Genomic DNA, 57,671 nt, shown 5'->3' on the forward strand with positions numbered 1-57,671 from the left:
GTGGGTGTGGGTTCGACTTGATCGAGCCGAGCCACAGCGGGCGGTCCGCCGGGCGGTCCGCCCCATAGGTGGCGATCAGCGCCTCCGCCTCGATGGGGTCGCCCAGCCGGGTGCCCGTCCCGTGCGCCTCCACCATGTCCACGTCCGCGCCCGCCAGGCCGGCCCGGGCCAGCGCGTCCCGGATCACGTTCTCCTGGGCGACGTCGTTGGGCGCGGTGAGCCCGTTGCTCGCGCCGTCCTGGTTGACCGCCGAGCCCCGCAGGACGGCCAGGACCTCGTGTCCGTTGCGCCGCGCGTCGGACAGCCGCTCCAGCAGCAGGACACCGGCCCCCTCCGAGAAGCCGGTGCCGTCCGCGGCGGCGGCGAACGGCTTGCACCGGGCGTCGGGCGCCAGCGCGCGCTGCCGGCAGAACTCGGTGAACATCAGCGGCGTGGACAGCACCGTGACGCCGCCCGCCAGCGCGAGGGAGCACTCGCCCTGCCGCAGGGCCTGCCCCGCCAGATGGATGGCCACCATCGACGACGAACACGCGGTGTCCACGGTGACCGCCGGCCCCTCGAAGCCGAAGGTGTACGCGACCCGGCCGGAGATCACGCTGGTGAGGCTGCCCGTGGTGGCGTAGCCCTCGAAACCCTCCGGAATCCGCGGCAGGCCGGAGATGTAGTCCTCGCTGGAGACCCCCACATACACGCCGGTCCGGCTGGCGCGCAGCGTGTCGGGCACGATCCCGGCGCGCTCCAGCACCTCCCACGACAGCTCGAGGAGCAGCCGCTGCTGCGGGTCCGTCGCCAGTGCCTCGCGCGGGCTGATCCCGAAGAACCCCGCGTCGAACCGGTCGACGTCGTAGAGGAAGCCGCCCTGGCTCACATAGCTGGTGCCGAAGTGGCCCGGATCCGGATGGAAGAGGCCGTCCAGGGCCCAGCCGCGGTCGGTGGGGAAGTCGCCGATCGCGTCGCCGCCCGACAGGACGAAGCGCCGCAGGTCCTCCGGGGAGCGCACCCCGCCGGGGAAACGGCAGGCCATGCCCACCACCGCCACCGGCTCCTGACGCCCCTCCCCGAGCTCCTGCAGACGGGTCCTGGCGTCGTGCAACTCGGTGGTGACCCGGCGCAGGTACTCGACCAGTTTCTCTTCGCTGACCATGTCGTCACCTGCCTTCAGCGGGTGGGGCGCGGACTCACGTCGGAGAGCACGCCGAGCTCGTTGTCGATGAAGTCGAGGATCTCGTCGGCCGTGGCGGACGCCAGCTTCCCCGCGGCGCTGGCCGTCGTGCCGTTGTCGGTGGTCTTCTTCCGGGCGTTGGTGTCATCCCGGGCGGTGGTGTTCTTCGGGGCGGCGGTCCCGCCGGCCTCCCCGGGGGCGTCGGGGGTGAGCTGCTGCTCGATGCGGCGGGCCAGCGCCTCCGGCGTCGGGTGCCGGAAGATGACGGCGGCGGGCAGCCGCAGCCCGCTGGCCGCCACCAGCCGGTCGCGCAGCTCGACCGCCGTCATCGAGTCGAAGCCCAGCTCCTTGAACGAGGCGTCGGCCCGCACGGCCCTGGGGTCGGTCTGCCCGAGCACGGCGGCGGCCTGATCCCGCACCAGCTCCAGGACGGCGCGGCGGCGTTCGGCGGGCCCGAGCCCCGCCAGCCGGCCCGCGAGATCGGCGGCGCGCCCCGGTGAGGCGGCCACCGGCCGGGCCGCCGCCCGGCCGGCCGCGCCCGCGACGAGCGCGCGCAGCGCGGCCGGCGGCTCGTGGGCCGGGTGGGCGGCCAGGGGCCGGGCGCGGAGGTCGGCCGCCACCAGCTCCGGGCCGTCGGCGCGGCACGCGGCCATGAACAGCGCCATCCCGTGGTCCGCGCCGAGCACCCCGGCCCAGCGCCCGCCGGAATCGGCACCGATGGCGGCCCACGGCCCGAAGGCCACCGCCACGCCGGGCAGCCCGGCCCGTCGCCGCATGGCCGTCACGGCCGCGCAGAAGGCGCCCGCCGCGGCCCTTTCCGGGGCCACCGGGCCGTCCCATGCGGCGGCGGCGTCCGCCAGGGCCACCAACCGGACCCCCGGCAGCCCGGCGATGGCGCGGTGCAACGCCTCCGCCGCCCCGGCCGCCGCGGCCCACCCCGATACGGACCCGGCGCCGGCGGACAGCCCCGCGGCATGGACGACGCCGGTCAGCGGATGGGCCGGATCGACCCCCTCCACCACGCGCTCCAGCGCTGCGGCGTCGAGCGGATCGACCGTGGCCACGCGCACCCGGGCACCCCACCTCGTCTCGTCGGTCATGGCGTCGTTCGTGTCGTCGGCTGTGTGATCGTTCGTGCCGTCCGTGCCCTCGAAGCGGACCAGCAGCAGCCGCTTGACGCCCTCCTGGCGCACCAGACGCTCGGCGACCGCTTCGGCCAGCGGGCCCCCGGCGTCCGTGACGAGGACGGTGCCCTCCGGGTCGAACGCCCCGCCGCCCGCGGCGGCGGAGGACAGGGACAGGCGTGGCGCGAACAGGGTGTCCCCGCGCAGCGCGATCCTCGGCTCGTCGAGCACGGCCCCCCGCGCCACGGCGGCCGGAACCGCCTCCGTAGCGGTGTCGGCGCCGGCGTCCGCGTCCACGAGGAACAAGCGGCCGGGGTGCTCCGCCTGGACGGCCGCGGCACAGCCCCAGACCGCCGCCGCGGCCGGGTCCACCGGCTCGCCCCCGTCACCGTCGGGCGCCACCGCGCCCCGGGTCAGCACCACGAGCCGACTGTCCGCCAGCCGCGGCTCGTCACTCCAGGCGCGCAGCAGCGCCATGACGCCTCGTACGGCGGACAGGGCGGCGTCCGGCGTGGCGCCGACGCCGGGGGTCGGGGGGCGCCACACCACGACGGCCGGGGCCGGCGCCCCGGCGTCCAGCGCGGCCAGCAGCTCCGGGAGGTCCGCGTACCGCTCCCCGTACTCCTCCTGGCACCCGTCGGCGTCCGGCTCCGCCCGCGCCTCGCCCAGCACGGCCACGCGTCCTGCGTCGTCCTTCCCGCCGGGCGGCTCGCCGGGCCCCACCGGCGTCCAGCCGAGGGTGAAGAGACCGCCCGCGGCGGCCCCGCCGGCCTCCCGCACCTGCCGTACGCTGCGCGGGCGCAGCACCACCGTCTCGACGCTCAGCACGGGAGCCCCCGCCGGGTCGGACACGGCGATCCGCAGCTCCCGTTCGTCCGCGGCGCCCCCGTCGTCCTCCGCCGGCGGCGTCAGCCGGACCCGCGCGGCGCGCGCCCCGGTCGCCCACAGGCGGACCCCGCTCCACGCGAACGGCAGCCACAGCCGGGCATCGCCCCCGTCGCCCTCGCCACCCTCGCCACTCTCGTCATCGGGGGCGGTCAGCAGCGCGGGCTGCAACGCCGCGTCCAGCAGCACCGGGTGGATGCCGAACCCCGCCGCGCCGCCCGTACCGAGGCCGTCGTCGCCCTCGCCGGTCGCCTCGGGCAGCACCACATCGGCGACCAGGTCGGCGCCGTCCCGCCACAGCGCCCGCACTCCCCGCAGCGCGGGCCCGTAGCCGTAACCGCGCCGCTCGGCCCGCTCGTACAGCCCGCCGGGCTCCAGGGCCTCGGCGCCCGCCGGCGGCCACGGGACGACCGACGCCACCGCCTCCGCGGGAGCGGGCCGGCTCCACGGGACCAGCGACCCCACCGCGTGACACGTCCATCCGCCACCGGCGCCGGCGTCCTCCGGCCGGGACGAGATCCGTATCTCACGGCGGCCCGAGTCGTCCGGAGCCATGACCGAGACCTGAGCGAGCACACCTCCGTTCAGCCCGTTCAGCCCGTTCAGCTCCAGCGGCGCGCGCAGCAGCAGCTCATCCAGCACCGTCCCGCCCGCCTCGTCGGCGGCCAGCAGCGCCCACTCCACCAGGACCGCGCCGGGCACGAGGGGGACGCCCGCCACGGTGTGGGCGCCCAGCCAGTCGGCGTCGCCGGGCAGCCGACCGCTCAGCACCAGCCCGCCGTCCGCCAGTTCGACCGCCGAGGACAGCAGCGGGTGGCCGGTGGGCCGGGTGCCGGCTGTGGAGCTCCGCCCGGCGCGGCGCCCCTGGTCCGCCGTCAGCCAGTACCGCCGTCGCTGGAAGGGGTAGGTGGGCAGCTCGACCGTACGCGGCCGGGCGCCCTCGCCGCCGGTGAACCAGCGGCTCCAGTCCACCGCGAGCCCCGCCGCGAAGCCGTCCCCCAGCGCACGCGCCAACTGCTCCCGGCCGCCCTGGTCCCGGCGCAGCGTCGGCACGGTGGCCGCCGCCACGTCGGCCTCCTCGAAGCACTCCCGCAGGGCGGGGATCAGCACCGGATGGGGGCTGACCTCGATGAACACGCGGTATCCAGCGGCCAGCAGGGTGTCGATCGCCGGCGCGAACCGGACCGGCTGCCGCAGATTGGTGAACCAGTAGTCGGCGTCCAGCTCTTCCGTCGGCCGCGGGGCGCCGGTGACGGACGAGTAGAACTCCGCGCCCGAGGCCCGGGGGCCGAGGTCCGCCAGGTCGGCGCGGATGGTGTCGGCGAGCCGGTCGACCTGCGGACCGTGCGAGGCGTAGTCCACCTCGATGGTCCGGGCCCGGTGGCCGGCCGCCTCGCACGCGGCCACCACCGCCGCGACCCGCTCGGTCGGCCCCGACACCACGGTGGAGAACGGCCCGTTGAACACCGCCACCGTCACCCGCTCGGCCTCCGCGCCCAGGTCCGCGAGGAGACGCTCGGTCTCCTCGCCGCTCAGCGCGAGCGAGGCCATGGTGCCCTGCCCGGCGAGGGCCCGCAGGGCCCGGCTGCGCAGCGCCACCACCCGGGCGCCGTCCCTCAGCGACAGTCCGCCCGCCACGCAGGCCGCGGCGATCTCGCCCTGCGAGTGTCCGACGACCGCGGCGGGCCGCACGCCGAAGCTCTCCCAGACGGCGGCGAGCGACACCATCACCGCCCACAGGCACGGCTGGAGGACATCGACCCGGGACGGCTCCGGCGCGCCCGGCGCGCCGCGCAGCACCGCGGTCAGGGACCAGTCGACGAACTCGCCCAGCGCCGCCTCGCACGCGGCGACGCGAGCCGCGAAGGCGGGGGAGGAGTCCAGCAGTTCCACGCCCATGCCGCGCCACTGCGAACCCTGTCCGGGGAACACCATGACCGGGCCGGGAGCCGCCCCCGCCACGACGGCGGTGTCCGACGGGTCCTCCGCCACCGCGCGCAGTCCGGACAGCAGCTCCTCCCGGTCGGTACCGCTGACCACGGCCCGGTGCCGGTCCGCCGACCGCGTCGTGGCCAGCGACCATCCCACGTCCGCCGGGGAGGGCGGGGCGCCGGTGGTGACCCACTCGGCCAGGCGCCCGGCCTGCGCGCGCAGCGCCTCGGCGGTACGGGCCGACAGCACCCAGGGCACCACGCCGCCGCCGGGCGCGACCGGCTCGAGGGGTTCCGGTCGAGGTGCGGCCTGTTCGAGGATGAGATGGGCGTTGGTGCCGGAGATGCCGAAGGAGGAGACGGCGGCGCGGCGGGGCCGGCCGGCCTCGGGCCAGTCGGTGGGCCGGGTGAGGAGCCGGACACGTCCGCCGGACCAGTCCACATGGGGGGTGGGCCGGTCGATGTGGAGGCTGGCGGGGAGGCGGCCGTGGCGCAGGGCCATCACCATCTTGATGAGGCCCGCGACACCCGCGGCGGCCTGGGTGTGGCCGATGTTGGACTTCACCGATCCCAGCCACAGCGGCCGGTCGTCGGGGCGGCCCTGGCCGTAGGTGGCCAGGAGGGCTTGGGCTTCGATGGGGTCGCCCAGGGTGGTGCCGGTGCCATGGGCCTCGACCGCGTCCACGTCCGCCGGGCCGAGGCGGGCGTTGGCCAGCGCCTGGCGGATGACGCGCTGCTGGGACGGGCCGTTGGGGGCGGCCAGGCCGTTGCTCGCGCCGTCCTGGTTGACCGCCGACCCGCGGATCACGGCGAGCACCCGGTGGCCGTTGCGCCTGGCGTCCGAGAGACGTTCGAGCAGGACGAGTCCGGCGCCCTCGCTCCACCCGGTGCCGTCCGCGGCGGCGGCGAAGGGTTTGCACCGGCCGTCGGGGGCCAGGCCGCGCTGCCGGGAGAACGAGGTGAACATGCCCGGCGTGGCCATCACCGTCACCCCGCCCGCGAGGGCGAGGTCGCACTCGCCCCGCCGCAGCGCCTGTGCGGCCAGGTGCGTCGCCACCAGGGAGGACGAGCACGCCGTGTCCACCGTGAGCGCCGGTCCCTCGAGACCGAGGGCGTAGGCCACCCGGCCGGACACCACGCTCGGTGTGGAGCCGGTCAGCAGGTGGCCGTCGATCCCGGCGGTGGCCTCGTGCAGTCTCGGTCCGTAGTCCGCCGCGGTCGCACCCACGAAGACGCCGGTCGCGCTGCCGGCCAGCGAGGCCGGGGGGGTGCCGGCCCGCTCCAGCAGCTCCCAGGAGAGTTCGAGCAGGATGCGCTGCTGGGGGTCCATGGCCAGCGCCTCGCGCGGGCTGATCCCGAAGAACTCCGCGTCGAAGTCCCCCGCGTCGTACAGAAAGCCGCCCCGGCCCGTCGCGCTGCCGCCGCTCCCGTCCGGTTCCCGGCCGAACAGCTCGGCCGGATCCCAGCCCCGGTCGCCGGGGAACTCGCCCACGGCGTCCACGCCCTCGTCCACCAGGCGCCACAGCGCCTCGCCCGAGTCGGCACCGCCCGGGTAGCGGCAGCCGACGGCCACCACGGCGACGGGGTCGTCGGCGGTGGCCGCTCCGCCCGTCGCCACCGGGGCGGCGGCCGGCCTGCCCTCGCCCGCCGCGCGCAGCCACGCGGCCACCGCGTTCGGCGTCGGATGGTCGAAGGTGAGGGTGGCGGGCAGGGCGACCTCGGTCGCGGCGCTGAGGCGTTCGCTCAGCTCCGTGGCGGCCAGCGAGTCGAAGCCGAGTTGTTTGAAGGTCAGAGCGGGGTCGATGCCGTCGGGGCTGTCGTGCCCGAGGACGAGGGCCGTGTGGGTGCGCACGAGCGCCAGAAGCCCGCCCGGGGTGGTCACGCCGTCGGCGGGCGGCGGCGCGTCACCCGTGGCGTCGGCCGGCCGGGCGGCGTCGGCCGGTGGCGCGGCGGGGGCCGTCCGGGGCGCGTCCGCCCGCCGGTCGTCCGGGGGGCCGGGCCAGTGGCGCTCGCGCTGGAAGGCGTAGGTCGGCAGGGGCACCCGCCGGGTCTCGTGCCCGGCGAAGGCGGCCGCCCAGTCGACGCGGACGCCGCGCACATGCGCCTGGGCCATCGCCGACACGAAGCCGAGCGCCTCCGGACGGTCGCGGCGCTGCACCGCGACCGCCACCGGGCGGGGCGCGTCGCCGGCCCACGCCGCCGCGCTCTCGCGCGCCATGCCCGTCAACGAGGCGTCGGGACCCAGCTCGAGGAACGTGCCGACTCCCGCGTCGCACAGGTGCCGCACACCGGAGTCGAACCGCACGGCCTGCCGCGCGTGGTCGGCCCAGTAGTCCGGTGAGCGCAGCTGGGCCTCGGTGGCCGGGCCGCCGGTCACATTCGATACGACGGGGATGGCGGGCGCGGCGAACGTCAGCCCGGCCGCGATCTCGCGGAGCTCGTCGAGCACGCCGTCCAGGTGCGGGGAGTGGAACGCGTGGCTGACCTTCAGCACGGTGGCCTTGCGGCCCCGCGCCCGCCAGGCGGCGGTCGCCTCGGCCACGGCGTCGCGGTCACCGGAGACCACCACGGAGGCGGGGGCGTTGACGGCCGCCAGGCTCATCCGGCCGCCGTACGCCGCCAGCGCGTGTCCGGCCTCCTCGGCGGTCGCCTGCCAGGCGGCCATCGCACCGGGAGCGGTGATCGACTGCATGAGACGGCCGCGCGCCGCCACCAGCGCGCAGGCATCGGGCAGCGACAGCACCCCGGCCGCGTGCGCGGCCGTGATCTCGCCGACCGAGTGGCCCATCAGGTGGTCGGGCACGAGGCCCCACGACGTCACCAGGCGGTAGAGGGCCACCTCGATCGCGAACAGCGCGGGCTGGGTGTACACCGTCCGGTCCAGCAGCGGCTCGTCGCCCGGCGAAGCCCGCGCGAACATCACGTCCAGCAGCGGGGTGTCGAGCCAGGGGTCCAGGTGGGCGCAGACCTCCCGCAGCGCGGCGGCGAAGACCGGGTACGCCGCGTACAGCTCGCGGCCCATGCCGGGGCGCTGACTGCCCTGGCCGCTGAAGAGGAACGCGACCCGTCCCTCGCCCGCGCGGCCCCGGACCACTCCCGCCGTCTCCGTCCCCGAGGCCAGGGCTTCCAGACGGCCGAGGAGTCCGCCGCCGTCCGGGTCCGTGTCCGTGCCCGGCGCCGTGCCCAGGACGACGGCCCGGTGGGGGAGGGCCGCCCGGGTCGTGGCGAGGGCGTGGCCGACGTCCACCGGGTGGAGTCCGGGACGGGTCCGCAGGTGTTGGCGCAGGGCGGCGGCCTGGGCGGCCAGCGCCCGAGGGCTCGCCGCCGAGACGACCCAGGGCGTGACCGGCGGGGCGGTGCGCGGCGAGGCGCCCTTGGCCGGTGCCGTACGGGCCGGCGGCGCGGCCGGGGCGGGCGGCTCGGCCAGCACGACATGGCAGTTGGTGCCGCCCATGCCGAAGGAGCTGACCCCGGCCGTGAGCCGCCGCCGCTCGTCGGGCCAAGGCCCGGACTCGGTCTGGACACGCAGGCCCAACTCGGCCAGCGGGATGTCCGGGTTGGCGGTGGCGAAGTTCAGGCTGGGCGGGAGGTGCCGGTGGTGGATGCTCAGGGCGGTCTTCAGCAGCCCCGCGATGCCGGCGGCGGCCTCCAGATGGCCCAGGTTGGTCTTGACCGAGCCGACCCGCAGCGGGGCGTTCGCCGGGCGGTGGCCCCGGAGCGCGGCGCCGAGGCCGGCCGCCTCGACCGGGTCGCCGACCGGTGTGCCGGTGCCGTGGAGTTCGACGTACTGGAGGTCGGCCGGCGTCACCGCGGCCCGCTGCCACGCCTGCCGCACCACCTCCGTCTGGGCCTCGGCGCTCGGCCGCGTCAGGCCGTCGGTGGCGCCGTCGTTGTTGACGGCGCTGCCTTCGATCACGCAGTACACCGGGTCGCCGTCCCGCAGGGCCGCGGCCAGCGGTTTCAACAGCACCATGCCGCCGCCCTCGCCACGCACGAAGCCGTTGGCGCGCGCGTCGAAGGTGTAGCACCGGCCGTCCGGTGACAGCCCCTGGAACTGGGCCTCGGCCACCCGCATGCTCTCCTCGGCCAGGATCAGGTTCACCCCGCCCGCGAGCGCCAGATCGGCCTCCCCCCTGCGCAGGCTCTCGCCCGCCAGGTGCACGGCGACCAGCCCGGAGGACTGCGCCGCGTCCACGGTGAGGCTCGGGCCGCGCAGGCCCAGGCGGTGGGATATCCGGTTGGCGATGATGCCGCGGTGCAGCCCCGTCATCGTGTGACGGCTGATCTCGTGCGGCCGGTGCCGGTGGAGCACGGTGGCGTAGTCGTCCCAGATCGCGCCGGTGAACACCGCGGTCCGGCTGTCCGCCGGCGTGCCGGGGACGAGCCCCGCGTCCTCCATGGCCTCCCAGGCCAGTTCGAGCATCAGCCGCTGCTGCGGATCCATCGCCGTCGCCTCGCGCGGCGAGATGCCGAAGAACGCCGCGTCGAAGGTGTCCACGTGATCCAGGAGTCCGGCGAAGTACGGCGGGGACCCGGGACGCTGGGGCAGGCGGTCGGCCGGGACGGGCGCGACGGCGCTGCCGCCCTCGCGCAGCAGCCGCCAGAACGCCTCCGGATTCGGCGCGTTCGGCAGTCGGCAGGCCAGGCCCACGATCGCGACGGGGGACATCTCCTGCGGTGAGCGGGTCGGGCTGCTCCCGGTCATGACACCCCCATACGTGAATCGCGGGACCGCTGGTTATGGCTCACGACATGCCCCGAACTGCGCTCATTCTCGGAATGTTCTCTAAAGTTGATCTAACCGGCCGGGGCGCGGGCGGCAGGTGTCCGACGCCGCGGAAGTCGGGCGGGCCCCGTGACGGTCACTGATCGATGAATCCTCCTATGTGCCGATTTGGTTGTGGGTCTATTGACCCTCACACTGTCCCGCGCGGCGCGGTTAGGATGCGGCGATGTTGTCTCTTTGCGAGCGCTGCCGCTGGTTGTCGTCTCGTCAGGGGCAACCGGCGTCCGGGGCGCCGACCGTCGTTGTTCGGTGCCATGTGTCGGCGCAACCGCCGACCGCGGAGCACGCCGCCGACTTCCGTAGACAGAAGACCACTCTCGTCTGACCGAAAATCGCACTGAGGGCGGTGTTGCATCGGCGTGGCTGAGCGCGGTGGTGAGTTCGTTCTCTCTAAACTGGGTTCGGCGTGGGGAGGCACCGGCGCCGAGGCCTGAAGTGTGACCATAAAGGCTTCCAAAATCGGGGTGAATTTTTTCGAATGCTGACCGAATTCGATCGTAATGGAGAGCCCCTCTGGTCCGAGGAGACGCCGGTGACAGGGGGAGGTCGGGCGTCATGAGGTACGAGATCCTTGGCCCGCTACGCGTCGTCGACGGACCGTCGATCACCTCGCTCAGCGCCCGCAAGGTCGAGGTGCTGCTGGCGGCGTTGCTGGTGCGCGCGGACGAGGTGGTGAGCAGCGAAGACCTCGTCAAGGAGATCTGGGGCACCCGGGCGCCGCGGCAGGCCATAGCGACGCTCCACGTCTACGTCTCCCAGCTCCGCAAGTTCCTCAGGCGCCCCGACCGGACCGAGAGCCCCATCGTCACCGCCCGCGGCGGATACGTCCTGCGGCTGGGCGCGGACGAAGCGGACGAACTGGACTTCCATATCTTCCAGGACCTGGTCCGCCAGGGGAGTGCCGCGCGCCGGGCCGGGCGCACCCAGGAGGCGTGTGAGGCGTACGAAGAGGGCCTGGGCCTCTGGCGCGGCCCGGTTCTCGAGGATCTGCGCGACGGGGCGATCGTCAACGGCTTCGTGTGCTGGGCCGAGCAGTCCCGACTCGAATGCGTCGAGTCGTTCGTGGACGCCGGCCTGGAACTCGGCCGCCACCGCGAATTCGTCAGCTTCCTCTACGCCCGGATCGAAGAGCTTCCGCTGTACGAGGCGTTCTACCGGCAACTCATGCTGGCGCTCTACCGCTCGGGGTGCAGGGCCGACGCCCTGAGCGTCTATCAGTCGGCGCGGACCGTGCTGGGGGAGGAGCTCGGACTCGAGCCGTCCGCCGCGCTCAAGCGGCTGCATCACGCAGTCCTCGTCGACGCCCCGGAAATCGAAGCCGCCTAATCGACCGAATACAGGGGGGAATTCAGTGCGGTACGAGATTTTGGGACCTGTCCGAGTAGTCGACGAAAAGAGAAGTGCGCCGCTCAGAGCGCAGAAACTCGCCACCGTCCTTGCGGTTCTGCTGATCCGCTCCGACCAGGTCGTGATGGCGGAACAGCTCACGAGAGAAATCTGGGGCGAACTGCCTCCGCAGCGCACGACCGCGGGTATCTACGTCTGCATTTCGCGGCTGCGCAAGTTCTTGGACCGGCCGGGCGGAAAGGACCCCATCATCACGCGGCCGGGCGGATACATGCTGCGCAGGGCGTCGACCGAATGTGATTTCGATGCCTTCGAGCGGCTGGTCTCCGACGGGCGGAAGCACGTCAGGCGCGGGGCACACGCGGAGGCGGCGGGCTGCTTCGAGCAGGCGCTGGCGCTCTGGCGCGGGCCGGCGTTCGGCAATGTCCAGGCCGGGCCGATCGTGGCCGGATTCCTGAAGCGGCTGGACGAGATGCGCATCGAATGCGCGGAGATGTCCGCGGAGGTGCAGCTGGAACTCGGCCGGCATCAGGAACTCGTCGGCCGGCTGCGGTCGCTCGTCGCCGAGTTCCCGCTCCGCGAGACCTTCTACCGGCAGTTGATGCTGGCGCTCTACCGCTCCGAGCGGAAGTCCGAGGCGCTCGGCATATACGAGTCCGCCCGGCGCGTCCTCGACCGGGAACTGGGACTGGAACCCGGCCGGAAACTCAGGGAGTTGCGCCACACGGTTCTGGCCTCGACGTGACGGACGGGGCCGGCGGTGACGCCGGCCCCGTCCGGTCTGCCCGAACTCGCCGGGGGCTCGACTCGCATGGCGCGAGTGGGCCCGCCGGCGATGTTCCGACCCCTGGTCACTCGGCGATGTAGGTCCGGCGGATCCATTGGAAGACCCGCAGGTGCCGTCCCTGGTGTTCCGTGAACTCGCCTGTGGGCTGGAAGTGTTCGTAGGCGTTGCCGACGAGAAGCTTCAGCGTCGACTCGGTGTCATCGACATATCGCGTGCACTGATCGGCCAGCGGCATGGGACCGCCGAGCAGGACAACGTTGGGCGCGGGTGCGGACATAAACGACTGCATTCCCTTCGCTACACGTTCAAGAGAAGGTTGGCATGAGGCGAAAGCGCGCCGATGCTCGAGGCATTACTTCCTCGCAAGGGGCTTGCGGGGCCCGACATGGGTGGGATTCCAGATCGTCCCGACCCGCTCCCCCGGAGCCGCCGCGCTCGGTCCAGCCTAGACGGGCCGGGTCATGCGGTGTGAGGGTCGTTCGACCGACAAAAGACATTCCCTCTGATCACGGACCGTCGGGTCACCCCGGTCGCCGTATACCGCAGCCGATCGCCGAGGGGGGATGACCGATGCCGATTCCCTCACTCCCGCCCGGGGCCGCCCTGCCCGGCCTGGCGCGCCTCCCCGGTCCGGCAGGGCCCTGGGCCCGGGCCTATGTGGTGTTCAACCGGCGGTTGGCGCTCTACGGCCGCGCCGCGGTGATGAGTGCCTGCGCCCTCCTGGCCGTGCCGGCCATGCCGATGGGGAAGATCGCGCCCGCCGCGGCGGTGGCGTTCGCCGCGCTCGCCTGGTGCTGGATCCACCTGTGGCTCGCCACCGCCTCGACCGCGCGGCCCAGGCTGCTTCTCTTCCTCGATGTGGCGGTCATGACGGCCCTGTGCCTGAGCCAGCGGATCACGGTCCCCGACGGGCAGCCCGCGCACGGAAGCACATGGATCCTGGTGTCCGTCAACTTCACGGCCGTGGGCTACCAGCTCATGCAGCCGCCGTTCACCGCGATCCTGGCGGCGTCATGGCTGTGCTGCGCCGATCTGGCGGGCGCCGCGTGGCGCCCGCGCCACGCATGGACCGACGCCCTGCCCAGCGTGACCTGGGTGCTGGTCAACGTCATCCTGGCCCAGGTGGTGGTCCGGCTGGTGTTCAGCGAGAGCCGGGCGGCCGACGAGGCCGCCGACCGGGCCGCCCGGGCACGGCGGCAGGGCGAGGCGGCGGAGGCCCGCTGCGCCGCGGAGCGGGAATACCTGGCCGCCCTCCACGACACCGCCTGCGCGACCCTGCTGATCGCATCGGCGCCGTGGGCGTCGATGCGGCCGGAGACGCTGCGGGCCCAGGCCGCGCGAGATCTCGTCCGCCTGCGTGCCGAGCAGTCGCCCGCGGGGGAGGTCGACCTGGCCTCCGAACTGGCCGACGAGATCGCCGCGCATTCCCTCCATGTCATCACGCGGTTCGACGAGGACCTCGGCACGGTCTGGTGCCCCGCCGCGACCGCGCTGCGCGGCGGCCTCGGCGAGGCGCTGCGCAATGTGGCCCGCTACGCGGGGGTCGATGTGGTGCGGGTGACGGCGAAGCGCACCCAGCACGTCGTCACCGTGGTCATCGCCGATCGCGGGGTGGGGTTCCGCACCGAGCGCGTTCCCGTCCAGCGCATCGGAATCAAGCACTCCATCTGCGGCCGGATGAGCAACGTGGGGGGCCGGGCGACCGTGGAGTCACGGCCGGGCCGAGGCACGACGGTGCGCCTGGAGTGGCCGCGTGCCTGAGGACCACGGCCAGCTCATCACCCGTCACCAGCGCCGCGGCATCCGCGCCGGGGCCCTGGTCATCCTCGTCACCCTCCACGTCGGGTACGCGCTGCCCCGCCTCCTGGGCAACCTGGACGTCTACCCTCACCCCTGGCTCCCGCTGGCCGCCTACGGCCTGCTCACCCTGGTCCTCGGCGGCTGCGTCCTCTTCGGCCTCGGCGGGCGCCCATGGCCGCGCGGCTGGGTGCCGTCGGCGCTCGCCTGCACCTTCGCCGCCTCCATGGCCGCGACCAGCCAGGTGCCGGCGAACCACTACTTCGTCGACCCCGCCCACTGGTCCTTCTCCCTCACGGGCTGGTTCGCCGTCGTGCTGCTCGGCGACCGGGGACCCATGGCGTCCGGTGCCTTCATCGGCTGCCATCTGGCCGCCACCGTCGCCCAGACGCTGGCGGCCGACGTGCCGCCGCGCCCCGTCGGGGCGGCCATGGCCCTGAGCGCCCTGTCCGCCTGCTGCTTCCAGATGACCATCGCCGCCGGCGCGAAACTGCTGCTCAACAGCAGCACGGCCATCGGGGAGGCCCTGCGGGTGCAAGAGCGGGTGCGCACCCGCATCGCCGTCGGCAGACAGATCCAGGTGGACCAGCGCCGACGGTACGCCGAGCTGAACACCACCGTGCTGCCTCTGCTCACCGGTCTCGCCGACGGCTCCCTCGACCCCCGGGACGACGAGGTGCGGCGGGCCTGCGCGCTGGAGGCCGCCCGGCTAAGGCGGCTGTTCGCGGAGAGCGACTGCACCTTCGACCCGCTGGTCCACGAGATGCGGGCCTGTATCGACGTCGCCGAGCGCAACGGGGTCACCGTCCAGCTCGCCGTCCGCGGCGACCCCCTCGAGCTGCCACTGCCACTGCGCCGCGCGCTCCTGGACCCGGTCATCGCCGCGCTGGCCGCCGCCCGGCGGACGGCGCGCGTCACCGTGATCCGCCGCGAGAACCAGGTGCGGGTGGGCATCGTGGTGGACACCCCGCAGGAGCGGCTGCCCGCGCCGGCGGCCTGCGGGATCCGGGTGCGCACGGTTCACGGCGAGGACCGCCTCCTGGTGGAGGCCGCGTGCCGGGTCACAACTCGTCCAGCGAGATCAGGCCGTCCTGAACCGCCCTGGCCACCAGCTTGGCCTTCGTGGTCGCCGGGCGCCCGACGTTCGCGTACTTGATGCGCACCCGGTCCAGATAGGTGTTGACGGTGCGTTCCGAGATCCCCAGGCTCTGGGCGACCATGGCCTTCGACTCGGACTGGAACCACTCCACCAGCACCTCGACCTCCCGTACGGACAGCAACGGGCGGCTCTGCCGGGTGTCGCTGCCGAAGGCGCCGGCCAGTGACGGGGGTGTGTAGGGGATGTCGTCGGCGGCGGCCCGGATCGCCTTGACCAGGTGCCGCTGCCCCTCGGCTTTGGTGAGGTAGGTGGCCGAACCCAGGTCCATGCAGGTCAACGCCGCCTCCTGGCTGTCCCGCATGGTGTAGACGACGACCTTGCGCTCCTGGGCGACCAGCTCCTGTAACTCCTCGTACGCGGGTCTTCCGTTCTGCAGCAACAGGTCCAGGACCACGACGTCCGCGCCCCGGCCCGGACCGTAGAGGGCCACCGACACGTCCGACCCCTCGGCCACCACCTTGATCGGCACATCGGCGGCAGCGCACCACGCCGCTATGCCCGCGCGCACCACGGGGTGATCATCGACCAATACGACGCTGAGCGGAACCCCTGATTCCACACTCACCTACCCATTGGCTGAGAAAATGGACAAGACACGGACACACTGGCCCGCCCCGGTTTCGAGGGTCGGACTCGTTTGATGTGATGCTTCACGTCCCGTTTCGGGTTCCCGCGCGATCGGGGCGATGCCTGCCCAGAGGCCCCGGATTTCACGCGTCGGACGCCCGGACGCGAGGGAACGGTCCACCAACGAACAAGGCGCCCGAACTGGTGTTCAGGCGCCTCGAGGAGGGGGAGCCGGGCCGGAGCCGAGCTGGTGTGGTGTCCGAGGGGGGACTTGAACCCCCACGCCCGATAAAGGGCACTAGCACCTCAAGCTAGCGCGTCTGCCATTCCGCCACCCGGACAAGGTGTCTGCCGTCCGGCCCGCGGCCGTTCCGACGGGAAAACCATAGCAAACATCCGGACGTGCTCGATCACGCGTGCCCGGACCCCGGGGGGCGGGCCCGGGGCGCGGAGCCGGGATGTGTGGACGGGGTGTGACAGCGGTATTTCCGCCTTGGGCTGAGCGGGCGGGCGGGGGAGGATGGCCCAGGACAGCAGAAACCTGAGGAGGCAGCGTGAGCGAGTCGATTTCGGCCGCGAGGGCGACCGGCACGGTCAGCGGCGAGGACGAGGTCGTCGACCTGTGCCGCGACCTGATCCGGATCGACACCAGTAACTACGGCGACCACTCGGGCCCGGGCGAGCGCGCGGCCGCCGAGTACGTCGCGGAGAAGCTCGCCGAGGTGGGGCTCGAGCCGCAGATCTTCGAGTCGCACAAGGGCCGGGCGTCGACCGTCGCGCGCATCGAGGGCGAGGACCCCTCGCGCCCGGCGCTGCTCATCCACGGCCACACCGACGTCGTCCCCGCCAACGCCCACGACTGGACCCACCACCCCTTCTCCGGCGAGATCGCGGACGGGTGCGTCTGGGGCCGCGGCGCGGTGGACATGAAGGACATGGACGCGATGACGCTCGCGGTCGTCCGCGACCGGCTGCGCAGCGGCCGCAAGCCCCCGCGCGACATCGTGCTGGCGTTCCTCGCCGACGAGGAGGCGGGCGGGGTGTACGGCGCCCGGCACCTCGTCGACCGGCACCCGGACCTGTTCGAGGGGGTCAGCGAGGCGATCGGCGAGGTCGGCGGCTTCTCCTTCACGGTGAACGAGAACCTGCGCCTCTACCTCGTCGAGACCGCCCAGAAGGGCATGCACTGGATGCGGCTGACCGTGGACGGCACCGCCGGTCACGGCTCGATGACCAACAACGACAACGCGATCACCGAGCTGTGCGAGGCCGTCGGCCGGCTCGGGCGGCACAAGTTCCCGGTCCGGGTCACCAAGACCGTACGGTCCTTCCTGGACGAGCTGTCCGACGCGCTCGGCACCCCGCTCGACCCGGAGAACATGGAGGAGACGCTGGCCAAGCTCGGCGGCATCGCCAAGCTCATCGGGGCGACGCTGCAGAACACCGCCGCGCCGACCATGCTCGGCGCCGGCTACAAGGTCAACGTGATCCCGGGCCAGGCCACGGCGCACGTGGACGGCCGCTTCCTGCCGGGGTACGAGGAAGAGTTCCTGGCCGACATCGACCGGATCCTCGGCCCCCGGGTCCGGCGCGAGGACGTCCACGCGGACAAGGCCCTGGAGACCACCTTCGACGGCGCGCTCGTCGACGCCATGCAGTCGGCGCTCAAGGCCGAGGACCCGATCGCCCGCGCCGTGCCGTACTGCCTCTCCGGCGGCACCGACGCCAAGTCCTTCGACGACCTCGGCATCCGCTGCTTCGGCTTCGCGCCGCTGCGACTGCCGCCGGAGCTGGACTTCGCCGGCATGTTCCACGGCGTCGACGAGCGGGTGCCGGTGGACGGGCTGAAGTTCGGGGTCAGGGTGCTCGACCGGTTCCTCGACGCCTGCTGACCGGCCCGGCCGCGCGCTCGTCGGCGCGGTAATCGATCACACATACCGACTGAACCAATAAGGGTGAATGGGGTCGTAGATTCATAGCTCGATTGCTCCTTCCTCGTTACATGGTGTGCGGCCCTCAACGGGGTCGCGGCATTGATCACGTGACGTGAAGTCACAGTCCGGAGGGGTGTGATCCCGGGTGGCCCCGGAGGCCGGTGAGGTGCTCCGGGGAGGCCGGGGATGGGGGGCGGGCGCTTCGGCTCGCGCGCATTCCGCAGGACGGAAGGCAGGGGAGCGAAAGAGTTATGCGACAGGTTGCGAAAAAGGGCCTGATCACCATGGCGGCGGCGGGCGGCGTACTGGCCGTGACCGGCGGCTACGCCTACGCGGGCACGGGGGCGGGCGCTACGACCGCGCACTCGCCGGGAGCCGTGTCCGGCAACTCGATCCAGGCACCCGTCGAGATTCCGGTGAACGTCTGCGGTAACACCGTGCAGATCCTCGGGGTGCTCAACGGGAGCGGGGGGACCGGCTGTGGCAACACGGTCGGCGGGGGCGCCTCCGGCGGCTCCCAGCAGAGCGGCTCCAGCGCGGAGAGCCGCACGGAGCACTCGCCGGGCATCGGCTCCGGCAACAACATCCAGGCCCCGATCCATGTGCCGGCGAACGTCTGCGGGAACGACATCGGGGTCGGCACGGGCGGAAACTCCGACTTCGGGGGCGAATGCGGCGGCGTCGTGGACGCCGAGCCGAGCGACCCCGGAGACCCGGGGCAGCCCGGCGACCCGGGTGACCCCGGAAACCCGGGCGACCCCGGTAACCCCGGTGACCCGGACGACCCGGGCAAGCCGCACCACCCCGGGGACGACAACCCGGGCGGCCACACGCCTGCCCCCTCCACACCGGGCAACAGCGGCGGCCACGGGGCGGGCCACGGTGGGCACCAGGGGGCCCAGCAGGCCGGCGCCCACGGCGCCTCCTCGCACCTCGGCGGCTCCCAGCCGACCGGCAGCGAGCAGCTCGCCCACACCGGCGCCGGGCCGGTCGCCATCGCCCTCCCGGCCGCGGCGGGCATGCTGCTCGCGGGCACCGTGCTCTACCGCAGGGCGCGGGCCGGCCAGCGCTGAGGAGCGCTGAGCAGCGCTCAGACCGGCACATCGCGCCGCCCCCGGCGCGATGAGATGAGGTGACAACGAGCGGGTCCCGCCACGGCGGGGCCCGCTCGGCGTTTCAGCCGTTTACGTCTGCATGGTTCGAGTCTTCACGGTTCACTCTTCGGCGATTCACCAGGTGGCGCGGAGCTGGCGGATGATCCGGCGGCGCAACCGCACCCTGCGGCTGCCGTCGGGATTGAGTCGAAGGCGGTCGAGCTCCCAGTGTCCGTACTCGGCATGATCGGTCAGCAAGCGCGTGGCGGCCTTGCGGGAGACCCCGCGCGGCACGTACACGTCGCAGAATTCGTATTCCGGCATCGCATCTATTGTGCGGGACCAGGCCCCCTACGGATAGCGTCTGCACTATGTCTGATGCTGCGCAGCCATCCGCTGCCGAGGTACGCGCCGCCGCCGAAGCGGTGAAAGCCGCACTGGATCGTCACCTCGACGCTGTCGAACGCCGGTCCGGGGAGGACGACCCGGCCGTCTACGCCGCGTTCAACGACCTGGCCGCGGCAGCCGAGGTGTACGACGAGCTGCTCTATGACGCCTACGACGAGGTGACGCCCTTCGAGATCCCAGGCGACGACTCCCTGCCCCCCTACGCCGGCCCCGACGAACCGAGTGCCCTGAGCGTGCTGATCCGCCGGGACTACGCCGTCGTCGAACCCCAGCGCCTGCTCGCGCAGGCCCGGCGGGTCGCCGAGCTGGACCAGGCCCCCGCGGAACAGGCGGGGCCGGCCGGCGCGGCGGTCGTCGGCGACAGCGTCCAGTCCGCCATCGGCGTGCTCTTCGGCGAATACGAACCGGACGAGATCGCCTCCCGCCACAAGGAGTTCGGCCTCGAGGAGGGCGACTCCACCCTGTGGGTGGCGGCCGGCGACGAACTCGCCGAGCCGGGGGAGTGGCTGGCCGCCCCCTTCGACCAGCCGGACCCGCAGCAGGTCGTCTGCCGCTTCGACGTGAGCTCGGTCTTCGACGAGGACCTCGACGACGACGAAGACGAGGTCGAGGACGACGACGAGGCGGAAGGCGAGGACGACCTGGAGGTGCTGGGCCCTGGCAACTGAGCCCGCCTGTCCTGAGCCCCTGCGGCGCCGCGGCGCCGCAGGGGCTCAGGCGTGCCGCCCGGCGCATGAGCCGCGTCGCCCCCTGGGCTCCGGCCGCGTAGGGCAGGTGCCGCGCGTGCCGGGCTGCGGGCTTCCGGGCCGCATGGCGTCACCGTGGCAGGCGCGGCGGCCGGCCCGCGCGGCGGGTGAGGGCCTCTCCACCGCTCCTCGTACGGCCGCGCCCGTGGGCCGCAGGGTGTCCGTCCGCCTGCGCTGAGCGTGCGGGCTCGCTCATGGGCCGCGTGGCTCTACGGGCCGCCGCCGCGGGGCTGCACGTGCCGTGCCGCACGCGTCACGCGGGCATGCCGGTCCGCGTGACGCCTCAGGTCCCTGCACGGCCCGTCTCCGGACGGCCGCAGGTGCCGGGAGTGCCGCCCCCGGGGCGCGGGAGCGCGGCCGGTGCGTGAGGGCGGCCGGTGCGTGAGAGCGCCTCCACGGCTGCCCCGCCCGCGTCCGGGGGCGGGGCGCCGGTCAGCGCGCCGTGGAGGGGAGCTGGGTCTGCAGCAGCGATCGCAGGCGGGTGGTCCGTTCCGTCGCCGGGATTTCGGCCACCGCCCGCGCCAGTGCCGCGTCCGCCCCGTGCACCACGGACAGGTGGCGCTCGCCACGGCTGAAGGCGGTGTACACCCAGGCCCGGGTCAGCCCCGCGGCGGCGTCTTGGGGCAGCACCACGACCGCCGCGGGCCAGCGCGTGCCGACGGCCTGGTGAGCGGTGAGCGCCCAGCCGGGGCGGACCGTGTCGGCGACCTGCTCGCGGGGCACCACGACGGCCGTGCCCGCGCAGTCGAGGTGTAGTCCCTCGGCGTCCGCCGAGACCACCGTGCCGGGCAGCGCACGGCCCGGCGCCGGGACATAGGCGACCCGGTCGCCCGGGTCGAAGCCGCCGAACCGGCCGGGTCCTGGGTTCAGCCGCTCCTTCAGGGCGGCGTTGAGCGCGCGGGTGCCCACCGCGCCGCCGTGGCCGGGGGTGATCACCTGTGTGTGCTCGGACGGCACGCCGAGGGCGCGCGGCACCGAGTCCGCGACGAGCTGGACCGTGCGGTGCACGGCCTCGCCCGCGTCGCGCACCGGGACGATCACCACTTCCTTGCCCGGCGCCTCGACCTGGTTGAGCTCCCCGATCCCGATGGCCGAGACCAGCTCCCCGATCGGCCCGGGGTCGGGCGTGCGGGAGACGACCTGGGGGCAGCGGCGGGCGGCCAGGAGATCCGCGAAGACCTTGCCCGGCCCCGCCGACCACAGCACCCCGGGGTCCCCGCTCAGCACCAGCCGCGCGCCGTCCGGCAACGACTCCACGAGCATCGCCGCGGTCTCCACGTCCAGCTGCGGGGCGTCCAGCACGGCGATCAGATCGAGCGCGAGCGCCCCGTCCTCGTCCCGCCCCGGACCCTCCTGGCCGGCGAGCAGCCCCGCGACGGTGACCGCCGCGGCGTCGTCGATCAGCTCGGCCAGCCGGCGCCTGCCGTCCTCGGTGTGCGCCGCCGCGTAGGCCCGCAGCCCCAGGGACCCGGCCGCGGCGACGAGCGCCGCCGGCTCGGCCCGGGCCGCCTCGCCGCCGGTGTGCGCGACCAGGCCGTGGCCCGCGACCGCGCGGATCAGCTCCGCGGCGGACGGGCTGGGCGCGGCGGCGGCCGCGGCCTCCCACCCGGCCGCGTCCGAACTGCCCGCGGCGCCATCCCCACCGCGCCCGGCCCCGACCGCGCCGACCGCGTGGCTTCCGGTCGCCACGCCTCCGGCCTCGGCAGCCGCAGTCCGACGGGTCGCCCCGTCCGCGTCGGCCGCACTGTCGGTGTCGGCTCCGGTCGCCCCGGGCGCGTCGGCCCTGGCTGTGTGGCTTCCGGTCGCCACGCCACCGGCCTCGGCAGCCGCAGTCGCGGCCGGAGTCGCCCTGCGCACGCCGGCCGCACTGTCCACGTCCGCCCCGGCCCCGGCCGCGTCGCCCCCGGCCGCACTGTCCGTGTCGGCTGCGGCCTCAGCAGCCCCGGGCTCATCGGCCCCGTCCGCCTCGGCCGCCCCGGCCTCCGCCTGACTGGCCGCAGCCCCGGTCGCTTCCGGCGCACCGCCCTCGTCGCCGCCCTCGTCGCCCGCGCCACCCGGCGCCGTCGCGCTCAGCCGGTCGCTGAAGGTGCTCGCCAGCCGGGCCAGGCCGTCGGCCAGGCTCTCCTCCGCCAGCGCGAAGCGGTCCAGCCCCAGAAGGACCCGCACCGGCTGCTCGTCCTCCTCGTCCCCGTCCCCGGCCGCCGGGCGGGCGGCGCCCGGGGTGTCGAGGGCGTCCTGGAAGACCAGCACCCGGCCGTCCGCGATCGCGGAGCGCAGCCCCGCGTCCGGGTCCGGTACGGACAGCTTGGCCAGCCCCGCGCGCAGCGCGGAGGACTCCAGCGCGGTGTGGCCTTCGAGCGCGGCGCGCTCGAGCAGCCAGACCGTGAGCGCCTGGGCCCGGCGCTCGTCGTCCGGCCCGCAGCTCGGGCCGAGCAGGGCACGGGCGAAGCCGTCCGCCTGGTCGGGGCGCACGCCGGGCACGGCGAGCAGCTGCCACGGGTCCTCGCGCAGCGCCTCGGCGGCCCCCTCGCCGAGCGCCGCCACGACCGCGCCGGCCAGGCTCTCGGGTGCGCCGCCCTCGGCGAGGACCCGCCGGACCTCGGCGGCGCCGGGAGCGTTGTCGACCGGGCCGGACGCGGCCCTGGGCACGACCCGAACGGGCTGCCCGGCCCCGGCCCCCGGCCCCGCGAGGGCCCCGCTCGCCGGGGCGAGTCCGCCGGGCGCGCTCGCCCGGGGCTGCTCGCGCCCCGGGCCGCCCGTGCGCTCCCGCGCCCCCTCGGGACCGGCCCCGCTGCCCCCGGTGCCGCGGGTCGCGGCTCGGCCCTGGCGGGCCGCGGGGGTGTCCGTGAAGAACGAGGCCGCCGACCGCTCCCCGCTCTCGACGGCCCGCACGGCCGCGGCCAGCGCCTCCGCGGCGGCGGACCGCTTGCCGCCTCCCGCGCCCCCGGCGCCCCCGGCGGCGCCGCGCGGCGCCGCCGGGGCGTCGCCCTGCGGCTGGGTGGCGTCGCCCGGTGGCTGGTTGGCGTCGCCCAGCCGCTGCGTGGTGTCGGCCGCGGCCTCCGCCCCGGAGGGTGGCGCGGCGCTTGGCCCCGCCGCACCCGTATCGGCATCCGTATCCGTATCCGTATCCGCGTCCGCGTCCGTCCCCGCCGCGGGGGCGCCGGTGGTGGGCTCCTCCTCGGGCGCGGAGGCGGCGTCGCCGGCGAGGCGGTCGGTACTCACAGCGTGCTCCAGTCCTGGTCGGGATAGCGGTGCACGGGCGCCGACACATCGTCGAGCGCCTGGCAGATTTCCTCTGGAAGACTAAGCGCCTCCACCGACAGCGCCGCCCTGAGCTGCTGCGCGTTTCGAGCGCCGACGATGGGCGCGGTGACGCCCGGGCGGTCGCGGACCCAGGCGAGTGCCACGTGCAGCGGGGTGGTGGCCAGGCCGTCGGCCGCGGTGCTGACGGCTTCGACGATCCGGCTCGCCTCCTCGTCGAGGTAGGGGGCGACGAAGGCGGCCAGTTGGTCGGAGGCGCCGCGCGAGTCGGCAGGGGTGGTGTGGCGGTATTTGCCGGTGAGCACCCCGCGGCCCAGCGGGGAGGAGGGCAGGATGCCCAGGCCCAGGTCCAGGGCCGCGGGCAGCACCTCCCGTTCGATGCCGCGCTGCAGCAGCGAATACTCCATCTGGGTGCTGGCGAGCCGGGTGTGCGCGCCGGGCGAGGCGAGCTGCCAGGTGGCGGCCTTGGCGAGCTGCCAGCCGGAGAAGTTGGACACCCCGGCATACCGCGCCCGCCCGCTGCTGACCGCGATGTCCAGCGCCTGGAGCGTCTCCTCGAGCGGGGTGGCCGGGTCGAAGGCGTGCACCTGCCACAGATCGACGTATTCGGTGTTGAGCCGCTGGAGCGAGGCGTCGAGCGCGCCCAGCAGATAGCCCCGCGATCCGTCGAAGCGGCGGTCGGGATCCGGGACGCTGCCGGCCTTGGTGGCGATGTGCAGCTCACGGCGCGGTACGAGGCCCCCCATCAGCTGGCCCAGGATGTACTCCGCTTCGCCGTCCGCGTACACATCGGCGGTGTCCACGAGGGTCCCGCCCGCTTCCCAGAACTCCTTGAGCTGATCCGCCGCGTCGTGTTCGTCCGTGTCCCGCCCCCAGGTGAGCGTGCCGAGCCCGAGGCGGGATACGCGCAGGCCCGTGCGGCCGAGGTGCCTTAGCTCCATGAACGTTGAGATTACTGGCCGCGCCACGAACCGTGGCGGCCTGTGGATAACCCGGTCCTGACGTACCCGGACGCGGCGCGCTAGAGTCCCCGCGACAGGGACGTTACTGATGGGTAAGGGGTGCGTGCGGCATGAGGCTCGGAATCAACCTCGGCTACTGGGGCGCCGGGATGGACGCGGACAACCTGGCGGTCGCCCGGGAGGCAGACCGCCTCGGCTACGCGGTCTGCTGGGCCGCGGAGGCGTACGGCTCCGACGCTGCCACCGTGCTGGCGTGGGTGGCCGCCCAGACCGAGCGCATCGACGTCGGCTCGGCGATCTTCCAGATCCCGGCCCGGACGCCCGCGATGACGGCGATGACCGCCGCGACCCTCGACTCGCTCTCCGGAGGCCGCTTCCGGCTCGGGCTCGGCGTCTCGGGGCCGCAGGTCTCCGAGGGCTGGTACGGGGTGCGGTTCGACAAGCCGCTCGCCCGCACCCGCGAGTACGTGGAGATCATCCGCAAGGCCATGGCGCGCGAGCGCCTGACCCACGAGGGCGAGAACTGGACCCTGCCGCTGCCCGGCGGCCCCGGCAAGCCCATCAAGCTCACCGTGCACCCGGTGCGCGAGCACATCCCGCTGTACATCGCGGCCATCGGCCCGAAGAACCTCGAGCAGACCGGTGAGATCGCTGACGGCGCGCTGCTCGTCTTCTTCGCGCCCGAGCACGCCGAGGCGACGACCCTGAGCGCGATCCGCGCGGGCCGCGAGAAGGCGGGCAAGAGCCTGGACGGCTTCGACCTGGTGCCGACCGTCCCGCTGGCCGTCGGCGACGACATCGACGCCCTCGCCGACGTCTTCCGCCCCTACACCGCGCTGTACGTGGGCGGCATGGGCAGCGCGAAGCAGAACTTCTACAACAAGCTGGCGCAGCGCATGGGGTACGAGAAGGAGGCCGCCGAGATCCAGGAGAAGTACCTGGCCGGCGACAAGGAGGGCGCCGCCGCGGCCGTACCGCGCGAGCTGATCGACTCCACGACGCTGCTCGGCCCCGTCGAGCGCATCGCCGACCGCATGCGCGCGTACGCCGAGGCCGGCGTCACCACGCTGTCGCTGTCCCCGTCGGGCTTCACCCTCGAAGAGCGCGTCGCGGGGCTCCGCGCGGGCATCGAGGCGCTGGAGCGAGCCGGGCTGGCCTAGCGCACCCCGCGCCCCGGGCGGTCCCGGCCGGGACCCCCGGGCGGCGGCTGTCCGGGGAGGGGAAGATCTGCGGCCGTGGTGGGGGCTCGGGGTGTCTTCCCCGCCACGGCCGTCACCCAGCACAACGCTCAGGCCCCCGGGCGGTTACGCGAGCGCCCGACACCTCGCCGGTCCCTCGGCCGGTGGAGCGGAGGAGGCCACCTGTTGCCGCGCCCGGCGCCCGGCATTTGACTTTTGCTGCGCGGACGTCGGGCACGGAGGTGGCGGAGATGCTCTCGGCGAAAAGGCTGTTCCAGGAGATTGTCGACAACGACGAATCCTTCCGGCTCTTGTGTTCCATCGCCGCCGGCGGCGAGGCCCAGGGCGGCTGGGAGAACGGCAGGATCGCCACCCTCGTACCGGACAGCGAGCGCGCCCTCGCCCCGAAGATCGCCCGGCACGGCGCGGACGAGGACAAGCACGGCAGGATCTTCAACGCCCTGCTGCGCCGGCGCGGGCTCGAACCGGTCGAGGTCCCGCCCGAGACCGACTACACCATGCTGCTCGAAGCGCGCGGTGTCGGCCTCGCCCACGACAAGCTGCGCCGCGACGCACCGCTCACCGAGCACGACATCGTCGCCTACCTCGCCCACAGCCGGGTCACCGAGCAGCGCGCGGCCGGCCAGATGGCGATGCTGTGCCGGTTCTTCGGGGACGACCCGCTCCTCGGCCGCGCGCTCAAGATGATCGCGGGCGACGAGGAGAACCACCTGGCCTACTGCCACGAGGAGCTGCTGCGCCTGGCCGCCGCCGGGCACGGCCGGGCGATCCGGCGCGCCCTGAGGGAGTGCGCGCTCGTCGAGGCCCGGGTGCACCGCGACGTCAGCCTCGCCGTGATGGCCCGTATGGGCCGCATCCTGGGCTGGTCGCGGGCCAGGGGGGCGCTGCTGACGGCGGGCGTCCACGCCGTGTACCTGTACGAGCGGCTCGGCGGCTGGCGGCGCATGGTGACCCTGCGGACGCCGGAGCGGCTGGACGCGCTCGGCGGGCCCGCCGAGCCCACCCCCGAGTTCGCCTGACACCCGGCCGCGCCGCCCCGGCCGGTCGCTCCCCCGCCCGGTCGGCCGCCTACGTTTGCCGCGCCGCCTACAGCCCGGCCCCGCCGCCCGGTCAGAGCCAGCCGCGACGTCTGAAGAATCGGTACAGCCCGAAGATCGTCCCGCCCATGAGCATCAGCACCGCGGGATACCCCCACCGCCACCCCAGCTCGGGCATGTACTCGAAGTTCATGCCGTAGATCCCGGCGATCATCGTCGGCACCGCCGCCATCGCCGCCCACGCCGAGATCTTCCGCATGTCGTCGTTCTGCCGCACGCCCATCTGCGCCAGATGCGCGGACAGTATGTCCGACAGCAGCCGGTCCAGCCCCTCCACGTGCTCGTTCACCCGGGTCAGATGGTCGCTGACGTCGCGGAAGAACGGCCGGGACCCCTCGTGGACGAACGGCAGCCCCGTCCCCGCGAGCCGCATCATCGGGTCCCCCAACGGACCGGTGGCCCGCCGGAATTCCAGCACCTGGCGCTTGAAGGTGTAGATCCGCCCGGCCGTGTTCCCCACCGCCCCCGCCGGGCTGAACACCTCCGCCTCCAGCTCGTCCAGGTCGACGCGGAGCGCGTCCGCGACGTCCAGGTAGTGGTCCACGACCGCGTCGGACACCGCGTACATCACGGCCGTGGGCCCGTGCTGGAGCACGTCCGGGTTGCTCTCCAGGCGCTCGCGCACCGTTCCCAGCGGATTGGTGTGGCCGTGCCGCACGGTCACCACGAAGGAGTCGCCGACGAACACCATCAACTCCCCTGCGGTGACGCTGTCGGCGGAGTCGTCGTACTCGACCGGCTTGAGCACCAGGAACAGCGAGTCGTCGTAGACCTCCAGCTTGGGCCGCTGGTGGGCGCGCAGCGCGTCCTCCACGGCCAGCGGGTGCAGCCCGAACTCGCTCGTGACCAGGTCGAACTCCTTCTCGGTCGGCTCGTGCAGCCCGATCCACAGGAAGGAGTCACCGGTGGCTCTCGCCTCCGCGAGGGCGTCGGAGAAGTCGGCGGGCCCCTCGGTTCGGCGCCCGCCCCGGTAAATGGCACAGTCCACGATCACGCCGGGCATTCTGCCCCCTTCCGCTGAAAGCACACCGGGCGGCCTCCGGGCGAGCCCGGACGTAGGGCACCGGGCCACGGGCTGGGGCACGGGGGCACGGGGTACGAGGCACGGGGCCACGGGGTACGAGGCACGGGGCCACGGGGTACGGGGGCACCGGGGCCGTAGGGTGGCAGGCATGCCCACGCTGATCCTCGTACGGCACGGCCGGTCCACCGCCAACACCGCGGGACTCCTCGCGGGCTGGACGCCCGGCGTCGCACTCGACGAGCGCGGCGCCGCCCAGGCCGCCGCCCTCCCCGGGCGGCTCGCCGCGCTCCCGCTGGCCGCCGCCGTCACCAGCCCGCTGCAGCGCTGCCAGGAGACCCTGGCCCCGCTGCTGGCCGCCCGGCCGGAGCTGCCCCTGCACACCGACGAGCGGATCGGGGAGTGCCACTACGGCGACTGGTCCGGCCGCAAGCTGGCCGAGCTCGCCGACGAGCCCCTCATGCAGGTCGTCCAGCAGCACCCGTCCGCCGCCGCCTTCCCGGGCGGCGAGTCCATGCGGGCCATGCAGGCCCGCGCGGTCGACGCGGTGCGCGACTGGAACGCCCGGATCGAGGAGGAGCACGGCGCCGACGCGGTCTACCTGATGTGCTCGCACGGCGACATCATCAAGGCGCTCGTCGCCGACGCCCTGGGCATGCACCTGGACCTCTTCCAGCGCGTCTCGGTCGAGCCCTGCTCGGTCACCGCCATCCGCTACACCCGGCTGCGCCCCTTCCTCGTGCGGCTCGGCGACACCGGCGACTTCGGCTCCCTCGCGCCCCGCGAGGACGGCGCGGGCGAGGGCCGGTCCGGGGACGCTGAGGTGGGCGGCGGCGCGTGAGCACCGTGATCGCCGGGCGCAGTAGGGTGGTGCCGCGGCGCCGCCCAACCGCGGGCAGCCGTGACCGGGCAGGTGTGTGACCTCGGCAGTCAGCGGCCGAGGCCGCCGAAAACCACGCCGAACCATGTCGAAACCCACCGAAGACCACACCGAAGACCTGCCGAAGACCACGCTGAACTACGCCGAAGACCACGCCGAACCACGTCGAAACAAATGGAGCAGGACGTTGTCCCGTCAGGTGTTCCTCTATGACCCGCCGGACCGTTTCGTCGCCGGCACGGTCGGGCTGCCCGGGCGCCGCACCTTTTTCCTGCAGGCGTCCGGGGGCGGCCGGACCACCAGCGTCGCGCTTGAGAAGACCCAGGTCGCCGCGCTCGCCGAGCGGATAGACGAGCTGCTGGACGAGGTGGTGCGGCGCACCGGCGGAAGCGCCCCGGTGCCGGCCGTCGCGCCCCCCGAGCTCACCGACACCGCGCCGCTGGAAGTCCCCGTGGAGGAGGAGTTCCGGGTCGGCACCATGGCGCTCGCCTGGGACGGCGAGGAACAGCGCATGATCGTGGAGGCGCAGGCCCTCGTCGAGCTGGAGGCGGAGTCCGAGGAGGACCTCGCGGAGGCCGAGGAGCGGCTGCTCCAGGACGAGGTCAACGGGCCGCCGATGCTCCGCGTGCGGCTCACCGGGCCCCAGGCGCGCGCCTTCGCCAAGCGCGCCCTGGAGGTCGTCAACGCCGGCCGCCCGCCGTGCCCGCTGTGCAGTCTGCCGCTCGACCCGGAGGGACACGTATGTCCGCGCCAGAACGGATATCGCCGCGGGGCGTGACGCCTCCGGAGCCGTCCGAGCTGCTGGCGCGGGGCGAGCTGACGGTGCGCGGACGGGTCCGTGAGGCGTCCAACGCGGTGCTGTACTGCACGGTCGAGTACGAGGGCCACAGCGCGGCCTGCGTCTACAAGCCGGTGGCGGGGGAGCGCCCGCTGTGGGACTTCCCGGACGGCACGCTGGCCCAGCGCGAGGTCGCGGCGTACGAGCTCTCCGAGGCCACCGGGTGGGGCCTGGTGCCCCCGACCGTGCTGCGGGACGGGCCGTACGGGCAGGGGATGTGCCAGCTGTGGATCGAGGCCGCCACCGGCGGCGACGGCGAGGACTCCGAGGACGGCGAGGACGGCGACGGGGCCCCGGGGCTGCTCGCGCTCGTCGACGGCGACGAGCCGGGTCCCGGCTGGAAGGCCGTGGCCTTCGCCGAGGTGGACGAGGGCCGCACCGCGCTGCTGGTGCACGCCGACGACGAGCGGCTGCGGCGGCTGGCCGTCCTCGACGCCGTGATCAACAACGGCGACCGCAAGGGCGGCCACCTGCTGCCCACCGCCGACGGGCGGCTCTACGCCATCGACCACGGTGTGACGTTCAACGCGGACGACAAGCTGCGCACCCTGCTGTGGGGCTGGGCCGGCGAGCCGCTGACCGACGAGGCGCTCGCGGTGCTGCGCCGGCTCGCGGACCGGCTGGCCGACGGGGATCCGCTCACCGCCCGGCTGTCCGAGCTGATCACCGAGACCGAGATCGCGGCGCTGCGCGCCCGGATCGCGGGCCTGCTGCGGTCGGGGCGCCACCCCAAGCCCAGCGGGCAGTGGCCCGCCATCCCCTGGCCCCCGGTCTGACCGCCCCCACCGGCCACCAACCGGCTCCCGGAACCACGCCCGAAAACGGCCCGGAAAGGGTGCCCCCACCGGCCCCGCAGTGCGGCCTGCGGGGGTGCCCCCACCGGCCCCGCAGCCGGCCTGCGGGGCCGAAGCGGCAGACACAGCAGGTCACGGGCGAATTCGCAAGACCGCCTATCAAGCCAACCAGACCCCATCCGGTTCGTATCCGGAAGGGGCGTCCGGTTACGCTCGACACATGTATGCCTGGCCCGCTTCCGAGGTGCCCGCCCTGCCTGGCAGAGGCCGCGACCTGAGGATCCACGACACCGCGACCGGGGGATCGATCACCCTCGACCCCGGCCCCGTCGCCCGCATCTACGTCTGCGGGATCACCCCGTACGACGCGACCCACATGGGACATGCGGCGACCTACAACGCGTTCGACCTCGTACAACGCGTGTGGCTCGACACCAAGCGGCAGGTTCACTACGTCCAGAACGTCACCGACGTCGACGACCCCCTGCTTGAGCGCGCCGTGGCGAAGGGCCTCGACTGGACGGCTCTCGCCGAGCGTGAGACCGCCCTGTTCCGCGAGGACATGACGGCGCTGCGGATGCTGCCGCCGCGCCACTACATCGGCGCCGTGGAGGCGATCCCCGGGATCGTGCCGCTCGTGGAGCGGCTGCGCGACGCGGGCGCCGCCTATGAACTCGAAGGCGACATCTACTTCTCCGTCGAGTCGGACGCCTCCTTCGGCGGCGTCTCCGGGCTCGACGCCGAGGCCATGCGGCTGCTGTCGGCCGAGCGCGGCGGCGATCCGGACCGACCAGGCAAGAAGAACCCGCTGGACCCCATGCTGTGGATGGCCGCCCGCCCCGGCGAGCCGAGTTGGGACGGCGGCTCCCTGGGGCCCGGCCGCCCCGGCTGGCACATCGAGTGCGTGGCCATCGCGCTCGATCACCTCGGCATGGGCTTCGACGTGCAGGGCGGCGGCTCCGATCTCGCCTTCCCGCACCACGAGATGGGCGCCTCCCACGCCCAGGTCCTCACCGGTCAGCGGCCGTTCGCGAAGGCGTACGTGCACGCGGGCATGGTGGCCCTGGACGGCGAGAAGATGTCCAAGTCCAAGGGCAATCTGGTCTTCGTCTCCGCGCTGCGCCGCGACGGCGTGGACCCGGCGGCCATCCGGCTCGCGCTGCTCTCCCACCACTACCGCGCGGACTGGGAGTGGACCGACGGCGTGCTCCGCGAGGCCGAGGAGCGCCTGGCCCGCTGGCGCGCCGCCGTCTCCCGCCCCGACGGCCCGTCGGCCGACGGGCTCCTGGACGAGATCCGCACCGCCCTGGCGAACGACCTCGACGCCCCGGCCGCGCTCGCCGCGGTCGACCGCTGGGCGGCGGCGCAGGCGTCGGAGGGCGGAACGGACGAGGGGGCTCCGGGCCTGGTGTCCCGCGCGGTGGACGCGCTGCTGGGCGTCGCGCTGTAGGGCCTCTCGTTTGGATCACGCCGGGCTCGCCGGCCGCTGACTGCCGACCGGGCCCGGGGTCTCGCCCCCGGGCCCGGTCCGCACGCCTTCGGGGAACACCGCGCGTTCGGTCAACACCGCCGCGTTCGGGGAACACCGCGCGGGACCGAGAGGGCGCGAGGCGCGCCGCCCGGTCCCGCCTGATCCTGGCCCCACCCGCTCCGGGGCCGCCTGCTCCCGGTCCGCCTACTCCTGCTCGTCGGGGCGCTCGCTGCCGCCCTCGCCGCCGTCGCCCGGCCCGTCAACGGATCCGGAGCCGGCGTCCGAGCCGGTGTCCGACCCGGCGTCCGACCCGGTGTCGGCCTCGTCCCGCGCCGAAGGTCTCCGCGGACGTGTCGAGCCCGTCGACCCCGTCGAGCCGCCGGATCCGGAGGCCGACGAGTCGCGCAGATACGAGCCGGGGCCGCCCGCGCCCGCGTCCCGGCCGTCCCCGAGCCCGCCCCCGTCCGTGGCGTGTCCGCCCGGGCCCGGCTGGCCGTCCCGGCGCCGCAGATAGCGCTCGAACTCGCGGGCGATCGCCTCGCCCGACGCCTCCGGCAGCTCGGCCGTGTCGCGTGCCTCCTCCAGGGACTGGACGTACTCCGCGACCTCGCTGTCCTCCGCGGCGAGTTGGTCCACCCCGAGCTGCCAGGCGCGCGCGTCCTCCGTCAGCTCGCCGAGCGGGATACGCACGCCGATCAGGTCCTCGAGGCGGTTGAGCAGGGCCAGGGTCGCCTTGGGATTCGGGGGCTGCGAGACGTAGTGCGGCACGGCCGCCCACAGGCTCACCGCCGGGACGCCCGCGTGGGTGCACGCCTCCTGGAGGATCCCGACGATGCCCGTCGGCCCCTCGTACCGCGACTCCTCCAGATCGAGGGTGCGGGCCAGGTCCGGGTCGGAGGTGACGCCGCTGACCGGCACCGGCCGGGTGTGCGGGGTGTCGCCGAGCAGTGCGCCGAGGACGACGACCATCTCGACGCCCAGCTCGTGGGCGTACCCGAGGATCTCGTTGCAGAACGACCGCCAGCGCATGCTCGGTTCGATGCCGCGCACCAGCACCAGGTCGCGGGGCTTGTCGCCGCCGCTCGCGCGGACCACCGAGAGCCGGGTGGTCGGCCAGGTGACCTTGCGGATTCCGCCCTCCAGCGCCACGGTCGGCCGGTTGACCTGGAAGTCGTAGTAGTCCTCGGCGTCGAGCGCGGCGAAGACCTCGCCCTTCCATTCCCGATCCAGGTGCCCGACCGCGGTGGAGGCGGCGTCTCCGGCGTCGTTCCAGCCCTCGAAGGCACAGATCATGACCGGGTCGATCAGCTCGGGAACCCCCTCAAGCTCGATCACCCAGCGCCTCCTTCCGACCGGGGCGGACGGGTCCGTACCGCCACCAGCTGCAGTTCCATTCGCGTGCGTCCCAAGCCTACGGCTTCCCGGCCCCCGGGCCGCAGCCCCCATGTGAGGGTGGGCCTGCGGAGGGGCAGTGGCGGGGAGGGGAGCGGACAGAGAAATGATCAAGGAAGCCCGTACGGCGAGCAGCCGACAAGGGACCTGTTGATTCATCCGACCTGTGCTCCGAGGCTCCCGGGAAAGTTCGCGCACGCCCCTAGACGAGACGGCTCCGACGGCGCTATACATCGGATCACCGCGAAAGGTCCGATGTTCTATCGCGCTGCACAGGGAGTCCCGTTGAGATTGCGCCCGACCGTCACCGAGATCGAGGTCCACGACGTCCGGTTTCCCACCTCGGAAGAGCTCGACGGCTCGGACGCCATGAACCCCGACCCCGACTACTCGGCGGCGTACGTCGTGCTGCGCACCGACGGGACCGAGGAGACCGGCGGCGGCCCGGCCGAGGGCCACGGGTTCGTCTTCACGATCGGCCGTGGCAACGATGTCACCGCGGCCGCGATCCGTTCCCTGCGCCCCCATCTCGTGGGCCGCCCCGCCCCGCTGACCGCCGCCGATCTCGGCGCCCTCTACCGGGAGCTGACGCACGATTCGCAGCTGCGCTGGCTCGGGCCCGAGAAGGGGGTCATGCATATGGCGGCCGGCGCGGTGGTGAACGCCGCCTGGGACCTCGCCGCCCGGCAGGCGGGCAAGCCGCTGTGGCGGTTTCTCGCCGACATGCCACCCGAAGACCTCGTCGAGCTGGTCGACTTCCGCTACCTCACCGACGCCCTCACCCCCGACGAGGCGCTCGAGATCCTGCGCGCCGCCGAGCCCGGCCGCGCCGAACGCGCCGCGCTGCTGGTCGAGCGGGGCTACCCGGCCTACACCACCTCCCCCGGCTGGCTCGGCTACTCCGACGAGAAGATGGTCAAGCTCGCCCAGGAGGCCGTCGCCGACGGCTTCCGGCAGATCAAGCTCAAGGTCGGCGCCGACCTCGACGAGGACCTGCGGCGGCTGCGCCTGGCGCGCGAGGCGGTGGGCCCCGAGGTGCGGATCGCGGTGGACGCCAACCAGCGCTGGGACGTGGCCGAGGCGCTGCGCTGGACCCGCGCCCTGGCGCCGTACGAGCCGCACTGGATCGAGGAGCCCACCAGCCCCGACGACGTCCTCGGCCACGCCGCCATCCGCAGCGGGCAGCCCGTCAAGGTCGCCACCGGCGAGCACGTCGCCAACCGCGTCGTCTTCAAGCAGCTGCTCCAGGCCGGCGCCGTCGACTTCGTACAGATCGACGCGGCCCGGGTGGCCGGCGTCAACGAGAACCTGGCGATCCTGCTGCTCGCCGCCAAGTTCGGGGTGCCGGTCTGCCCGCACGCCGGCGGCGTGGGACTGTGCGAACTGGTCCAGCACCTGGCCATGTTCGACTTCGTCGCGGTCTCCGGGAGCTGGGAGGACCGGGTCATCGAGTACGTCGACCACCTCCACGAGCACTTCGACGACCCGGCCGTCGTCGAGGGCGGCCGCTACCGCGCCCCGGCCCTGCCCGGCTCCTCGGCCCGCATGCACCCCGGATCCATCGCCGCCTACCGCTACCCCGACGGGCCCCAGTGGCAGGCCCGGACCGCCGCACGACAGGAGGGAACCCCGTGAACCAGGCCCATCCCACCGGCGACTTCGACGGACTGGCCGCGCTCGTCACCGGCGGCGCCTCCGGCATCGGCGCCGCGATCGCCGCCCTGCTGCGCGACCGCGGCGCGCGGGTCGCGGTGCTCGACCGCGACCCGGCCGGCGCCCCCGCCGGCACCCTCCCGGTGAAGGCCGACGTCACCTCCGACGAGGCCATACGGAACGGGGTCGCCGAGGTGGTCGCCGAGTTCGGCGCGCTGCACACCGTGGTCGGCAACGCCGGGATCGGCGCCATCGGCACCGTCGAGGACAACTCCGACGAGGAGTGGCGGCGGGTGCTCGACGTCAACGTCCTGGGCCTGGTGCGCACCGCCCGCGCCGCGCTGCCCCATCTGCGCGCCGCCGCCGCCGAGCGGCCCGGCGCCGTCTCCATCACCCACACCTGCTCCATCGCCGCCACCGCGGGACTGCCGCAGCGCGCCGCCTACAGCGCCAGCAAGGGCGCGGTGCTCGCGCTGACCCTCGCCATGGCCGCCGACCACGTGCGCGACGGCATCCGCGTCAACTGCGTCAACCCCGGCACCGTCGACACCCCCTGGGTCGGCCGGCTGCTCGGCCGGGCCGCCGACCCGGCCGCCGAGCGCGCCGCCCTGGAGGCCCGTCAGCCGACCGGACGGCTGGTGTCCGCCGACGAGGTGGCCGCCGCCGTCGCGTATCTGGCCGGCCCGGCCGCCGCGGCCGTCACCGGCACCGCGCTGGCCGTCGACGGAGGGATGCAGGGCCTGCGCCTGCGCCCCGCCACCTGAACGGCCACCTGAAGGGCCGTACGACCCCTGCCCCGCGACCCCCGCCCCGCGACCCCCGCCCCCTGACCCTGCCACCTGAACCCCGCACGCACAGCCCCCAGCCCAGGAGCACAGAGCCGCACCATTCCACCAAGGACGGGACGATGACGAGACTCCGCACGACCGGCACCGTCGCCTGTGCCGTGCTGCTCGCCGCCGCCGCACTCGCGGGCTGCAACCGCGAGAGCAACGGCGCGGGCGGCGGCAAGGTCGGCATCGACATGCCGCGCACCGACACGGACTTCTGGAACTCCTACCAGCAGTACCTCGAGAAGGGCGTCGACGACGGCACCGTCGACGCGCTGCCGCTGTCCAACTCGCAGAACGACATCGCCAAGCTCGTCGCCAACGTCCAGGCCCTCACCGACCAGGGCGCCAAGGCCATCGTCATGGCCCCCCAGGACACCGGGGCGATCTCCTCCACCCTGGACCGGCTCAAGGAGAAGAAGATCCCCGTCGTCAGCGTGGACACCCGCCCCGACGCCGGCGAGGTCTACATGGTCGTACGGGCCGACAACCGCGCCTACGGCACCAAGGCCTGCGAATATCTGGGCAAGCAGCTGGGCGGCAAGGGCCGGGTCGCCGAGTTGCAGGGCGACCTCAGCTCCATCAACGGCCGCGACCGGTCCGAGGCCTTCGCCTCCTGCATGAAGGAGAAGTTCCCGGGCATCACGGTGCACGAGCTGCCCACCGACTGGAAGGGCGACGTCGCCTCCGCCAAGCTGCAGAGCCTGCTGGCCCAGCACAAGGACGTCGACGGCATCTACATGCAGGCGGGCGGCGCCTTCCTGCAGCCCACGCTCGCGCTGCTGGAGCAGAAGAAGCGACTCAAGCCCGCCGGGTCGGACGGGCACATCACGATCATCTCCAACGACGGCATTCCGGAGGAGCTGGACGCCATCCGCTCCGGGAAGATCGACGCCACCCTCTCCCAGCCCGCCGACCTCTACGCCAAGTACGCGCTGGAGTACGCCAAGGCGGCCCTGGACGGCAAGAAGTTCAAGCCCGGCAAGACCGACCACGACTCCGAGATCGTCAAGATCAAGAACGGTCTGGAGGACCAGCTTCCCGCACCCCTGGTCACCAAGGAGAACGTCGACGACAAGACCCTGTGGGCCAACCAGCTCGAGAAGAAGTAGCCATGGCCGCAGCGGACCGGCCCACCGCCGTGCGGGCGGAGGGCGTCGTCAAACGGTTCGGGCCCACCGTGGCCCTGGACCGCGCGCACCTGGCCGTACGGCCGGGGGAGGCCCACGCGCTGGTCGGGCGCAACGGCGCGGGGAAGTCCACGCTGGTGTCCGTGCTGACCGGCATGGAGCGCCCGGACGAGGGCACCGTCACCTTCTCCGACGAGCCCGCGCCCGGCTACGGCGACACCGCCGCGTGGCAGCGCAAGGTGGCCTGCGTCTACCAGAAATCCATGGTGGTGCCCGACCTGACCGTCGCCGAGAACCTCTACCTGGGCCGCTTCCAGGGCACCGGGCGGATCCGCTGGCGCGCGCTGCGCGAGGACGCCCGCGCCCTGCTGGCCGAGTACGGGGTGGACGTCGATCCCCGCACCCGCGCCAAGGACCTCACCGTCGAGCAGGGGCAGTTCGTCGAGATCGCCAGGGCGCTGTCCTTCGGCGCCCGCCTGATCATCCTCGACGAGCCCACCGCGCAGCTCGACGCGGGCGGCATCGAGCGGCTCTTCGCCAAGCTGCGCGAGCTGCGCCGGCAGGGCGTCGCCTTCCTGTTCATCTCGCACCACCTGCGGGAGGTCTACGAGCTCTGCGACACCGTCACCGTCTTCCGCGACGCCCGGCACGTGGTGACCGCCCCGGTCGCCGAGCTGCCCAAGGACGAACTGGTCGCGGCGATGACCGGGGACGCCGAAGCCGGGCCGCCGAAGCGGGCGCGCGGCGCGGTGCGCGCCCCCGTCCCGCGCCAGGAGGTCGTTCCCCGCCAGGAGGTCGTTCCCCGCCAGGAGGCCGTCCCCCGCCAGGAGGCCGTCCCGCGTCGGCAGGCCGGCCCGGGCGCGGAGCCGGTGCTGCGCACCGAAGGGCTCGCCCTGGAGGGCGAGTTCGACCCGCTGGACCTGGTGGTGCGGCCGGGGGAGGTGGTGGGCCTGGCCGGGGCCACGGCCAGCGGCAACACCGCTGTCGGCGAGACCCTGGTGGGGCTGCGCAAGCCGGACGGCGGGCGGGTGGCGGTGCGCGGCCGCGCCGTACGCCCCGGAAGCGTGCCGCACGCCCTGGACGCGGGCATCGGATACGTGCCCGAGGACCGGCACCGTCAGGGCCTGGTCCTGGGCCGCAGCGTCGCCGAGAACGCCACGCTGACCGTGACCGACCAGCTCGGTCCCTTCGGAACGGTGCTGCCCTCCCGGACCCGCGCGTTCGCGAGCCGCATGATCGCCTCCCTCGACATCAAGACCTCCGGCCCCGCACAGCCCGTCTCCGGCCTCTCCGGCGGCAACCAGCAGAAGGTCGTCATCGCGCGGGCGCTGGCCCGCGAACCGAGCGTGCTGGTGGCCATCCGCCCGACCGCCGGGGTGGACGTGAAGTCCAAGGAGGCGCTGCTGGGTGTGGTGCGCGAGGTGGCGGCGGCCGGCAGCGGCGCCCTGATCGTCTCCGACGAACTGGACGACCTGCGGGTGTGCGACCGGGTCCTGGCCTTCTTCCACGGGCGGGTGGTCGCCGAGTTCGGCGACGACTGGAGCGACCGCGCACTGGTCGCCGCGATGGAAGGAATGGCCACAGCGGAGCACGGCGCGCCGACGGCGGGAGCGGAAGCGGGAGCGACCGGCAAGAGAGGCGAGAGCGGCAAGAGGGGCGAGAGCGGCAAGAGAGGCAAGAGCGGCGATCAGGGGAGAGAGGGAAGCCAGTCATGACCGATACCGCACGGCAGCGCCCCGGCGACGTGGTGGCGGCCGGCGAGATGGCGGCGGCGGGACCGGCGCGGCCGAGGATCGACTTCGCCCGCTGGCGGGATCTGTCACTGGTCCCGGTGATCTTCGTCCTGGGCGTGATCGGCTTCATCGTCTCGCCCGCCTTCCTCACCCAGGACAACCTGATCGGCGTCGTCCAGCAGTCCACCGAGCTGGGGCTGCTGGTGCTGGGCGAGGCGCTGATCCTGATCTGCGGGCGGATGGACCTGTCCCTGGAGTCGACCATCGCCGTCGCCCCCGTGATCGCCATGTGGCTGGTGCTGCCGGCCCACGGCGCCCGGTTCGAGGGCCTGGGCCTGCTGCCCACCTGGACCGCGATCCCGCTGTGCCTGGCCGTCGGCGCCGCGATCGGCGCGGCCAACGGCTTCCTCATCCTCAAACTGCGCGTCAACGGGTTCATCGCCACCCTCGGCATGCTCACCATGCTGCGCGGCCTCCAGGTCGGCGTCGCCGAGGGCCAGTCGATCATCAACGTCCCCGAGTCCTTCCGCTACCTGGGGAAGGCCGACTGGATGGGCGCCCCGGCCGCCGTGTGGATCTGCCTGGGGCTGTACGCGGCCGGCGGCCTGGCCCTGGCCTACCTGCGGCACGGACGCGCGCTGTACGCCATCGGCGGCAACCCGGAGGCCGCGCGCGCGGCCGGGGTCCGGGTCGACCGGATCACCTGGATCGTGCTGTCCGTCGGCGGGCTGCTCGCCGCCTTCGCCGGCATCCTCTACACCGGCCACTACGGCTCGGTGGCCGCCTCCCAGGGCAACGGCTGGATCTTCCAGGTGTTCGCCGCCGCGGTCATCGGCGGCATCAGCCTCAAGGGCGGCCGCGGCACGCTCTTCGGCGCGCTCACGGGCGTGCTTACGCTGCAGTTGGTGGTCAACGTGATGACGCTCGGCGGCGTCCCGCCGCTGTGGAACCAGTTCATCAACGGCTCGATCATCATCGTCGCGCTCATCATCTCCCGCTACGCCAGCGGCGAGAAGCAGGACTGACTGACGAAAGAGGTGAGGGACCCATGGCGCAGCCACCCACGGGGCCGCGTGAACTCGGGCGCACGGGCGTGTACGTACCGGCGCTCGGGCTGGGCTGCGCGCCGCTGGGCAATCTGTACGCCCCCGTGCCCGAGGAACGCGCCCTGGCCACCGTCCAGGCCGCCTTCGACGCCGGGTGCACCTACCTGGACACCGCCCCGCACTACGGCGTCGGCCTGTCGGAGGAGCGCCTCGGGCGCGCGCTGACGGGCCGCGACCGCGCCTCGTACACCCTGTCCACGAAGGTGGGGCGCGCCCTGCGGCCCCGCAGGCCCGGGGAGCCGGCCGACCCCCAGGGGTTCGTGGAGACCCCGGATCGGGTCCGCGAGTGGACGCTGACCCGGGACGGGATCCGCGCCACCCTCGAATCCTCCCTGGACCGCCTCGGCCTGGACAGCGTGGACATCGTCTACCTCCACGATGTGGAAAACCACATCCCCGAGGTCTACGAGACCGCCTTCCCGGCCCTGGCCGAGCTGCGCGACCGGAAACTCGTCCGCGCCATCGGCTTCGGCATGAACCACAGCGATGTGCTCGCCCGGTTCGTCGCCGACCTCGACGTCGACGTGGTGCTGTGCGCCGGCCGCTGGACCCTCCTGGAGCGCACCGCCTACGACGACCTGCTGCCGGTGTGCGAGCGGCGCGGCACCTCCGTGGTGGTCGGCGGCGTCTACAACTCCGGCCTGCTCGCCGACCCCCGCCCCGACGCGCGCTACAACTACGAGCGGGCGCCCGCCGACGTGCTGGAACGCGCCCGGCGGCTGGCCGCGGTCTGCGGCGAGTTCGGAGTGCCGCTGCGGGCGGCGGCCCTGCGCTTCCCCTTCGGCCACCCGGCCGTGGCCGCGGCGGTCGTCGGCTGCTCCTCGCCCGAGGAGGTGCGCGACAACGCCGAGATGTTCGGGTACGACATCCCGGACGAGCTGTGGCGGACCCTGGTGGACCGCGGCCTGCTCGACGAGGACCTCCCCCTGCCCACCACCCGCTGACGCCCCGCCGCCCGCCCGCCACCGATCTCCGAGGAGCGCCCTTCCGTGCCGCGCATCGACGCCCACCACCACCTGTGGGACCTGGCCCGCCGCGAACAGCCGTGGATGGACGGCCCCTGGGCCGACCCGATCCGCCGTACGTACACCGTGGAGGACCTGGAGCCGCACCTCGACGCGCACGGCGTGGCCGCCACCGTCGTGGTCCAGTCCAGCTCCTCCCACCAGGAGACCCTCGAACTCCTCGCCACCGCCGCCGCCTCGGAGCGCGTCGCAGGCGTCGTGGGCTGGGCCGACCTCACCGACCCCGCCCTGCCCGAGGTGGTCGCCGCCCTGCGCGCCGCGCCCGGCGGCGACCGCCTCGTGGGCCTGCGCCACCAGGTGCAGGACGAGCCGGACCCGCGCTGGCTCGACCGGCCCGACGTCCGCCGCGCGCTGACCCACCTGGCCGAAGCCGACCTCGCCTACGACCTGCTGGTCACCCCGCGCGAACTGCCTGCGGCCATCGACGCCGTCCGCGAACTGCCCGCCGTACGCTTCGTCCTCGACCACGCCGCCAAACCGCCCGTCGCCGACGGCGCCCGCGCCCCCTGGGACCGGGAGCTGGCCGCGCTCGCGGAGCTGCCGAACGTGGTCTGCAAGCTCTCCGGCCTGGTGACCGAGGCCGCCTGGGACGCCTGGCGCCCGGAGCAGGTGCTGCCCTATGCCCGGCATGTGCTGGACACCTTCGGCCCGGACCGGGTGCTCTTCGGCTCCGACTGGCCGGTGTGCACCCTGGCCGCGACCTACGACCAGGTGGTCGCCCTGGCCGAGGCCGCCACGCTCCACCTCGCCGAGCCGGAGCGGGCGGCGGTGTTCGGGGGCACGGCGGCCAGGGCGTACGGCCTGAAGGTGTAGCTCCTGGGGGTAGGGCCTGAATGCGCACAGCCTGAAGGCTGTGGGGCCCGGAGGTGTAGCACCCGAAGGCGTGGCCCCCTCAGAGCGTCGAGCGCAGCCACTGCTCCACGCTCGCGATGTGCACCGTCGCCCAGGACCGCGCGGCCTCCGCGTCCCGGTCGCGCAGCGCGGCCAGGATCGCCCGGTGCTCGCGCAGCGTGCGGCCGAGCGCGTCCTCCTGGGTCAGCCCGCGCCAGACCCGGGCCCGGGTGGTGGGCCCGGACAGGCCGTCAAGCAGCGAGCACAGCACCGAGTTGCCCGAGGCCTGCACGATGCCCCGGTGGAAGTCCAGGTCGCAGTCGACCAGCTCCTCCACCGACGGCTCCGGCCCGAGCGCGTCCAGCTGCGAGTCCAGCGCGTCCAGCGTGGCGTCGCTGATCCGGGCGCAGGCCAGCGCCGTCGCGGCGGGCTCCAGGATGCGCCGGACCGCGAGGAACTCCAGCACCGTGTCGTCCCGGTGGAAGTCCACGACGAAGCTCATCGCCTCCAGGAGAAGCTGCGGGTCCAGGCTCGTGACGTAGGTGCCGTCGCCCTGCCGCACGTCCAGGATCCGGATCAGCGACAGCGCGCGCACCGCCTCGCGCAGCGAGTTGCGCGACAGGCCCAGCTCGGCGGCGAGTTCGCTCTCCTTCGGGAGCCGGTCACCCGGGCGCAGCGCCCCCGAGACGATCATCCCCTTGATCTTTTCGATCGCCTCGTCGGTGACCGCCATGATGGACCTCCCCGGGTCAGACATCCGATGTCTGCCCCCATTATGGCGCCTTTTGCAGTGCCCGCCGTCGCCTCCGCCCTCCGTTCACCCGAATCGTTCGATCCGGATGCGGTTCACCCGCAGGCCACCGTCGACCAGCAGCCGGGAGGCGTGCTCGGCGAAGCCGTTGCCGCCGCACACATACGCCTCCCAGTCCGCCTCCTCGCCGCCGCCCGGCAGATACGGGGCCAGATGCGCGGCCGACAGCCGCCCCGCGGTCCGGGTCAGCACCACGGTGGTCTCCGGGCCGAACTCCTCGGCGTAGAGCAGGTCCTCGCGGGTACGGGCGCTGACGATCAGGCGCAGCGGCACGGCGAGTCCGCGGCGCCGGTGGTGGCGCACCATCGCCATCAGCGGCACCACCCCCGTGCCCGCGCCCAGCAGCAGCGCGGGCCGGTCGCCGGGCCAGGCGAAGAAGCCCCCGAGCGGGCCGCGCACCTCCACCGTGTCGCCGGGGCGGGCGGTGGTGTGCAGATGGCCGGACACCTCGCCGCCCGCCACATGGCCCACGGTCAGCTCGATGAAGCCGTCGTCGTCCGGCGGGGAGGCGACCGAGTAGTGGCGCTGCGCCGTGTAGCCGTCCGGCGCGGTCAGCCGCACCATGTAGTGCTGGCCCGGCACATGCGGGGTCCAGTGGGGCAGCGCGAGCCGGAAGGTGGCCGCGCGCGGGGTCTCCCGCCGGATCGCGGCGATGCGGGCCGGCTGCCAGCGGGCGGCGGCCCGGTTGCTGGGCACGAGCCGCCCCGGGACCGCGAACGCCGTGTCGGGCACGAAGCCGGGCGCGTCAGTCACCGGCGTAGCGCTCCTCCCGCCAGGGGTTGCCGCGCCGGTGGTAGCCGTTCCGCTCCCAGAAGCCCGGCTCGTCGTGGTCCAGCAGGTGCAGCCCCGCGATCCACTTGGCGCTCTTCCAGAAGTACAGATGCGGCACCAGCAGCCGCGCCGGGCCGCCGTGCTCGGGGGCCAGCGGCCGCCCGTCGTACTCGAAGGCGATCCAGGCCCGGCCGCCGGTCAGATCCGCCAGCGCCAGGTCGGTGGTGTAGCCGGTGTGCGAGTAGGCGATCGCGTGGGTGGCCTCGGGAGCGGGCCCCGCCTGCGCGAGGAGGTCGTCCACGCTCACCCCGGCGAACCGCACCCCGAACTTCGACCAGCCGGTCACACAGTGGATGTCGCCGTGGTACTCCGCCCGCGGCAGCTCCCGCATCTCCTCGTGGCTCCAGGAGCGGGGGCGGGCCACCAGGCCGTCGATACGGAAGGTCCAGTCGGCGGCGGCCAGCCGGGGCGTCACCTCGGCGGCGAGCACGGGGAAGGCGTCGCCCGCGTCGTACTGCCCGGGAGGCAGCCTGCGGTCGGGGCGGGCGGTGCGGGCCCGGCCGGTGAAGCCGCGAGTGATGGTCATGGGGGCAGGAGGTTAGCACCGTCCCCGGGCCGCCGCCCCGGCGTCTCGCAGTGTGGTTCGCGCAGCTCATGTACGGTGGCGCCACCCCCAGCCCGCACCCCCGTACCGCCAGGAGGGCCGCCCGTGAGCCAGGAACTGCGTGCCGTCGAGTGGGCCCGAGACGGCCTGTGGCTGATCGACCAGACCGCCCTGCCCGGCCGCCTGGAGCGGCTCCGCGTCGAGACCGTGGACGCCCTGGTGGACGCCATCCAGCGGCTGGTCGTGCGCGGCGCCCCGGCCATCGGGGCCGCCGGGGCGTACGGCGTGGTGCTGGCCGCCCTCCAGGCCGAGCGCGAGGGCTGGGACCGTACGGCCCTCCTCGCGGCCGTCTCGCGCATACGCGAGGCCCGCCCGACCGCCGTCAACCTGGCCGTCTGCGTGGACCGGGTGCTGCCGCTGCTCGACCGGGGGCGCGAGGCCGCGCTGACCGAGGCGCACGCCGTGCAGCGCGAGGACGAGCGGGCCAACCGCGCCATGGGCGCGTACGGCGCCGACTGGCTCGTCAAGCGGGTGGCCGCGGACCGGCCGCTGCGCCTGCTGACCCACTGCAACACCGGCGCCCTGGCCACCGCGGGCTGGGGCACCGCCCTCGGCGTCGTCCGGGAGCTGCACGCGCGCGGCCTGGTGGAGGTCGTGTACGCCGACGAGACCCGCCCCCTGCTCCAGGGGTCCCGGCTCACCGCCTGGGAGCTGGCCCACGAGGGCATCCCGCACTACGTCCAGGCCGACGGTGCGGCCGCGGGCACGATCCTGCGCGGCGAGGTGGACGCGGCGATCGTCGGCGCGGACCGCGTCGCGGCCAACGGCGACACCGCCAACAAGGTCGGCACCGTCGGCGTCGCGCTCGCCTGCGCCGACGCGGGCATCCCGTTCCTGGTCGCGGCCCCGACCACCACCGTGGACCTGGCCACCGGCAGCGGCGCGGACATCCACATCGAGCTGCGCGACGAGCGGGAGGTCCTGGAGTGGGGCGGGGTGCGCACCGCCCCGGCCGCCTCGCGCGGCCACAACCCGGCCTTCGACGTGACGCCCGGACGGCTGGTCACCGCCCTGGTCACCGAGCGCGGGGTGCTGGAGGTGGCGGCGGGTCAGCTGCCGGGCGAGCACCTGGCCTGACGCCGAGCGGACCGGCGCCCCCTGCCGGGTGGACGCCGGTCCGCTGACGATCACATGGTGCCTGGACGCGCTGTACGCGATCAGAAGGTGAACGGCCCCGGGGACTGGGGCGAGGTGGCGGTGCAGTTCACCGTGATGAGGCCGAAGATCACCAGCTTCAGCGACTTGGCCGTGAGCTTGTCACCGGCGGCCACCGTGCCCTTGAGCGGACCGGTGGACACGTCGGCGCCGGTCTTGATGGCCGGGTTGGAGTTGCCGGTGAAGGTCGTGGTTCCGGAGCCGTTCTTCGACAGCGTCAGGGTCGAGCTGACCGAGCCCGCCGGAACATCGATGGGTGCCTTGATGGCGCCCGAGGACAGAGTGATGGTCGCGGACGTCCCGCTCTGCGTGGCCGTGAGCGTGGCCAGGCCGGAGCCGTAGGTTCCGCACTCGGCCGTCAGGGTCGCGGTGGTGGGCGTGACCGCCGTGGCGGTCGGCGCCAGCGCGAGCGCGCCCATGGCCATGCCCGCCGCTCCCAGTGCCGTGCCGATCCCGAGTTTCATGCGTCTCATGGGACTGCCTTCCGGTGTGGGGGAGGTGCCTGCCTAGCCGCGGAGTTGCGTCGGTGCCTGGAGCGGCGCACACGAGGCGCGGCAGGATCCCGGCGCGCCCGAGGGCGCGTCGCTGCGTTTCGCGTACGCGGTGCGGGGGGTTGAGATCGCGCGGGGTCGCGGCTCGGGCCTCGCGCAGACCGCCACCGTCCCTGACCGGCCGTCAGAAGGAGCCTGTCGGGAGGGGCGCTGTTATTGATGCGCGCGCCATCGAAGAACGCAAGAGCGATTCGTTGATTTTTTACTGGCGAGTCACCTAGCCGTCCGCTCGCCGAGAGGACAGCTCGCCGAGGGGACAGCCCGCCGAGGGGACAGCCGGTCGGGTGGCCGCCCGGGGAGGCGGCCACCCGGCACGGACCGCACGTACCTACCGGCCCCCGGCCAGCTCCAGCTCCAGCAGCCACTCCACGACCTCCGTGTGGTGGCGCGCCTGCCGCGGATCCGCCCCCCAGACGTACAGCCCGTGCCCGGCGACCACCACGGCCGGCATCCGCGGGTCGCGGGCCTCCTCCAGACGGTCGCCGAGGACGCGCATGTCCTGGCTGTTGGCGATCACCGGAAGGGTGATCTCCTCGTCCTCGGCGGGGTGGCCCACGCCCTTGAGCATCTCCAGGTCCTTGAAGACCAGCCCCGCCGGGTGGCGGCGGCCGAGGGCCACCGAGGCGACGGTGTGCACATGGACCACCGCGCCCGCGCCGGTCAGCCGGGCAACGCGGGCGTGCAGCTCCGCCTCGGCCGAGGGCCGGCCCGGCTCCCGGTCGTCGGGGAGCAGCACGGCCGCCCCCGCCGCGTCGACCAGGACCACGTCGGAGGGCGTGAGCTCGCCCTTGTCCCGGCCGCTCGCGGTGACGGCCAGGCGCAGCGGGTCGCGCGAGAGCACCACCGACAGATTGCCGGACGTGCCGCGCATCCAGCCGAACGACGCGAAGCGCGCCGCCTCGGCGGCCAGCACGGCCCCGGCCCGCTCCAGCTCCGCGTCCAGGTCCCGCGCCGGAGCCAGGTCCTGCTCCGCGTCCTGGTCCGGGGTCGGGTCCGGGTCCCGGTCGGCGGTCTCGGTCACGGGGTCCTCCTTGTGAGGGTGAGCTCGTCGAGGCACGCGGCCTCGGGGTGGTCGCCGACCCCCTGCTCGAAGTACGGCTCGCCCGGGCGCCGTACGCCGACGGTGCGCCAGCCCGCCGCGCGGGCGGCGTCCAGCTCGCCGGGGCGGTCGGAGAGGAAGAGGGTGCGGGCCGGCTCGGCGCCGATGGCCGCGGTGATCGCGGCGTACGACTCCGGGGACTGCTTGGGGCCCGCGTTCTCCGTGTCGTAGAACCCCTCGACGAGGGGCAGCAGATCCCCCTCGGGCGTGTGGCCGAACCAGGCCCGCTGCGCGGCCACCGACCCGGAGGAGTAGACGTGCAGCCGCAGCCCCGCCGCGTGCCAGCGGCGCAGCGCCGGGATGGTGTCGGGGTAGAAGTGCGAGACCAGGTCGCCGCGCGCGAACCCCTCGGACCAGATGATCCCCTGAAGGGTCTTCAGCGGGGTGGCCTTGCGATCCTCGTCCAGCCAGCCTCCCAGGATCCGCTCGATCCGGGCGGCGTCGGCCGCCGGCTCGCCGGCCGCCTCGCGGACCTGGTCGGCGGCCCGCCGCACCGCGGGCTCCGCGCCGCGCTCGGCCAGCAGCGCGCCGAACCGCTCGCGGGAGTACGGGTAGAGCACGTCGACGACGAACCCGGTGGCGCTCGTGGTGCCCTCGATGTCCAGCACCACCGAGTCGAGGCCGTCGAAGGTCAGCGCAGCGGTCACGCGGCGGTCCGCCCCGCCCGCAGGGCGTCGAAGTCGGGGAAGCGCAGGGCGATGTCGCTGCCGGTGAAGTTGCCGATCCAGCCGTCCTCCTCGTGGAAGAAGCGGATGGCGGTGAAGGACGGGCTCACGCCCATGTCGAACCAGTGGGTGGTGCCGCGCGGCACCCCCAGGAGGTCGCCCGCCTCGCACAGCACGGCGTGCACCTCGCCGCCCACGTGGAGGTAGAAGACGCCCGCGCCGGCGACGAAGAAGCGCACCTCGTCGTCATCGTCGTGGGTGTGCTCGCTGAGGAACTTCTCCCGCGCCGCCCTGGCCTTCTCCGCCCAGCCGGGGTCGTCGGTGGGGTGCAGGGCGACCACGTCGACGGTGGCGAAGGACTCCTCCTCGACCAGCTTGTCGATCTCCGCCCGATAGGCGGCGAAGACGGCGTCGCTGTCGGCGTCCCGCGGCACGTCCTCGCGGACCGGCCACCGCTCGTAGCGCACCCCGATCGGGGCGAGCGCTGCGGCGATCTCCGCGGGGTCGTCGGTGCGGCGCACGACGGTCTGGGGGCCGGACTCCGGCCAGGTGGTCAGAAGGGTCATCGAGGACTCCTGAGGCAGACGAGACGGAGGGGACATCCGGAAGAGGCGCGGGACCGGATGGTAACCCGGACCTGACGCACCGGGAGGTGTGAGGAAGAACGCGTCTCAGGTCGTGAGAAGGAGCGTCCTGACCTTTGACGCATGGCTGAAACCGTTCTCATGATGTGGGCATGAAGACGCTGCTGCTCGTTCGGCGGCTGTACGTGGATCTCCTTCGGACGACTACGGCCAGCTGTAGCTGACCCCTACCCGCCGTAGCCCTCACTGGTCCCCCTCTTCCGGCCTTTCCCGGTCTTTCCCGGCCGACTTCACCCCCCTGTTTTCCCGCACCACCGGCGCGCCCGCGCTGCCGCACCACTCGGAGATCCCCATGTCCCGCTCCAGACTGCCCCTCGCCGCGGCGTCCCTCGTCTCCCTGACGGCCCTGGTCGCCACCGGCTGCTCCCAGTCCTCCTCCGCCTCGGACGCCAAGAACTCCGGGGACACCCCCGCCTCCGCGAAGGCCGCGACCGGCAAGAAGCCCGCGCCCTTCGACCAGGGGAAGAAAATCAAGGTGGCCCTGGTCCGGCAGAGCGGCGCGGGCGACTACTTCGAGCAGTGGGGCAACGGCGCCAAGGCGCAGGCCAAGGCGCTCGGCATCGACCTCACCGTCTACGACGCCCAGGCCGACAACGCCAAGCAGGCCACCGACCTGTCGGCCGCGATCAATTCCGGGGCAGAGGCGATCATCGTCGACCACGGCTTCCCCGCGACCATCCAGCCGGAGATCGACAAGGCGGTCAAGAAGGGCATCAAGGTCGTCGTCTACGACGTCGAGACCAAGAACCCCGAGGTCGTCTCCACCAAGCAGGACGACGCCAGCATGGCCAACGCCGTCCTGGACGTGATGACCAAGGAACTCGGCAAGAAGGCCGAGGTCGGCTACGTCAACGTCGCCGGATACGCCGCGCTCGACAAGCGGGACACCGTCTGGAGGAAGCGGGTCACCGAAAACGGCTGGAAGCAGTCGTTCAAGGTCGGCAAGGTCACCGACTCCACCGCCACCGACAACGTCCCGCTGGTCAGCGCCGCCCTCACCCAGCACTCCGGCGTCGCGGGCATCTTCGCCCCCTACGACGAGCTGGCCAAGGGCACGGTCCTCGCCGTCCAGAACAAGAAGCTGGCGGGCAAGGTCAAGGTCTTCGGCGCCGATGTGTCCAACGCCGACATCCAGGTCATCACCGCCAAGAACAGCCCCTGGGCCGCCACCGCCGGCACCGACCCCTCCGCCGTCGGCGCCGCCGTCGTCCGCACCACCGCCCTGGAACTCGCCGGTCGACTGAAGACCAAGTCGGTCGAGTTCCCGGCCGTCGCGATCACCCGCGACTTCCTGGTGAGCAAGAAGATCCAGAACCTCAACCAGCTCCGCGCCGCGCTTCCCGCCCTCAACCTCAGCAAGGTCAGCACAGCGGACTGGATCCCCAATGTCGCCCACTGACCCGGCGCCCGGAGCCGGGCCCGGCGCCGAGGCCGGAGCCGGGACCGGAGCCGAGGCCGCCGCGGCGCCGCCCGCCGTCTCGCTGCGCGAGGTCAGCATGGCCTTCGGCGGCAAGCCGGTGCTCACCTCCGTATCCCTGGACATCGCCCCCGGCAGCGTGGTCGCGCTCCTGGGGGCCAACGGGGCGGGCAAGTCCACCCTGATCAAGATCCTCTCCGGGGTGCACGCCGGACACGGCGGCCGGGTCCTGGTCGGCGGGGAGCCCGCCGCGCTGCCCTCGCCCGCCGCGGCCCACGCCCTCGGCATCCGCACCGTGCACCAGCGGATCGGCGAGGGCGTGGTGCCCGGCCTGTCCGTCGCAGAGAACCTGGTCTTCGAGGAACTGGCCCGGCGCGGCCGCAACCCCTTCCTGAGCACCCGTCACCTCCTCGCCCGCGCCCGCGAGATCCAGGACACCCTCGGACTCGGCTGGTCCACCGAGGTGCTGCGCCGCGATGTCGCCGAGCTCGGCATCTCCGACCAGCAACTGCTCATCCTCGCCCGCGCCCTGTCCACCCGACCCCGGCTGCTCATCCTGGACGAGCCCACCTCGGCCCTGTCCGCGGCCGAGGCCACCCGGCTGTTCGCGATCGTCGAGCGGATGCGCGCCGACGGGATCGCGGTGCTCTACGTCTCCCACCGGCTCGGCGAGATCGACTCGCTCGCCGACCGACTGGTCGTCCTGCGAGACGGCCGTCTCACCGAGGACCTCCCCCGCCCCTTCGACTGGGACCGCGCGCTGCGCGCCATGCTCGCCCAGCCACAGGCCGCGGCGACCGCCCGGCCGACCGACGGCAGGCGCGGCGGGGCCGTCGCGCTGTCGCTGCGCGGCGTACCGCTGCTGCCCGGCCGGCTGCCCCAGGACCTCGACCTGCGCGAGGGCGAGGTCACCGGCGTCGTGGGGCTGCTCGGCGCGGGCAAGACCGAGCTGGCGCGCGGCCTGTTCGGCGCCGAGCCGTTCCGCACGGGCGAGCTGGAGCTGGACGGCGAGCCGTACCGGCCGCGCCGCCCCGCCGACGCCATCCGCCGCGGCGTCCACCTGGTGCCCGAGGACCGGCACGCGGACGCGCTGATCCCCGGCTGGTCGGTGGCGCGCAACATCTCGCTGCCCTTCCTGTCCTCCCTCTCCCTCGCCGGCCTGGTGCGGCGCGGCCAGGAGGCCGAGCTGGGCCGCCGCACCATCGACGGACTCGGCGTCGTCACCCGCGACGAGCACAGCCCCGTCGAGGAACTCTCCGGCGGCAACCAGCAGAAGGTCGTGGTCGGCCGCTGGCTCGCCGAACGCCCCCGCGTCCTCGTGCTGGACGAGCCGTTCCGAGGAGTGGACATCGGCGCCCGCCGCGACATCGGCTGCCGCGCCCGCGCCCTGGCCGCCGACGGCTCGGCCGTCCTCGTGCTCAGCGCCGACGTGGACGAGGTCCTGGAGGTCGCCGACCGGGTCGTGGTCCTCGCCGACGGCGAGATCCGCCTCGACGCGTACGGCGCCGACGCCGAGCGCGACCGCGTCATCCAGGCCATCTCCGCATCCGTATGACACCGCGCCGGATCACACCACACCCCAGAAGCAACAGCAGAAGAAGGAAGCAGCAGGCCCTCCGATGACCCTCACCCCTTCCACCGCCCCGCCGGTGACCGCCGGGAAGCCGGCCGCGGCGGGCGCCGGTCAGCGCGTCCAGAGCGCCGTCGTCACATACGGCTTCATCTTCGTCACCGTCGCGCTCTTCGCGTTCTTCTCGCTCACCGAGCCCACCTTCCGCGACTCGGCGACGCTCCTGGACACCCTCCGCTACGTCTCCGTCGCCGCCATCCTCGGCCTCGGCGTCACCCTCACCCTGGCGGTCGGCGGAATGGACATGTCGGTGGGGGCCGTGGCCGGCCTCGGTGTGACCGTCGCGGCCAAGACGATGGTGATCTACAACCAGGTCGGCGCCGTCGCCGTCCTCGCGGTGATCGCCGCGGGCGCGCTCGTGGGACTCGTCAACGCCCTGCTCATCGTGGTCCTCAAGGTCCCCGACATGCTGGCCACCCTGGGCACCCTCTTCGTGATCCAGGGCCTCAAGCTGATCCTCGTCGACGGCCAGTCCATCTCACCCGGCATGACACTCGACGACGGCACCACCGCACCCGGCAGGTTCACCGAGGGGTTCCTGTCCATCGACCGCGGCACCGTGGCCGGGGTGCCGATCTCGGTGGTGATCTTCGCCGGACTCACCCTCGCCGCCTGGATCTTCCTCTCCCGCACCCGCTGGGGCCGCGTGCTCTACGCGATCGGGTCGAACCCCGAGGCCACCCGGCTCGCCGGCGTCCGCGTCGGCGCCTACCGCACCCTCGCCTACGTCCTGTCCGGCGTCCTCGCCTCCGTCGGCGGCCTCATCCTGGCCTCCCGGATCGGACAGGGCGACGTCTCCGCCGGCACCTCCCAACTGCTGGAGGCCGTCGCCGTGGCACTGGTCGGCACCTCCGTGCTCGGCCGCGGCAAACCCAATGTCTGGGGGACCGCGCTCGGCGCCGTCCTCATCGGCGTCATCACCACCGGACTGACCATCAAGGGCCTGCCGTACTACACCCAGGACGTGGTCGAGGGCGCCGTACTCATCCTCGCTCTGGTCTTCAGCTTCACCCTGTCCCGAGGAAACCGCCGATGACACTCCCGCCGCACACCGCCGCCCCGGCCGCCTACCGCGTCCTGGAGCCCGAGGACATCCCCGGCTACCTGCGGGAGAGGGGCCACTGGACGGGCGAGGCCATCGAGGTCCACGAGGTCTCCGACGGCAACATGAACCGCGTCTTCATCGCCCGCGACCCCGGCGGCGGCCGCAGCCTCGCCGTCAAGCAGGCCCTGCCCTGGGTCCGTGTCGCCGGCCCCTCCTGGCCCATGAGCCCCGCCCGCGCCGATGCCGAGGCCCGCGCCTACCGCCAGGTCGCCGCCGTCGCCCCGGACACCATCCCGGCCATCCACGGCTACGACACCGACAACTACGCCCTCACCATGGAGGACATGTCCGACCTGCGGGTGCTGCGGACCCATCTCAACGAGGGCGGGGAATACGGCTCGGTCTCCCGCCACATCGGCACCTTCGTCGCCGCCCTGTCCTTCGCCACCAGCGACTTCGGCATGGCCTCCGCCGACCGCAAGGCACTCGTCGCCACCTCGGTCAGCCCCGAGCTGTGCAAGATCACCGAGGATGTGGTGCTCAGCGAGCCCTACCTCGACCACGAGCACAACCACTGGCACCACAGCCTCGACGACCTCGCCGCCGCCTTCCGCGCCGACCCCGCCCTGCGCACCGAGGTCGCCGCCCTGCGGCACATCTTCATGACCAGCGCCCAAGCCCTGCTCCACGGCGATCTGCACACCGGCAGCGTCATGGTGGGCACCCGTCAGGGCGCCGACGTGGTCCGCGTCTTCGACCCCGAGTTCTCCTTCGTCGGCCCGATCGGCTTCGACCTCGGCCTGTACTGGGGCAACGTCCTCGTCTCCGAACTGCGCGCCCACGCCCTCGGCACCCCGGGCGACCACGCCGAGCAACTCGCCCTGAGCTGGGACGCCTTCGAGGCTGGGCTGCGCCGGCTGTGGCCGGCCCGGATCGACACCTTCTTCGACGACGCCTACCTGGACCGCTTCCTCACCCAGGTGTGGTCCGAGTCCCTGGGCTTCGCCGGCACGGAGATCATCCGACGCGTCATCGGCTTCGCCCACCTCACCGACCTCACCACGCTGCCCGACCCAGGACCCGCCTCCCGCCGCGCCCTGCTGCTCGGCCGCGAGCTCATCCTGCGCCGCGACCGCCTCCGGGACGCCGCCGGTGTCCGGGCGCTGGTCGAGGAGGCCCTCCGCGCCACGCCGTAGCGCACCCCCGGCACATGACGGCTCGGACGTACGCCGAGGGGGAGGCCCCGGACGGAGCCTCCCCCTCGTGCGCGAAACGACCTCGTGCGCGAACGGCCTCGTGCGCGAATCCCCCCGTAGGCGAACGTCAGTCCGTCCGGCGGTCCAGCAGCTCCTGGACCCGGGCGCGCACCTCGTCGGTGGCCAGGCCACGGATCGTCAAGGTGGTGCGGCGGCGCAGCACGTCGTCCGCCGTCCGCGCCCACTCGTGGTCCCGGGCGTAGACGACCTGCGCCCAGATCTCCGGGGCGTCCGGGTGGATCCGCTCGCCGAGCGCCGGGTCCTCGTTGGCCAGCCGCGCGATGTCGAAGGACAGCGAGCCGTAGTGGGTGGCCAGGTGGCGCGCGGTGTCCGCGGCCATCCGCGGGCCCGGGGTGCCGCCGTCCACCAGCAGCCGGTGCGCGACCGCGTGCGGATTGGCCAGGCCCGGCAGCGGCACGTGCTTGGGCAGCCGGGATATGGGCTCCATGTCGTCCGCGAGCGGGTGGCCCGGCAGCTGCGCCAGCTTGTTCATCACCGTGCGCCCGATGTGGCGGAAGGTGGTCCACTTGCCGCCCGCGATGGACAGCATGCCCCCGCGGCCCTCGGTGACCACCGTCTCCCGCTTGGCCTTGGCGGTGTCCCCGGGGCCGCCCGGCAGCACCCGCAGCCCGGCGAAGGAGTAGGTGATCAGATCGCGGGACAGCTGCCGGTCCCGGATCGAGAAGGCCGCCTCGTCGAGGATCTGGGCGAGGTCCTTCTCGTTCACCCGCACGTCGGCCGGGTCGCCCTCGTACTCCTCGTCGGTGGTGCCCAGCAGCAGCATGTCCTCCCAGGGGAGGGCGAAGGTGATGCGGTACTTGTCGATCGGGGTCGCCAGCGCCGCCCGCCACGGCGAGGTGCGCTTGAGGACCAGGTGCGCGCCCTTGGAGAGCCGGATGGACGGGGCCGCGTTCGGGTCCTCCATCCTGCGCAGGTGGTCCACCCACGGCCCGGTGGCGTTCAGCACCAGACGGGCGTTGACCCCGAACTCGCTCCCGTCCAGGCGGTCCTTGAGGTCCGCGCCGGTGACCCGCCCGTCGGTCTTCCGCAGCCCCACCACCTCGGCGTGGTTGAGCACGGTCGCCCCGGCCTCGACGGCGGCCCGGACCGTCATCAGGGCCATGCGGCTGTCGTTCATCTGGCCGTCGCCGTAGACCGCGACCGCCTTGAGCCCCTCGGTGCGCAGCTCGGGGACGTCCCGCGCGGCCTTGTCGGCGCCTATGACATGGCCGACGCCGTCCCGGAAGGCCGACAGCGCCGAGTAGGCGAACACGCCCGCGCCGAGCTTGGCGGCGCCGTGCGGGCCGCCCTTGTAGACCGGCAGGTAGAAGGTGAGCGGGTTCGCCAGGTGGGGGGCGACGCTGCGGGAGACCGCACGCCGCTCGAAGTGGTTCTCGGCGACCAGCTTGACCGCGCCGGTCTGCAGGTAGCGCAGCCCCCCGTGGAGCAGCTTGGAGGAGGCCGAGGAGGTGGCGCCGGCGAAGTCGCCGGCGTCCACCATGGCCACCCGCAGTCCCGACTGCGCCGCGTGCCAGGCAGTGGTGATGCCCAGGATGCCGCCGCCGATCACCAGGAGGTCGTACGTTGCCTTGGAGAGCTGTTCCCGGGTTTCGGCGCGGCTCGGAAGGGAGCCGGCAGCCGGGTGCGTCCCGAGGGCCGGGACGCTCTGCAGGGTGGTCATTGGTTACTCCTCGTCTTCGATCCAGCCCATGGTCCGCTGCACGGCCTTGAGCCAGTTCTTGTACTCGCGGTCGCGGACGTCCGCGTCCATGCGCGGGGTCCACTCGGCGGCGCGGCGCCAGTTGGCGCGCAGCGCGTCGGTGTCCGGCCAGAAGCCGACGGCGAGCCCGGCGGCGTAGGCGGCGCCGAGGCAGGTGGTCTCGGCGACCATCGGGCGCACCACGGGCGCGTCCAGGACGTCGGAGAGCGTCTGCATCAGCAGGTTGTTGGAGGTCATCCCGCCGTCGACCTTGAGCGCGGTGAGCTCGACACCGGAGTCCTTGGTCATCGCGTCGACGATCTCGCGGGTCTGCCAGGCGGTGGCCTCGAGCACGGCGCGGGCGATGTGCGCCTTGGTGACGTAGCGGGTCAGACCCGCGATGACACCGCGCGCGTCGTCCCGCCAGTAGGGGGCGAACAGGCCGGAGAAGGCCGGCACGAAGTAGGCGCCGCCGTTGTCCTCGACCGAGCTGGCCAGGGTCTCGATCTCGGCCGCGCTGTTGATCAGCCCCATCTGGTCGCGCATCCACTGCACCAGCGACCCGGTGACGGCGATCGAGCCCTCCAGGGCGTAGACCGGCTTCTGGTCGCCGATCCGGTAGCCGACGGTGGTCAGCAGGCCGTTGTACGAGTTGACCGGCTTGTCGCCGGTGTTCATCAGCAGGAACGTGCCGGTGCCGTACGTCGACTTGGCCTCGCCCTCGGAGAAGCAGGTCTGGCCGAACAGGGCCGCCTGCTGGTCGCCGAGCGCGGAGGCCACCGGCACGCCCGCCAGCACGCCGTCCGCGGTGGTGCCGTACACCTCGGCGGAGGAGCGGATCTCGGGCAGCACGGCCGCCGGGATCTCCATCGAGGACAGGATGCGCTCGTCCCAGTCGAGGTTGTGGAGGTTCATCAGCAGGGTGCGGGAGGCGTTGGTGACGTCGGTGACGTGCACGCCTCCGTTCGGCCCGCCGGTGAGGTTCCAGATCACCCAGGAGTCCATCGTGCCGAAGAGGATCTCGCCGGCCTCGGCGCGCTCGCGCAGCCCCTCGACGTTGTCGAGCAGCCAGCGGATCTTCGGCCCCGCGAAGTACGAGGCCAGGGGCAGCCCGGTCTCCCGGCGGAACCGGTCCTGGCCGACGTTGCGGCCCAGCTCCCGGCACAGGGCGTCGGTGCGGGTGTCCTGCCAGACGATGGCGTTGTGCACCGGCTCACCGGTGTTCTTGTCCCACAGCAGCGTGGTCTCGCGCTGATTGGTGATGCCGATCGCCTTGACGTCGGCGGAGGTGATCTTGGCCTTGCTGATCGCCCCGGCGACGACTTCCTGGACGTTCTCCCAGATCTCGGTCGCGTTGTGTTCGACCCAGCCGGGCTTGGGGAAGATCTGCTCGTGCTCCTTCTGATCGACGGAGACGATACGGCCGTCCCGGTCGAAGACGATGCAACGGCTCGAGGTGGTGCCCTGGTCGATCGCTGCGATGAACGGACCGGTGGAGTGGGTGTCGGTCATGGTGTGCGGCTCTCCTGCGCGGTAAGAGGGGGTGGGTGGGGATGGGGCTAGGCGAAGGCGATCTCGTAGAGTCCGCCGGCCAGGGCGCCGCCGATCAGCGGGCCGACGACGGGGATCCAGGCGTAGCCCCAGTCCGAGCCGCCCTTGTTGGGCAGCGGCAGGAGGGCGTGGGCGATGCGCGGCCCGAGGTCACGGGCCGGGTTGATGGCGTAGCCGGTGGGCCCGCCGAGCGAGAGGCCGATGCCGACCACGACGAGCGAGGTGATCAGGACGCCGATGACGCCCAGGCCGTTGCCGTTCCCGTTCAGGCCCTGGGTGAGGATGGCCAGCACCAGCACGGCCGTGGCGATGATCTCGGTGGCCAGGTTCTGCGCGGTGTTGCGGATCTCGGGGCCGGTGGAGAAGACGCCGAGCACCGGGCCGGCGCCGGTCGGCGCCTTGGCCGGGGCGGTGGCCGTGTCCTGCGCGCCGGGACCGCCGACGATCTCGCGGTCGGTCAGATGGGCCTGGAAGTGGCCCAGGTAGGCGACCCACACCAGTGCGGCGCCGAGGATGGCGCCGGTCATCTGGCCGAGCACATAGATCGGCACATCGCTCCACTCGGTGCCGCCCTCGATCGCGAGGCCGAGCGTCACCGCCGGGTTGAGATGCGCCCCGGAGAGCGGCGCCGAGATGTAGGCGCCGGTCAGCACGGCGAAACCCCACCCGAAGGTGATGGCGAGCCACCCCGCGCCGAACGCTTTCGAGCGCTTCAAGACAACACCGGCGACGACACCACCGCCGAGCAGGATGAGAACGGCGGTACCGATGGTCTCGCCGATGAAGATGTCGGAGCTGGACACCCGCGACTCCTTTGTCCTTCGTCCAGATGGACACCGGGAAGCGCCGCGCCACGGGATTTATCCGATGGCCAGCGCCCCTTCGGTGAGGCTTGGTCGGCCCGCGGCGAGTCACACCCTAGCGAATATTGTCGTCAGATGTTCGACAATGCCGACCGACGAACGGCAGTTTTCTGCACGGTGAAGGCTGAGGTCAAGGGTCGTGTGACCGAAAACTCGTACCGGGGCAACCAGGTGCGAACCGACGGATACCAGTCGGTAACTCTCAGAAGCGGCTGGCGCCCAGATCGCGCGAGACGGCCCGCGCGCAGTCCCGCACCGCGGCGACCAGATCGGAGCGCAGCTCGCCCTCCTTGCACACCCGCTCCACCGCGCCGGTGACGCCCACCGCGCCCACCGGCATCCGCCGCCGGTTGTGGATCGGGGCGGCGATCGACGCCACGCCCTCCCAGGTCTCCTCCACGTCCGAACCCCAGCCGCGCGCCCGGGTCAGGTCCAGGACGGACTCGAAACCGGCCATGGAGGTCACCGTGCGGGGCGTGAACGCCTCGCGCGCCGCCTCCGCCGCCTCGCTGTGCGCCACCGGGTCGTACGCGGACAGCACCTTGCCCAGGGCCGTGGAGTGCAGCGGCTGCATCGCCCCCACCTCCAGCACCTGGCGGCTGTCGTCCGGCCGGAAGACGTGGTGGACGATGAGCACCCCCTGCTGGTGCAGCACCCCCAGATACACGCTCTCCCCGCTGGAGCGCGCCAGGTCGTCGGTCCACACCAGGGCGCGGGCGCGCAGCTCGTGCACGTCCAGATAGCTGTTGCCCAGGCGCAGCAGCTCGGCGCCCAGCTGATAGCGGCCCGACGCCTCGTCCTGCTCGACGAAGCCCTCCTGCTGGAGCGTGCGCAGGATGCCGTGCGCGGTGCCCTTGGCCAGCCCCAGCGAGGAGGCGATGTCGGACAGCCCCAGACGGC

The 57,671-nt window shown here is 73.5% G+C and carries 45 protein-coding genes and 1 tRNA gene (1 of these 46 running past the window's edge); 25 read left to right on the top strand and 21 right to left on the bottom strand.

Annotated features, from left to right (window positions below):
* Both BBH68_RS36845 and BBH68_RS36850 read right to left on the bottom strand, forming a co-directional pair.
* On the bottom strand, positions 1-1,144 hold a 1,144-nt coding region (locus tag BBH68_RS36845; RefSeq protein ID WP_174589139.1), incomplete at its 3' end, for a beta-ketoacyl synthase N-terminal-like domain-containing protein.
* 14 nt (positions 1,145-1,158) lie between these two features.
* Positions 1,159-9,807, bottom strand: coding sequence for a type I polyketide synthase (locus BBH68_RS36850; RefSeq protein WP_065968258.1), 8,649 nt, complete (start codon positions 9,805-9,807; stop codon positions 1,159-1,161).
* A gap of 636 nt (positions 9,808-10,443) precedes the next feature.
* Here BBH68_RS36850 and BBH68_RS36855 point away from each other — a divergent pair.
* Both BBH68_RS36855 and BBH68_RS36860 read left to right on the top strand, forming a co-directional pair.
* A complete protein-coding gene (locus tag BBH68_RS36855; protein WP_065968260.1) occupies positions 10,444-11,214 on the top strand; it encodes an AfsR/SARP family transcriptional regulator in 771 nt (256 codons plus the stop codon).
* Positions 11,215-11,239: 25 nt separating this feature from the next.
* A complete protein-coding gene (locus BBH68_RS36860; RefSeq protein WP_065968262.1) occupies positions 11,240-11,980 on the top strand; it encodes an AfsR/SARP family transcriptional regulator in 741 nt (246 codons plus the stop codon).
* A 106-nt stretch (positions 11,981-12,086) separates the two neighbouring features.
* Here BBH68_RS36860 and BBH68_RS36865 read toward each other — a convergent pair whose 3' ends face one another.
* Positions 12,087-12,299 carry a DUF5988 family protein gene (locus BBH68_RS36865; RefSeq protein ID WP_065968263.1) on the bottom strand — a complete coding sequence of 71 codons (213 nt, stop codon included), beginning with the start codon at positions 12,297-12,299 and terminating at the stop codon, positions 12,087-12,089.
* 293 nt (positions 12,300-12,592) lie between these two features.
* Here BBH68_RS36865 and BBH68_RS36870 point away from each other — a divergent pair, with 293 nt between their 5' ends.
* Both BBH68_RS36870 and BBH68_RS36875 read left to right on the top strand, forming a co-directional pair.
* Entirely contained in the window at positions 12,593-13,783 is a 1,191-nt protein-coding gene (locus BBH68_RS36870; protein WP_065968266.1) for a sensor histidine kinase, read from the top strand.
* Entirely contained in the window at positions 13,776-14,975 is a 1,200-nt protein-coding gene (locus BBH68_RS36875; protein ID WP_065968268.1) for a hypothetical protein, read from the top strand. The genes BBH68_RS36870 and BBH68_RS36875 overlap by 8 nt, the downstream gene beginning before the upstream one ends.
* Here BBH68_RS36875 and BBH68_RS36880 read toward each other — a convergent pair.
* Together BBH68_RS36880 and BBH68_RS36885 are read right to left on the bottom strand one after the other, a co-directional pair.
* Complete coding sequence (locus tag BBH68_RS36880; RefSeq protein ID WP_065968270.1) at positions 14,881-15,537, bottom strand: DNA-binding response regulator; 657 nt, start codon at positions 15,535-15,537, stop codon at positions 14,881-14,883. The genes BBH68_RS36875 and BBH68_RS36880 overlap by 95 nt on opposite strands.
* A gap of 261 nt (positions 15,538-15,798) precedes the next feature.
* Positions 15,799-15,886: transfer RNA gene (locus tag BBH68_RS36885), tRNA-Leu, on the bottom strand.
* A 213-nt stretch (positions 15,887-16,099) separates the two neighbouring features.
* Between BBH68_RS36885 and BBH68_RS36890 the strand changes: the two genes are divergently transcribed.
* Both BBH68_RS36890 and BBH68_RS36895 read left to right on the top strand, forming a co-directional pair.
* Positions 16,100-17,437 carry a M20/M25/M40 family metallo-hydrolase gene (locus BBH68_RS36890; RefSeq protein ID WP_065968272.1) on the top strand — a complete coding sequence of 446 codons (1,338 nt, stop codon included), beginning with the start codon at positions 16,100-16,102 and terminating at the stop codon, positions 17,435-17,437.
* Between the two features lie 293 nt (positions 17,438-17,730).
* Positions 17,731-18,552: a chaplin gene (locus BBH68_RS36895; RefSeq protein WP_065968274.1), complete on the top strand. Its 822-nt coding sequence runs from the start codon at positions 17,731-17,733 to the stop codon at positions 18,550-18,552.
* 156 nt (positions 18,553-18,708) lie between these two features.
* Here BBH68_RS36895 and BBH68_RS36900 read toward each other — a convergent pair whose 3' ends face one another.
* Complete coding sequence (locus BBH68_RS36900) at positions 18,709-18,897, bottom strand: DUF5703 family protein (RefSeq protein WP_018537156.1); 189 nt, start codon at positions 18,895-18,897, stop codon at positions 18,709-18,711.
* Positions 18,898-18,944: 47 nt separating this feature from the next.
* On the opposite strand from BBH68_RS36900, the gene BBH68_RS36905 reads away from it, so the two are divergent.
* Entirely contained in the window at positions 18,945-19,649 is a 705-nt protein-coding gene (locus BBH68_RS36905) for a hypothetical protein (protein ID WP_065968276.1), read from the top strand.
* A 510-nt stretch (positions 19,650-20,159) separates the two neighbouring features.
* On the opposite strand, the gene BBH68_RS36910 is transcribed toward BBH68_RS36905, so the two are convergent.
* On the bottom strand, positions 20,160-22,949 hold the full coding sequence (locus BBH68_RS36910) for a helix-hairpin-helix domain-containing protein (protein ID WP_065968278.1): 2,790 nt from the start codon (positions 22,947-22,949) through the stop codon (positions 20,160-20,162).
* Positions 22,946-23,929 carry an aldo/keto reductase gene (locus BBH68_RS36915; protein ID WP_065968280.1) on the bottom strand — a complete coding sequence of 328 codons (984 nt, stop codon included), beginning with the start codon at positions 23,927-23,929 and terminating at the stop codon, positions 22,946-22,948. The genes BBH68_RS36910 and BBH68_RS36915 overlap by 4 nt, the downstream gene beginning before the upstream one ends.
* Before the next feature lie 131 nt (positions 23,930-24,060).
* Between BBH68_RS36915 and BBH68_RS36920 the strand changes: the two genes are divergently transcribed.
* A complete protein-coding gene (locus BBH68_RS36920) occupies positions 24,061-25,110 on the top strand; it encodes an LLM class F420-dependent oxidoreductase (protein ID WP_065968281.1) in 1,050 nt (349 codons plus the stop codon).
* Between the two features lie 269 nt (positions 25,111-25,379).
* Positions 25,380-26,168 (top strand): ferritin-like domain-containing protein, encoded by a 789-nt coding sequence (locus BBH68_RS36925; RefSeq protein ID WP_065968282.1) that lies wholly within the window; start codon positions 25,380-25,382, stop codon positions 26,166-26,168.
* A gap of 91 nt (positions 26,169-26,259) precedes the next feature.
* Here BBH68_RS36925 and corA read toward each other — a convergent pair whose 3' ends face one another.
* Positions 26,260-27,249: a magnesium/cobalt transporter CorA gene (gene corA / locus BBH68_RS36930; protein WP_065968283.1), complete on the bottom strand. Its 990-nt coding sequence runs from the start codon at positions 27,247-27,249 to the stop codon at positions 26,260-26,262.
* Between the two features lie 169 nt (positions 27,250-27,418).
* On the opposite strand from corA, the gene BBH68_RS36935 reads away from it, so the two are divergent.
* From BBH68_RS36935 to mshC, 4 genes are all read left to right on the top strand, one after another.
* Complete coding sequence (locus tag BBH68_RS36935; protein WP_065968284.1) at positions 27,419-28,108, top strand: histidine phosphatase family protein; 690 nt, start codon at positions 27,419-27,421, stop codon at positions 28,106-28,108.
* 226 nt (positions 28,109-28,334) lie between these two features.
* Complete coding sequence (locus BBH68_RS36940) at positions 28,335-28,925, top strand: DUF3090 domain-containing protein (protein ID WP_065968286.1); 591 nt, start codon at positions 28,335-28,337, stop codon at positions 28,923-28,925.
* Positions 28,889-29,761 (top strand): SCO1664 family protein, encoded by an 873-nt coding sequence (locus BBH68_RS36945; protein WP_065968288.1) that lies wholly within the window; start codon positions 28,889-28,891, stop codon positions 29,759-29,761. Before BBH68_RS36940 ends, BBH68_RS36945 begins: the two co-directional genes overlap by 37 nt.
* Positions 29,762-29,999: 238 nt before the next feature.
* Positions 30,000-31,229 carry a cysteine--1-D-myo-inosityl 2-amino-2-deoxy-alpha-D-glucopyranoside ligase gene (mshC, locus tag BBH68_RS36950; protein WP_065968290.1) on the top strand — a complete coding sequence of 410 codons (1,230 nt, stop codon included), beginning with the start codon at positions 30,000-30,002 and terminating at the stop codon, positions 31,227-31,229.
* Between the two features lie 225 nt (positions 31,230-31,454).
* On the opposite strand, the gene BBH68_RS36955 is transcribed toward mshC, so the two are convergent.
* Complete coding sequence (locus tag BBH68_RS36955; RefSeq protein ID WP_076971105.1) at positions 31,455-32,585, bottom strand: PAC2 family protein; 1,131 nt, start codon at positions 32,583-32,585, stop codon at positions 31,455-31,457.
* 348 nt (positions 32,586-32,933) lie between these two features.
* On the opposite strand from BBH68_RS36955, the gene BBH68_RS36960 reads away from it, so the two are divergent.
* The 7 genes from BBH68_RS36960 (at position 32,934) to BBH68_RS36990 (ending at position 40,932) form a co-directional block, all read left to right on the top strand.
* Positions 32,934-34,277, top strand: coding sequence for an enolase C-terminal domain-like protein (locus BBH68_RS36960; protein ID WP_104531505.1), 1,344 nt, complete (start codon positions 32,934-32,936; stop codon positions 34,275-34,277).
* A complete protein-coding gene (locus BBH68_RS36965; protein ID WP_065968292.1) occupies positions 34,274-35,059 on the top strand; it encodes an SDR family NAD(P)-dependent oxidoreductase in 786 nt (261 codons plus the stop codon). Before BBH68_RS36960 ends, BBH68_RS36965 begins: the two co-directional genes overlap by 4 nt.
* A 143-nt stretch (positions 35,060-35,202) precedes the next feature.
* On the top strand, positions 35,203-36,237 hold the full coding sequence (locus BBH68_RS36970) for a sugar ABC transporter substrate-binding protein (RefSeq protein WP_065968293.1): 1,035 nt from the start codon (positions 35,203-35,205) through the stop codon (positions 36,235-36,237).
* Between the two features lie 2 nt (positions 36,238-36,239).
* Positions 36,240-37,970: a sugar ABC transporter ATP-binding protein gene (locus tag BBH68_RS36975; RefSeq protein ID WP_065968294.1), complete on the top strand. Its 1,731-nt coding sequence runs from the start codon at positions 36,240-36,242 to the stop codon at positions 37,968-37,970.
* Positions 37,971-38,017: 47 nt separating this feature from the next.
* A complete protein-coding gene (locus BBH68_RS36980; protein ID WP_065968342.1) occupies positions 38,018-39,013 on the top strand; it encodes an ABC transporter permease in 996 nt (331 codons plus the stop codon).
* A gap of 23 nt (positions 39,014-39,036) precedes the next feature.
* The gene (locus tag BBH68_RS36985; protein ID WP_065968295.1) at positions 39,037-40,038 is read left to right on the top strand and encodes an aldo/keto reductase; all 1,002 of its coding nucleotides are present in this window, start codon (positions 39,037-39,039) and stop codon (positions 40,036-40,038) included.
* 45 nt (positions 40,039-40,083) lie between these two features.
* Complete coding sequence (locus BBH68_RS36990; protein ID WP_065968296.1) at positions 40,084-40,932, top strand: amidohydrolase family protein; 849 nt, start codon at positions 40,084-40,086, stop codon at positions 40,930-40,932.
* Positions 40,933-41,011: 79 nt separating this feature from the next.
* Here the strand turns inward: BBH68_RS36990 and BBH68_RS36995 are convergent, their stop codons facing one another.
* From BBH68_RS36995 to BBH68_RS37005, 3 genes are all read right to left on the bottom strand, one after another.
* Positions 41,012-41,683 carry a FadR/GntR family transcriptional regulator gene (locus tag BBH68_RS36995; protein ID WP_065968297.1) on the bottom strand — a complete coding sequence of 224 codons (672 nt, stop codon included), beginning with the start codon at positions 41,681-41,683 and terminating at the stop codon, positions 41,012-41,014.
* 84 nt (positions 41,684-41,767) lie between these two features.
* The gene (locus tag BBH68_RS37000) at positions 41,768-42,514 is read right to left on the bottom strand and encodes a ferredoxin reductase (RefSeq protein ID WP_065968298.1); all 747 of its coding nucleotides are present in this window, start codon (positions 42,512-42,514) and stop codon (positions 41,768-41,770) included.
* Positions 42,507-43,118 carry a sulfite oxidase-like oxidoreductase gene (locus tag BBH68_RS37005; protein ID WP_065968299.1) on the bottom strand — a complete coding sequence of 204 codons (612 nt, stop codon included), beginning with the start codon at positions 43,116-43,118 and terminating at the stop codon, positions 42,507-42,509. Before BBH68_RS37005 ends, BBH68_RS37000 begins: the two co-directional genes overlap by 8 nt.
* A 123-nt stretch (positions 43,119-43,241) precedes the next feature.
* Here BBH68_RS37005 and mtnA point away from each other — a divergent pair, with 123 nt between their 5' ends.
* On the top strand, positions 43,242-44,273 hold the full coding sequence (gene mtnA, locus BBH68_RS37010; protein ID WP_065968300.1) for an S-methyl-5-thioribose-1-phosphate isomerase: 1,032 nt from the start codon (positions 43,242-43,244) through the stop codon (positions 44,271-44,273).
* Positions 44,274-44,353: 80 nt separating this feature from the next.
* Here mtnA and BBH68_RS37015 read toward each other — a convergent pair whose 3' ends face one another.
* The 4 genes from BBH68_RS37015 to BBH68_RS37030 all read right to left on the bottom strand — a co-directional run bounded on the left by BBH68_RS37015 (position 44,354) and on the right by BBH68_RS37030 (position 47,232).
* Positions 44,354-44,824, bottom strand: a complete 471-nt coding sequence (locus tag BBH68_RS37015; RefSeq protein ID WP_065968301.1) for a hypothetical protein — start codon at positions 44,822-44,824, stop codon at positions 44,354-44,356.
* A gap of 406 nt (positions 44,825-45,230) precedes the next feature.
* A complete protein-coding gene (gene mtnB / locus BBH68_RS37020) occupies positions 45,231-45,845 on the bottom strand; it encodes a methylthioribulose 1-phosphate dehydratase (RefSeq protein ID WP_425428899.1) in 615 nt (204 codons plus the stop codon).
* A 74-nt stretch (positions 45,846-45,919) separates the two neighbouring features.
* Positions 45,920-46,648 carry an acireductone synthase gene (gene mtnC / locus BBH68_RS37025; RefSeq protein WP_065968302.1) on the bottom strand — a complete coding sequence of 243 codons (729 nt, stop codon included), beginning with the start codon at positions 46,646-46,648 and terminating at the stop codon, positions 45,920-45,922.
* Entirely contained in the window at positions 46,645-47,232 is a 588-nt protein-coding gene (locus BBH68_RS37030) for a 1,2-dihydroxy-3-keto-5-methylthiopentene dioxygenase (RefSeq protein WP_065968303.1), read from the bottom strand. The genes mtnC and BBH68_RS37030 overlap by 4 nt, the downstream gene beginning before the upstream one ends.
* Before the next feature lie 370 nt (positions 47,233-47,602).
* Here BBH68_RS37030 and BBH68_RS37035 point away from each other — a divergent pair, with 370 nt between their 5' ends.
* The 4 genes from BBH68_RS37035 (at position 47,603) to mtnK (ending at position 52,598) form a co-directional block, all read left to right on the top strand.
* Positions 47,603-48,709 carry a substrate-binding domain-containing protein gene (locus BBH68_RS37035; RefSeq protein ID WP_065968304.1) on the top strand — a complete coding sequence of 369 codons (1,107 nt, stop codon included), beginning with the start codon at positions 47,603-47,605 and terminating at the stop codon, positions 48,707-48,709.
* Positions 48,696-50,282 (top strand): sugar ABC transporter ATP-binding protein, encoded by a 1,587-nt coding sequence (locus BBH68_RS37040; RefSeq protein ID WP_079151441.1) that lies wholly within the window; start codon positions 48,696-48,698, stop codon positions 50,280-50,282. Before BBH68_RS37035 ends, BBH68_RS37040 begins: the two co-directional genes overlap by 14 nt.
* A 64-nt stretch (positions 50,283-50,346) precedes the next feature.
* A complete protein-coding gene (locus tag BBH68_RS37045) occupies positions 50,347-51,393 on the top strand; it encodes an ABC transporter permease (protein WP_065968305.1) in 1,047 nt (348 codons plus the stop codon).
* Positions 51,390-52,598, top strand: a complete 1,209-nt coding sequence (mtnK, locus tag BBH68_RS37050; protein WP_065968306.1) for an S-methyl-5-thioribose kinase — start codon at positions 51,390-51,392, stop codon at positions 52,596-52,598. The genes BBH68_RS37045 and mtnK overlap by 4 nt, the downstream gene beginning before the upstream one ends.
* 127 nt (positions 52,599-52,725) lie before the next feature.
* On the opposite strand, the gene BBH68_RS37055 is transcribed toward mtnK, so the two are convergent.
* The 4 genes from BBH68_RS37055 to BBH68_RS37070 all read right to left on the bottom strand — a co-directional run.
* On the bottom strand, positions 52,726-54,339 hold the full coding sequence (locus tag BBH68_RS37055) for a glycerol-3-phosphate dehydrogenase/oxidase (protein WP_065968307.1): 1,614 nt from the start codon (positions 54,337-54,339) through the stop codon (positions 52,726-52,728).
* 3 nt (positions 54,340-54,342) lie between these two features.
* Complete coding sequence (gene glpK, locus BBH68_RS37060) at positions 54,343-55,869, bottom strand: glycerol kinase GlpK (RefSeq protein WP_065968308.1); 1,527 nt, start codon at positions 55,867-55,869, stop codon at positions 54,343-54,345.
* 47 nt (positions 55,870-55,916) lie between these two features.
* Entirely contained in the window at positions 55,917-56,711 is a 795-nt protein-coding gene (locus tag BBH68_RS37065) for an MIP/aquaporin family protein (protein WP_065968309.1), read from the bottom strand.
* A 262-nt stretch (positions 56,712-56,973) separates the two neighbouring features.
* Positions 56,974-57,671, bottom strand: the 3' portion of a protein-coding gene (locus tag BBH68_RS37070) for an IclR family transcriptional regulator (protein WP_065968310.1). The gene runs 67 nt beyond the window's last position; the window shows 698 of its 765 coding nt (coding positions 68-765); its start codon lies beyond the right edge, outside the window; it ends in the stop codon at positions 56,974-56,976.

It is taken from the genome of Streptomyces sparsogenes (genome assembly GCF_001704635.1).
GTDB lineage: Bacteria > Actinomycetota > Actinomycetes > Streptomycetales > Streptomycetaceae > Streptomyces > Streptomyces sparsogenes.

What these genes read in the sequence shown, in the direction of transcription:
- BBH68_RS36855 (WP_065968260.1), top strand. Translation starts at nt 10,444, where the DNA reads ATGAGGTACGAGATCCTTGGCCCGCTACGCGTCGTCGACGGACCGTCG.
- BBH68_RS37055 (WP_065968307.1), bottom strand. Translation starts at nt 54,339, where the DNA reads ATGACCACCCTGCAGAGCGTCCCGGCCCTCGGGACGCACCCGGCTGCC.
- glpK (WP_065968308.1), bottom strand. Translation starts at nt 55,869, where the DNA reads ATGACCGACACCCACTCCACCGGTCCGTTCATCGCAGCGATCGACCAG.
- BBH68_RS36985 (WP_065968295.1), top strand. Translation starts at nt 39,037, where the DNA reads ATGGCGCAGCCACCCACGGGGCCGCGTGAACTCGGGCGCACGGGCGTG.
- BBH68_RS36945 (WP_065968288.1), top strand. Translation starts at nt 28,889, where the DNA reads ATGTCCGCGCCAGAACGGATATCGCCGCGGGGCGTGACGCCTCCGGAG.
- BBH68_RS36920 (WP_065968281.1), top strand. Translation starts at nt 24,061, where the DNA reads ATGAGGCTCGGAATCAACCTCGGCTACTGGGGCGCCGGGATGGACGCG.
- BBH68_RS36975 (WP_065968294.1), top strand. Translation starts at nt 36,240, where the DNA reads ATGGCCGCAGCGGACCGGCCCACCGCCGTGCGGGCGGAGGGCGTCGTC.
- BBH68_RS37035 (WP_065968304.1), top strand. Translation starts at nt 47,603, where the DNA reads ATGTCCCGCTCCAGACTGCCCCTCGCCGCGGCGTCCCTCGTCTCCCTG.
- BBH68_RS36870 (WP_065968266.1), top strand. Translation starts at nt 12,593, where the DNA reads ATGCCGATTCCCTCACTCCCGCCCGGGGCCGCCCTGCCCGGCCTGGCG.
- BBH68_RS36970 (WP_065968293.1), top strand. Translation starts at nt 35,203, where the DNA reads ATGACGAGACTCCGCACGACCGGCACCGTCGCCTGTGCCGTGCTGCTC.
- BBH68_RS36935 (WP_065968284.1), top strand. Translation starts at nt 27,419, where the DNA reads ATGCCCACGCTGATCCTCGTACGGCACGGCCGGTCCACCGCCAACACC.
- BBH68_RS37015 (WP_065968301.1), bottom strand. Translation starts at nt 44,824, where the DNA reads ATGAGACGCATGAAACTCGGGATCGGCACGGCACTGGGAGCGGCGGGC.
- BBH68_RS37005 (WP_065968299.1), bottom strand. Translation starts at nt 43,118, where the DNA reads ATGACCATCACTCGCGGCTTCACCGGCCGGGCCCGCACCGCCCGCCCC.
- BBH68_RS36850 (WP_065968258.1), bottom strand. Translation starts at nt 9,807, where the DNA reads ATGACCGGGAGCAGCCCGACCCGCTCACCGCAGGAGATGTCCCCCGTC.
- BBH68_RS36980 (WP_065968342.1), top strand. Translation starts at nt 38,018, where the DNA reads ATGGCGGCGGCGGGACCGGCGCGGCCGAGGATCGACTTCGCCCGCTGG.
- BBH68_RS37040 (WP_079151441.1), top strand. Translation starts at nt 48,696, where the DNA reads ATGTCGCCCACTGACCCGGCGCCCGGAGCCGGGCCCGGCGCCGAGGCC.
- BBH68_RS36900 (WP_018537156.1), bottom strand. Translation starts at nt 18,897, where the DNA reads ATGCCGGAATACGAATTCTGCGACGTGTACGTGCCGCGCGGGGTCTCC.
- BBH68_RS36925 (WP_065968282.1), top strand. Translation starts at nt 25,380, where the DNA reads ATGCTCTCGGCGAAAAGGCTGTTCCAGGAGATTGTCGACAACGACGAA.
- BBH68_RS36895 (WP_065968274.1), top strand. Translation starts at nt 17,731, where the DNA reads ATGCGACAGGTTGCGAAAAAGGGCCTGATCACCATGGCGGCGGCGGGC.
- mshC (WP_065968290.1), top strand. Translation starts at nt 30,000, where the DNA reads ATGTATGCCTGGCCCGCTTCCGAGGTGCCCGCCCTGCCTGGCAGAGGC.
- corA (WP_065968283.1), bottom strand. Translation starts at nt 27,249, where the DNA reads ATGCCCGGCGTGATCGTGGACTGTGCCATTTACCGGGGCGGGCGCCGA.
- mtnK (WP_065968306.1), top strand. Translation starts at nt 51,390, where the DNA reads ATGACACTCCCGCCGCACACCGCCGCCCCGGCCGCCTACCGCGTCCTG.
- BBH68_RS36995 (WP_065968297.1), bottom strand. Translation starts at nt 41,683, where the DNA reads ATGGCGGTCACCGACGAGGCGATCGAAAAGATCAAGGGGATGATCGTC.
- BBH68_RS36865 (WP_065968263.1), bottom strand. Translation starts at nt 12,299, where the DNA reads ATGTCCGCACCCGCGCCCAACGTTGTCCTGCTCGGCGGTCCCATGCCG.
- BBH68_RS36915 (WP_065968280.1), bottom strand. Translation starts at nt 23,929, where the DNA reads ATGGAGCTAAGGCACCTCGGCCGCACGGGCCTGCGCGTATCCCGCCTC.
- BBH68_RS36905 (WP_065968276.1), top strand. Translation starts at nt 18,945, where the DNA reads ATGTCTGATGCTGCGCAGCCATCCGCTGCCGAGGTACGCGCCGCCGCC.
- BBH68_RS37045 (WP_065968305.1), top strand. Translation starts at nt 50,347, where the DNA reads ATGACCCTCACCCCTTCCACCGCCCCGCCGGTGACCGCCGGGAAGCCG.
- BBH68_RS37030 (WP_065968303.1), bottom strand. Translation starts at nt 47,232, where the DNA reads ATGACCCTTCTGACCACCTGGCCGGAGTCCGGCCCCCAGACCGTCGTG.